Consider the following 47484-nt stretch of genomic DNA (forward strand, 5'->3'; position numbering starts at 1 on the left):
GCCGCGGGCTGTGCCGTCGCGCTGGCGGTGACCTGTGTCGCCGCCGCGCCGGCCAACGCACAGGCACCCAGCGCGGCATCGGGAGACGGAACGTTGCAGGGCGCGTTCGCGGCGGCCGCGCACGAATCCGGGGTGCCGCTGAACGTCCTTGAGGCGCTCGCATATCAGGAGTCTGCTTGGAACGACCACGGTGGTGCGCCGTCCACCTCCGGCGGTTACGGGATCATGCAGCTCACCGACGTCTCGGCCTCGACGCTGGACGGGCTCGACCCGGACAGCGCCAAGGCGGCGGCGATCGAGGCTGATCCGACGCTGGCCACCGCGCAGAGCGCGGCGAAGCTGATCGGGAAGGACAAGAGCGCCGTCGAGCGGGACGACGCGACGAACATCCGCGCCGGTGCCGCGCTGCTGGCGTCCGACGCGAAGAAGCTCGGCGGCGGGAAGCTCCCGGCCTCCGCCGGGGGCTGGTACGCGGCCGTCGCCAAGTACAGCGGTGCCGCCGACGCCGCGACGGCGAAGCAGTTCGCCGACCGGGTGTTCACCACCGTGCGGACCGGCATGGCCACCCCCGCCCTGACGCTCGCGGGCGACCCGTCCGTCGCGGCGGACGCCAGCTCTCTCAGCGCTCTGCATCTGAGCGCACAGGCGGTGACCAAGGCGGCGACGACCTCGCCGAACGGCACGCCGCTGCCGGAGTGCCCCGCCGACCTCAACTGCGACTACAACCCGGCGGCGCTGGCGCTGAACAACCCCGCGGACCTGTCGAGCTACGGCAACTACGACCCGGCGAACCGGCCGGCGCAGTCGGCGATCCGCTACATCACGATCCACGACACCGAGGACACCTACGCCGGGGCGATCTCGACGTTCCAGAACCCCGCGGTCTACGCCTCGGCGCACTACATCGTCCGTTCCTCGGACGGCCATGTGACGCAGGCCGTGCCGACCCAGGACATCGCCTGGGACTCCGGCAACTGGTCGATCTACCAGCACGCGGTCTCGATCGAGCACGAGGGCTGGGCGATCCACGGCGCCTCCTGGTACACCGAGGCGCAGTACGAGACCACCGCGGAACTGGTGCGCTATCTGGCTGCCCGGTTCAACATCCCGCTGGACCGGCAGCACATCTTCGGCCACGACGAGGTGCCCGGCTCCAAGGACGCGAACCAGACCAGCCAGCACTGGGACCCGGGTCCGTACTGGGACTGGTCGCACTTCATGGACCTGGTCGGGGCGCCGATCGTGCCCTCCTTCAGCCCCTCGAAGCTGGCGGACCCCAGCTTCGACCCGCTGGGCTCCGTGGTGGTCGTGAAGCCCGACTTCCAGGGCAACCTGCAGGTGGTCTCCGGCTGCACCACGGCCAACGACCCGACGCCGGGCGCGGTCCCGGGCCAGTGCGGCGAGCAGCCGTCGCAGCCCACGAACTTCGTCTGGCTGCGCACCGCCGCGGACCCGAACGCGCCGCTGCTGTCCGAGCCGTACCTGCACGCCGACGGCTCTGCGGGCACCGACGCCGCCGACGACTGGGGCGACAAGGCGGTGACCGGTGAGAAGTTCGTGGTCGCGGACCGCAAGATCACCTCGGACGGTCTGTGGACGGCGATCTGGTACGGCGGCCGCGAGGCCTGGTTCGAGAGCCCGTGGTCGAACTTCTCGGCCCTGCCCTCCTCCGCGACGGTCGTCACCCCCAAGCCCGGTGTGACCTCCATCCCGGTCTACGCGACGGCGGCCCCGGAGGCGTCGGCCTACCCGGCGCCGATCGCGGCGGTCGACCTGCGCACACCGAAGCTGCTGACCCTGTACTCGATCCCGGCCGGCCAGTCGTACGTGGCCGCCGGACCCGCCGTGAACGGCGAGTACTGGTACGCGCGCAACATCGACGGCTCCGCGCCGGACGACCGCACGGACGTGGTCGGGACCACGATGTTCTACCTGATCCAGTACAACCACCGGATGGCGTGGGTCAACGCGGCCGACGTGACCGTATCGCAGTCCTGATTCAATATCGCGGTCCTGATTCGCTGAACCGCAGGTGGCGGCCGTCGTATCGCTCGTGACACGGGCGATGCGACGGCCTTGGTGCCACAATGGTCTGTCATGGACTCGATAGACGCGGCCGAGTTGGCCCTGAGCCTGCCCGAGGTCGACCCCGACCGTCCGAGCCCGGCGCGCATCTACGACTTCTGGCTCGGCGGCTCGCAGAACTTCGAAGCGGACCGCGAGGCCGGCCGCCGGGCCGCCGCGGCGATGCCCTCGCTGCCGGCCTCCGCCCAGGCCAACCGGCTGTTCCTGCGGCACCTGGTCGAGAACCTGGCCGCCGAGCGCGGGATCACGCAGTTCCTGGACCTCGGCTCCGGCGTCCCCACGGTCGGCAACGTGCACGAGGTCGCGCAGGCGGCCGACCCGGACGCGACGGTCGTCTACATCGACCTGGACCCGGTGGCCATCGCGCACGCGCGGGCTTTACTGGCCGACAACGCGACCGCCCACGCGGCGCTGGCCGATCTGCGCGAGCCGGCGGCCGTCCTGGAGCACCCGCTGGTCCGCGACGCCATCGACTGGAGCGAGCCGGTCGCCGTGCTGCTGTTCTCGGTGCTGCACTTCATCCCGGACTCCGGCCGTCCCGGGGACCTCATCCGCGCCTTTCTGGGCCCGTGTGTCCCGGGCAGCTACCTGGCGCTCTCGCACGGCGCACCCGACGTCGACGCGCCCGAGGCGCAGAAGGCCGCGGTCCGCGAGTACGCCTCGCGCACCGGTGTGCCGGTCACGCCGCGCACCGCCGGGCAGATCACGCCGTGGCTCGCGGACTTGGAGATCCAGCCGCCGGGCGTGGAGGACATCCGGGTGTGGGTGCCCGCGCTGAACGAGAGCCACCAGATGATCGCACCGTTCGTCGGGGCACTGGCCCGCAAGCCCGCCTGACCACAGCGGGCCCGCCCGAGATGTGTATCAGCACCTAGAGTGGCGTCGTGAATCAGGGAATGCCGACCATCGCGCTCAGCTACACCACCCCCTTCTTCGGGGCCGACCCGGACCGCCTGGTCACCGTGGCCCGCCAAGCCGAGGAGTCCGGCTTCGAGGCCATGTACGTGCCCGAACACGTGGCCGTCTACCCGGGAGCCGCGATCGGCGGCTGGCAGATTCCGACGGACATCCCGTTTCCGGACCCGCTGGACATCCTGACCTTCGTCGCCGCGAACACCGAGCGGCTGCTGCTGGGCACCGGGGTCCTGCTGCTGCCGTACCACCATCCCGTCACCCTGGCGAAGCGCCTGGCCACCATCGACGTCCTGTCGCGCGGCCGCATGCGTCTGCTCGGCATCGGCGTCGGCGCCCTGCCCGGCGAGGCGGCGGCGGTCGGCGTCGACTACACGACCCGCGGCCGGCGCACCGACGAGGCGATCGACGTGATGCGCGCGCTGTGGGCGCCGGACCCGGACGGCGCGACCTTCCACGGCGAGTTCTTCACCCTGGACAACATCCACAGCTACCCGAAGCCGCTGGCGGAATCCAGCCTGCCGATCCACATCGGCGGATCGAGCGAGGCCGCGGCCCGGCGCGCGGGACGGCGCGGCGACGGCTGGCTGCCTGGCGGCTCGCTCACCGCCGAGGGGCGCAAGGCGCTGTGGGAACTGGTGAAGTCGACGGCGGAGCAGGCGGGGCGCGACCCGGGCGCGATCGACTACACGCGGATGGGATCGCTGGAGATGACGCCGGAGGAGGCCGAACAGCTCGGGACGCAGGGAGTCACGCGCATTGTGGTCGGTGCGCCGGCCGGGGAGCCGGACGAGCAGTGTGCCCAGTTGGTGGAGTTCGCTGAGCGGTTCGGCCTGGGGAAGGGCTGAGGCGCGGCGGATTCACCAACCCGCCGCAGCCTGCGCTCGCTGCACTACCCCGCGCAGATCCGCTCGACGAACTCACCCAACTGCCGCTCGCTCAGGTGCGCCGCCAGGTCCGCCTCGCTGATCATGCCGACCAGACGCTTGTTCTCCACGACCGGCATGCGCCGGATGCGGCGGCTCTCCATCTCGTGCAGCACCTCTCCCACGTCGGCCCCGGCGTCGACCCAGCGGGGCGTGCCCTCGCAGAGGTCGGCGCAGCGGACGTGCGAGGGGTCGTGGCCGAGGGCTACGCACTTCACCACGATGTCGCGGTCGGTGATGATCCCGCACAGGCGCTCGTTCTGATCGCTGACCGGCAGGGCGCCGACATCGAGCTCGCGCATCAGCTCGGCGGCGCGGTCCAGGGTCTCCTCGCGGTAGATCCACTGGGCGCCGGGATGCATGATGTCCTTGGCAGTGGCCATGATCGCCTCCGTGGGCTCGGCCCCGTTGTGACTGCCCCTTCTATCGTGGTCACCAGATGCAGGGATGCGCCACCGGAGCCGCGATCACGCGGCCGCGAGCAACCGCCGCACGAAGTCGTTGCGGAACTTCCCTTCGGGGTCATAGCGGTCCACCAGCTCCCGGAAGTCGCCGGCCCGCTCGTACCCGGCCATCGCAGCCGCCGGGCCGCCCGAGAACACCTTCCCCCAATGCGGACGCGCCCCCAGCGGCATCAAGGCCCGCTCGACCGCCGCCAGCGCCGGTTGCACGGCGGCCCGGTCGGCGATCCACGTGAAGTGGACCGCCACGCTGTCCCGCCGGTAGGCCGGGCTGAGCCACAGCTCGTCGGCGGCGACGGTCCGGATCTCGGAGATCTGCACCACCGGGGCGACGAGCGGCCCGAGTTCGCGCACCGCGTCGAGCGCCTCGGCGGCCCGCGACCGGGGGACGAAGAACTCTGATTGGAGCTCTGCGCCGCTGCTCGGTGTGAACTCGGGACGGAAATGCGGCAGCCGCTCATGCCAGGGTCCCGGGACGCCCAGCTGCTCGGTGCAGTTCTCGGCGGACATGCCGGGGATCGGGTGCGCGGCACGCGTCGCGAGACGGCCGCCCAGCCAGCCGTCCTCGGGCCGGGGAGTCTCCAACGCCTCCCCGACCACCTTCGTCTTCACCCAGACCGACGCCTCGCCCCGCCACTCCGTGAAGGCGCTGACGCTGTATCCGGCGGAGAAGACCTCCTCGAACCGGGCGATGAGCTCGGGTACCGCAATGCCCTCATACACAGACTGTGCGACGTCGAACGTGGGCACCACGTCCACCGTCATCCGCGTGACCACTCCCAGTGCTCCGAGCCCGACCACGGCACCGTCGAAGTCCGCCGAATCCCCCCGACTCAGCTCGACGACATCGCCATCCGGCCCCACCAGCTGCATGCCGCTCACGAGAGACGCAAGCCCCTGATTCCCGTCCCCGGAGCCGTGCGTGCCGGTGGCGCACGCCCCGGCCAGCGAGATGTGCGGGAGCGAGGGCAGCGCCGCCAGGGCGAACCCCGCGGCGTGCAGTCGCGCCGCGAGATCCGCCAGCCGCAGGCCGGCCGAGACGGTCGCCGTGCCCGCGTCCGGGTCCACCCGCGCCTCGGCCGGCAGCGCGTCGAGCACGACGAGGTCGCCATCAGTGTCGGTGTCGGCGAGCCGGTTGAACGAGTGCCCGGTCCCGAGCACCCGCACCGACCGCGCCCCGGCCACGATCCGCCGCACCTCGTCGAGCGAGGCCGGATAGTGGCTCCGGGCGGGGCTGAAGACGACGTTCCCAGCCCAGTTGCGGATCTGTGTGCTCATCGGTCGGGATCTCCCAGTGTTCTCGGTAACATCGCCGACCATCGAGTCACGCCGCGGACCCGGATGTCAACGCCAGGACAGGTCCGGTGCTCCGGCCGGCTGACGCCCGGCGGCGGGAGCGGATCCGTCGGTGCCGGCGAGGCCGCCGGTGCCTCCGAGGCCGCCAAGCCCGCCAAGGCCGTCGGCCAAGCGCTCCAGCGTGACGTTCGCCGCCGCGAGGTCCTGCACGCCCAACCCGATCAGCTTGCAGACGGTGATCTGCTCATCGGCGGAACGGCCGGACGTCAGTCCGGCGACGAGCTCGCCGAGTTCGATCGGCTCGGCCTTCGGTCGCACCCCTGCGCGGTGCGCATAGGCGAGATCGCCATACAGAGCGGTCAGTTCACGGCTGTCCACGACCACCAGATCGGCCCGGGCCACAACCGCCGGAGCGAGCTCCACCTTGCCCGCGTCGTCCGCGCCCATGGAGGTCACATGCGTTCCCGGCGCCAGCCAGTCGGCCTCGACCAACGGCTGGGTGGCAGCTGTCGCCGTGATCAGGACGTCAACGCCGACAACGGCATCGCGCGCCGTTGGTACGACCAGGACGTCGACTCCGTCCAACCGCCGCCGAAGTGCCGCAGCCACGCGTCGGGCCGCCTCGGCGTTTCGCCCCCAGATCCGCACGGAGGCCACAGGACGCTCGGCAGCCGCGGCGAGAACCTGGAGGTACGCCTGCACCCCGGTACCCAGTACTCCCACGGTACTGCTGTCCTCCCGGGCCAACAGCCGCGTGGCCAACGCGCCGGCCGCCGCGGTCCGTACGTCGGAGAGGTGGTGACCGTCGCGGAGCAACGCCACCGGCTCGCCGGTCCGCGCGTCGAAGGCCATGATCACCCCGCTCGCGCCGTGGCCGGCGAACCAGCTGCCGACCTTGACGACGAACACCGGCGAGCCGGGCAGCCATGCGGACTTGACGTGCACGTCGCCCTCGGGGCCGGCGGGGGCGAACACCGAAACTGGGGACTCCCCCAGTTTCCGGCTGTAGTCGGCGAACGCGCGCGCGACCGGTTCGATCAGGTCCTCGAAGCCGATCGCGGCGCGGATCGCGTCGGGCTCGAACGAGACCATTCCGGCCACCGACGCGGCGCTCATGCCGGGATCCGATCGAGCGTGCCCCGGCCGACGAACGCGACGTCGGCGCCCACCTCGACCGAGGAGACATCGGTGCCGCCGCCATGGGCCCGGATGGTGATGGTGCTCGGACGGCCCAGGAAGCGTCCCTGGTGGAGGGTCGCGGTCTCGCCGTCGCCGAGCCGGTCATGGCGGCGCAGGTATGCGGCCACGCAGCCGGCCGCGCTTCCGGTGGCGACGTCTTCGACGAGGCCGTCGTTGTTCCAGTGCCGGCCTTCCATGGCCGCCGTGTCCAGCAGGTACGCGAACTGCGCTCCGAGGGCTTCGAGGCGCTTTTCCAGGTCTGGCACGACGATCCGGGCCCGGTCGAGCGCACCGGTGCGGACGGGCAGGATCAGGTAGCGCAGGCCGGTGGACACCACCTGCGGCGGGAGTCCGGGTTCGAGATCGTCCGCGTCGAGGCCGAACCATGCAGCCGCGTCGTCGGGAACTGCGGCCCGCGCGTCGAACTCCGCAGGGCCCTGATCCAGGACGGCCGCGAAGTGGCCAGGGCCGCGACGCCGCGTGGTGAGCTGCACGGTGCGCGCCGGGAGGGTGATGGTCCAGGTCTCGGGGGATTCGCCGCCGTGCAGCTCGTGCAGGACGCAGGCCGCGCCGAGCACCGGATGCCCGGCGAAGTCCAGTTCCTCGAAGAGATCGAAGACCCGGGCGTCCCGACGGCGGGCATCGTCCCCGGCCGGCGCCAGGAAGATCGATTCGAAGTGCCGCAGCTCGCGGGTGATCCGGGCCATCTGGTCCCCGGTGAGCCCGGACGCGTCCGCGAACACGGCGAGGCTGTTGCCCGAGTAGGGCTGCGACGTGAAGACATCGACGTGGAAGTACTGCATGATCGCGACGCTACGCGGCTGTCGGACTCAAAGGAACTGGCAAATTTCGACCCCCTCATATAAGAATCGCTTATGGTTCAGGACTTGGAGACCGGCCGCGCGGTGGACGACGCGGCGCTGCTTCCAGTCCTGCCGGATGTCGTGCTCGGGCTGGTCCGGCACTCGCGGACGGCCGGCGATCCCTTGATCGACGCGGTGGAAGCGGTGCTTCGGGGCGTCGTGTGACCTCGGGACGCCGAAGAGCTCTGTCACCGAAGTGAAATCAGAGCCCTGTGGCAACTCTTCCACGGCGTTACGCGGCCGTCCCCAAGTGCGTCCCGTAGAACTCGGCGAGCTTGGCGACCGCCGGCGTGACGTACTCGTCCTTGTCGTACAGGTCGACGTGTGAGGCGCCATCGATCCAGTGCAGTTCCTTCGGGCCGCCGGCGCTCTGGAAGGCCTGGACGCTCATCCAGGACGTCACCGCCTGGCGGCCGGCGATCAGCAGCAGCGGGCGCGGGGCGATCAGGGCGACCGTGGCCAGGCCGTCGAAGGTCGCGATGCGGTCGACGCTGGACCAGGTCAGGGCCTTGGCGGAGCGGTCGTGGGCGCCGCGCGGGGTGCAGTAGTACTCCCAGCCCTCGAAGGAGTGCGGGCCTCCGAGGTTCGCTTCCTCGGCCGTGTTCGGGAACAGGGTGAAGGTCTGGTCGCCGGCGCCGCTCGCCTCGGCGGTGCGGGCCGCCGCGGCGGCGTCGAGCATGCCCTGGAACACCGCCGGGTCCTGGGTGCCGTCGGGGCCGACCTTGAACTGCCGGGCGATGTCGACCGCACTGACCGTGGCGACCGCGCGGATGCGGTGGTCGCTGGCGGCGGCGACCAGGCTGTAGCCGCCGGAGGCGCAGATGCCCAGGGCGCCGATCCGGCCGGGGTCCACCGCCGCGTGCGTGCTCAGGAACGACACGGCGGACTTCAGGTCCTCGACGCGCTGGCCCGGGTCCTCCAGGCCGCGCGGTTCGCCCTGGCTCTCGCCCTGGTAGGCGGCGTCGAAGGCGAGGGCGACGAAGCCGGCCTCGGCCAGGCGGCGGGCGTATAGACCGGCGGCCTGCTCCTTCACCCCGGTGCCGGGGTGGCCGACGACCACGGCGGGCGCCGGGGCCGCGCCGGCACCGTCGGCGCCGAGGCCTTCCGGCAGGTACAGGTGGCCGGCGATCTTCAGGCCGTTGCTGGTGAACGTGACATCGGTCCTCATGGGTACCGAACTCCCATCGTGGGTGCGGACGGGGCGCCCATCGGTGCCCCGGCGGCTTCGGTGTCCGTCGGCCGCAGGAACAACTCTGGCCGGGCGCAATGCCCGCAACCAGGGACGGTCTCGCCTATGCAAACCAGTACCAGGCACGGTACCCGGAAGCCATGGAGACTGGGGACATGGCCTCCTCCGCGCACCACGCCCACGGCGACACCGGACTCGGCGAACTCGGCGACTTCCTGCGCTCCCGCCGCGCCGCCGTGGACCCGGTCGCCGCCGGGATGCCCGACGACGGGCGCCTGCGCCGCGTGCCGGGGCTGCGCCGTGAGGAGCTGGCGATGCTGGCGCACGTCAGCGTGGACTACATCGTGCGGCTGGAGCAGGGCCGCACGAACCGTGTCTCGCGCACGGTGCTCGACGCCCTCGCCGACGCCCTCCAACTGAAGCCCGACGAGCGCGCGTACCTGTTCACGGTCGCCGACGTCACTCAGAGCGCGCCGACGCGCCGTCCGAGCCAGTCCGCGGCGGCCCCGCGGTTGCAACGGCTGCTGGACCTCATGACCGACGTCCCGGCGATCGTGGTCAACCACCGCATGGACGTGCTGGCCTGGAACCGCGGCGGCGCCGGGCTGCTGGCCGACTTCGGCGCGCTGCCGCCGGCGCGCCGGAACATGATCTGGCTGACCTTCCTCGACGAGTCTTTCCGCACGCTCTACGCCGACTGGCCGCGCGCCGGCAAGAACTGCGTGGCGACGCTGCGTATGGAGGCCGGCAGCCGCCCCGACGATCGCGCGCTGAACGCGCTGGTCGGGGAGTTGAGCGTGCGGGACCACGATTTCCGCACGTGGTGGGCCACGCATCAGGTGCGCGGGCCGGGCCAGCTGGTCAAGACCTACAACCACCCGATCGCCGGGGCCATGGACCTGGATGTGCAGCAGTTCTCCGTGGACACGAACCCCGATCAGAAGCTGATCGTGTTCACCGCGGAGCCGGACACCGAGTCGGAGAAGGCGCTGCAGTTCCTCTTGCAGTGGTCTGATACGCACGTAAGCGCGGGGCGTGAGCACGGGGGCGTGAGCACGGGGGCCTGACCGCGCAGCGGTGTCAGTGCTCTTGCACTGTCCCGCTGGACGCCCGGACCACCAGCTCCGGGGCGAAGCGCTCGACGCGCTCCTCGCGCTCGGCCTGATCCGCGTGCAGCAGCGCGATGGCACGGTCGGCCATCTCGTCGAGCGGGTGCCGGATCGAGGTGAGCGGCGGGTCGAGCACCTCCAAGATGGCGGTATCGTCGAACGCTGTCACGGCCACCTCCGCGGGCACCGCGACGCCGGCCCGGTTCAACGTCGTCACCAGGCCGATCGCCAGCACGTCGGCGGCGCAGACCACGGCGTCCACATCGCCGCGCATCTTCAGCACGCGGCGTCCGGCCTTGCGGCCGGCGTCGGTGGTGATCGAGGGCAGCACGATGGTGCGGCCGGACGCGCCGAGCCGGTCGGCGAACGCGGCCGAGCGCTCGGCGCCCGATGACGAGCTCTGCTCGGCGGCGACCAGCGCGATCTTCTCCCGGCCCAGGCCCCGCAGGTGGTCGATCAGCATGCTGATGGCCGCGTGGTTGTCCATGGCGACCGCGACCGTCCCGGCACCCTCGGCCCAGCGGTCGAACTGCACGATCGGCCGCACCGGCGCCGCGGCCCGGATGGCGGCGCCGGAGGCCGCGGTGGTCACCGGCACCACGATCAGTCCGTCGACCTTGCCGTTGACCAGGGTGTCGATCTCGCGGGCCTCGATGTCCGGGGAGTTGGCGGCGTCGGAGACCACCAGCACGCCGCCGTCGGCCCGCACCCGGCGCGACAGCGCCTCGATGAGCTGCACGAAGTAGGGGTTCGCCAGCGAGGGCACGACCACGCCGAGGGTCCCGGTGGTCCCGGTGCGCAGCGCCCGCGCCGACTGGTTGGTGCGGTATCCCAGCTCCCGGGCCGCGCGCTCGACGCGCTCGACGAGGTCGGGGGCCACGTTGCGCGGCGTCCCGGCGATGACCCGGGAGGCGGTCGCGCGGGAGACGCCCGCGCGTTGGGCGACGTCGACCAGACGAGCCGTCACCGGGACGTCCTTTCCCTCACCGAAGTTCCGCGTCGATGGTACTTGACGGTGTGGTGAACATCATGCAGGGTATGGGAAATCGATCTCCCGGGAGGTGAAGATGGCGTCGATCACAGTGGTCGGCTCCGTGAACCGCGATGTGGTCCTGCAGGTGCGGGGCCTGCCGCGGCCCGGGGAGACCGTGCACGCGGTCGGTTCGCGTGAGGGCCTGGGCGGCAAGGGCGCGAACCAAGCGGTGGCCGCGGCGCGGCTCGGCGGCGGGACGCACGCGGTCCGGCTGGTGGCCAAGGTCGGCGGCGACGCGCAGGACATCCTGGCCTCGCTCGAGAAGGACGGCGTCGACACCGGCTGGGTCGCCACCGCCGACCGGACCCGCACCGGCATGGCGCTGATCACCGTGGACGAGCCCGGCGAGAACACGATCGTGCTGGACGGCGGCGCCAACCAGGAGCTGACCGTCGCCGACCTCCCGCTGGAGCTCGGAACGAGCGGCGATGTGCTGATGGCGCAAGGGGAGATCCCGCCGGAGGTGACCGGCGCGGCCGTCGCGCGGGCCGCGGCGCGCGGCGCGACCGTGATCCTCAACCCGGCGCCGGCGTACGCGTTCGGCGACGACGTCCTCAAGCGCGTGGACGTGCTCGTCCCGAACCTCGGCGAGCTGTGCGCGCTGCTCGGCGTGCCGGTCCCGGCCACGCGCGGCGGGGTCGAGGAACTGCTGGCGGCCCGCACGCTGCCGGTCGGCGCCCTCGTCGTGACGCTGGGCGCGGACGGCGCGATCGTGCTGGACTCGGAGGGGATGCTCCACGTCCCGGCTCCGCGCGTCACCGCCGTCGACACCGTCGGCGCCGGGGACACGTTCTGCGGCGCCCTGGCCGACTCGCTGGCGCGGGGACGGCCCCTGCGCATCGCCGCCGAACGCGCCGTCCTGGCCGCGGCCCTGTCCGTCACCGGCGTGGGAGCGCAGAGCGCGATGCCCACCGCCGAAGAGGTTGACCAATTCGCACAGCAGCAGGAGAACACCCGATGAAGACCCTCAAGCTCGGACTTTTCGAGAACGCCCAGACCAACTCCGGCGGCACGGCCACCTGGCGGCACGAGGACAGCGAGCGGCACCTGTTCGACACGCTCGACTACTGGAAGCGCGTCGCGGCGCTGTGCGAGGACGCGAAGTTCGACTTCCTGTTCCTGGCCGACGCCTGGGGCTGGTCGGAGGTGCGCGGCAGCCGGCCGGCGATCGCCACCGAGGAGAGCCTGGACCTGCCGCGCCTGGACCCGGCGATCGTCGCGGCGGCACTGCTGTCCGCCACCTCCGAGCTCGGGCTGGTCATCACCGGGTCGGTGCTGGTGGAGCCGCCGTATTCGTTCGCGCGCCGGATGGCCACCCTGGACCAGCTCTCGCAGGGACGGCTGGGCTGGAACATCGTGACCACCGGAACCGCTGACACCGCTGTGAAGGCGTTCGGTATGGACATGGTCGCGCACGACGAGCGCTATGCGATGGCCGAGGAGTTTCTGGAGGTCGTCTACAAGTACTGGGAAGGAGCGTGGGAGCCGGACGCCCTGGAGAAGGACAAGCACGGCCGGTTCGCCGACCCCGAGCGCGTCCACCTGATCAAGCACGCCGGCAAGTACTTCCGCTCCGAGGGCTACGGCAACACCGCCTACTCCCCGCAGGGCACGCCGGTTCTGTTCCAGGCCGGCGCCTCACCGGCGGGCCGCCGCGTGGCCGGCCGGCACGGCGAGTGCGTCTTCATCGGGAGCGGCTCGGCCGAGCAGCTGGGCAAGCACACCTCGGCCATCCGGGCCGAGGCGGTGAACGCCGGCCGGAAGGCCGACGACGTGAAGATCATGTCGGCGCTGGCGTGCGTGGTCGGGGCCACCACCTCCGACGCCGAGCGGCGCTACCAGCGCATCCTGGACGCGCAGCGGCCGGAGGTCACCGTCGCGAGCTACGCGATGTTCACCGGGATCGACCTGTCCTCCTACTCGCACGACACCCCGATGGCGGAGCTGAGCACCGAGATCTCCCAGACCCAGCTCGCCCGCTTCGCCGACAAGACGGTCGGCGACGTCCTGCGGGACTGGCACAAGCACGGCGTCGGCGCCAAGCCGATCGTCGGCAGCGCCGAGGAGATCGCCGACCAGATCTGCGCGCTGGCCGACGGCGCGGACCTGGACGGGTTCCTGCTGTCGCCGGCGGTGCAGCTGGCCTCGACCACCGACTTCATCGAGTCGGTGCTGCCGATCCTGCGGCAGCGCGGAGTCGTCGCCACGGAGTACCGCGACGGGGAGTCGCTACGGGAGCGGCTCACCGGGTCGTCTCAGGCGACGCTGCCGGGGAACCACCCCGCCGCCTCGCACCGGCACCACCGGCACGCGGATCAGTGAGCTGACATGAGGGAGCGCGACGCCGCGGCGGGATGGCTGGGCACAGTGGTCGGCACCGTGGTGCACGGGGCCGGGCGTGGACGACAGCTGGGATTCCCGACCGCGAACGTCGCCCCCGACCCCCTGGAATCCATGCCGGAGGCGGCGATCTACGCGGGCCTGATGGCGCGGTTGAGCACCGGCTCACTGCATCCCGTGACGGTGAGCGTCGGGACCAATCCGACGTTCTGCGACGGGACGGAAGTCCACATCGAGGTCTATTGCCACGACCTCCGCACACACCTGTATGGCGAACGCGTGGTGGTCTGGCTCGCCGCCCGCATCCGCGACACGGTCCGCTTTCCGACGGCCGAGGCCCTGGTGGCCGCTGCCGCCGAGGACGTCGAACGGACCGTGGCCACGCTTACCGAGGAACACCGGGCACGCGCAGCAAAGGAAATCAGCGCGTGGTCGTAGCAAGGAACGCAATGGCCGAGTCTTCAGCCACAAGCCGGCCGCACATCGAACGGGGACCTTTCCTACCCACGGAACACTGGAGATTCGTATGCACGCGTTCGATTGGCTCAACCACCAATTCAGCTTCTTCGGGCTCCCCGTCTACTGGTCGGACTTCATCGGCAACATCTTCGCCCTGCTCACGGTGGTCCTGGCGCTGAAGCGGCTGGTCATCTCCTGGCCGGTGCAGATCCTCGGCTCGATCTGCCTGCTGGTGGCGAGCCTGAACGTGCACCTCACCGGGAACGCCGGACGGCAGATCATCATCATCGTCGCGGCGACGTGGGGCTGGGCCACCTGGCGGCGGAACAAGGCGAACGAGGGCACGGTCGTGGTGAGCTGGGCCTCCTGGCCGGCCCGGCTGGCGCTGGGCGCGGCGATGGTGGTCGGGACCGGCGTGCTGGGCGCGTTCCTGAAGGCGATGAACTGGTCGTTCTACCCCGGCGCCCCGTGGTGGATGGTGCTGTGCGACGCGTGGATCTTCACCGGGACCGTCATCGCGATGTACTCGCAGGCCCGGCGCTACGTCGAGTTCTGGTTCGCGTGGCTGGCCGTCGACCTGGTCGGCGTGCCCCTGGCGGTGCACTCGCACCTGTACTTCTCCGGGATCGTCTACGGCATCTTCTTCTTCATGGTGCTGGCCGGGATCCGGGACTGGGCCGCGCGCAGCCAGAACGAGGCGACCCCGCCCACAAGCCCGCGGCCCGAGCCCGAGCCCGAAGGAGCCCTCCATGCCTGAGGAGCACATCGGCTTCATCGACGACGCCGACGACATCCGGCAGGTCTTCGGGGACATCCCGTCGACGGTGGCGGCGATCGGAGCGGTGGTCGACGGACGCCCGGTCACCATGGTCGTGTCCTCCTTCACGGTCGGCGTCTCGCACGAACCGCCGCTGGTGTCCGTCGCCATCCAGCGCACCTCCTCGACCTGGCCGGTCCTGGCCCGCGCGGCGCACCTGGGGGTGTCGGTCCTCGGCGAGAGCCACGCGTCCAAGACCCGGCAGCTCGCCTCGCGCAACAGCGCGGGGCGCCTGGCGGACATCGCCTGGCACCACAACGAGAACGGCGCGATCTTCCTGGAGGGCTCGCCGATCTGGCTGGAGTGCTTCGCGGTGCACGACTACCCGGCCGGCGACCACTCGATCATCGTGCTGCGCGTGGAGCGGGTCCACCAGGAGGCCCGCAACCGGGCCCTGGTCTGGACCCGCGATCGCGCGACCTGCTGAGCCGGGCGGATCTGGCGAAGGACAGTTCACGCCCACAGATCTGTTCGCTACTCTCCACCGAAGAGGGCGCCACGACTAGTCTCGCCATCGACGGTCGTGCACACCGGTGAACCGGGGAGAGGAACGCGCTCGGGGATGACAGGGCTCGGGGGGCTGCCAGCAGGGCGGGACGCACAGGCGGGGGATGTCGCTCCGTGATCGCCGCACTCATCCTGGGTTCCTACGCACTCCTGCTGGCCCTGCTCGGCCCCCGGCTGCTGACCCGGGCCTGGCCGACCGAGCGCCTGCCGCGCCTGACCGTGGTGATGCTCCAGGTGGTCAGCTGCTCGTTCCTGACCGCGGCCGCCACCGCGGGGCTGGCGCTGGGCCTGACCCTGATCGACACGCTGTCCCGGGTGGACCCGCAGATCGACCGGTGCGCCGACCAGCTGCCGATCAACGACGACTCGCCGGTGGGCCCCTTCCTGGGGTGGTTCGGGCTGATCGCGGCGACCGCGCTGCTGCTGCGGATCGGGTTCTGCATGGCGGCCACGTTCCTGTCCGCGTGGCGGACCCGGCGCAAGCACATCGAGGTCCTGCGGATCCTGGCCCGCCGCGACGAGGAACTCGGCGTGCTGGTCCTGGACCACGACGAGCCCGGCTGCTACTGCCTGCCCGGCCGGCCCGGCACGATCGTGATCACCAGCAGCGCCCTGAGCCGCCTGTCGCCGTCCCAGCTCGGCGCGGTGCTGGCGCACGAACGCGCGCACCTGACCGGCCGGCACCACTTCGCCGTCGCCTTCGCCCACGCGATCCACCGCACCGCGCCCCGGATCCGGCTGCTGGCGCTGGTCGAGCAGGAGACCCGGCACCTGGTGGAGTTCATCGCCGACGACGCCGCCGTCCGGCGCAGCGGGACCGCGGCCCTGGTCTCGGCGCTGGCCGTACTCGGCGCCGGAGGCGGCCCGGGCTCCGCGCCCGGGTTCGCGCTCGGTATCGGGATCGACCGGCGCCCGGCGGCGTCCTCGCGCGTAACGCGCCTGGTGCACCGCAAAGTCGGACGGCGCGGACTGGCTCTGGGCGCGATCGGCTCGGCACTGCTGATCATCGTGCCGCTACTGCTCGCCGCGCTGTCGGTGGCGACCGTGATCCACGGATGCCCGCCGGACAAGGACGGCGACGCGAGGGCCCTGCCGCTGTCGATCACCGCGCCCTCCTGGGCCGAATCCCCTACATTCGCGCCATTTCCGACACGGGCGTTTGTCGATTCTTCAGCCGGGTAATCGGTCGCGTTCGATATAAGCCAAATGCACCGCTACTAACTCTGATAGGGCAAGACAGAGGGCTTATTCACCTCACCGGATCCTTGCCCTGACGTGCAAAGATGCCACCCCACCACGGCTTTTCCAGGGTTCTGCAAGGGTTTTCCCCATACAGGCTTTACAGAAACTTTGCCGCTGTCGCCCTTTATCGCCCCCGCTACTGTCCGCGATAGTACTAACACTGATCAAGGTATTGCGAGCCGTGATCCGGCTCAGCGCCGTCCTTGATCCGTACCGCCACCTCTCGTCCCACGACAAGGAGCAAGAGTGTTCCAGCTCACACGGAAGAAGCGGGGGCGCGCGACGCCGCGTGCCGCCGCCGCCCTCCTGGGCGTCGCCGGTCTGATAACCATGGGCGCCGCGGTCGCCCAGGCGGCTCCGTCGTCCTCGTCCGCAGCCGCCGGCCCGACCTCGGTCCACAGCTGCAGCCAGGCCGTGAAGCCCGGTTACGCCACGTGTTTCGCATTGAAGCGCACTGACAAGAAGGCCCACGCGATGGCGGCCAACGGCCTGCCCTCCGGCTTCGGCCCCGCCGACCTGGACAGCGCCTACTCGCTGCCGGCCAACGGCGGCTCGGGCCAGACGGTCGCGATCGTGGACGCCCAGGACGACCCGAACGCCGAGTCGGACCTGGCGACCTACCGCTCCACCTACGGCCTGCCGGAGTGCAGCACCGCCAACGGCTGCTTCTCCAAGATCGCCCAGGACGGCAGCACCAACTACCCGAGCGCCGACAGCGGCTGGGCCGGCGAGATCTCGCTGGACCTGGACATGGTCTCGGCGACCTGCCCGGGCTGCCACATCCTGCTGGTCGAGGCCAACTCGGCGAGCATGTCCGACCTGGGCACCGCGGTGAACGAGGCCGTGAGCCAGGGCGCGCTGTACGTCTCCAACAGCTACGGCGGCAACGAGGACGGCACCGAGGCCCAGTCGGACTCGAGCTACTTCAACCACCCGGGCGTGGCCATCACGGCGTCCTCCGGCGACGGCGCCTACTCCGCCGGCACCGAGTACCCGGCCTCCTCCCCGTACGTCACCGCGGTCGGCGGCACCTCGCTGACCAAGGACTCCAGCAGCCGCGGCTGGAGCGAATCGGTGTGGGAGACCAGCAGCAGCGAGGGCACCGGCTCGGGCTGCTCCCAGGACGAGACCAAGCCCACCTGGCAGACCGACACCGGCTGCACCAACCGCATGGTCGCGGACGTCGCCGCGGTCGCCGACCCGGCCACCGGCGTCGCGGTCTACCAGACCTACGGCGGCAACGGCTGGGCCGTCTACGGCGGCACCTCGGCGGCCTCGCCGATCATCGCCTCGGTCTACGCCCTGGCCGGCACCCCCGGCAGCAACGACGTCCCGGCGTCGTACCCCTACGCCCACACCTCGAACCTGAACGACGTGACCAGCGGCAGCAACGGGACCTGCTCCCCGAGCTACTTCTGCACCGCCGGCCAGGGCTACGACGGCCCGACGGGCCTGGGCACCCCCAACGGTCTCGCCGCTTTCACCGCGGGCGGCTGAGGGCGTGCCGGTCGACAGCCGGCACAGCCCAGCCACCGCGTGAGATGGTGAGGCACTGAACAGGCGGCCCCGCTGAACGGCGGGGCCGCTTCGCGTTCGCGGCAGTGGTCGGCGGCGGCGTCTCTTGGGCGTTTTAGGGGTCCTGAGAAAGCATAAGTTCGAGCAAATCGGGTATCGCCCCGGATTCGGTAGAAAGGAGCCTGATCCGATGCCCACCGACGACCAGCTCGACACCCGACCATCCGACGAGGAACTCCAACGGTTCCGCGAATCGCCCCCCAAGGCGATACCGGAACCATCGTTCGCCCACCTCCTGCGCATGAGCGACGACACAGGCCTGTTCGAGCACGCCCGAGGCCCGATCCCGAAGCGCTGGCACGGCTACTGCGTGGACGACGTGACACGCGGCCTGATCGTCGTGTGCCGCGAACCGCAACCGTCAGAACACCTAATCCGACTCGCAGAGATCTACTTGGCGTTCCTGCTCCACGCCCAGGACCGCGAACGCGGCTTCCACAACCGCATGGGCCTGGACCGGGTCTGGCACGACGAGCCGGAGACCGGCGAATGGTGGGGACGCGGCGTATGGGCCCTGGGCACGGCCGCGCGCCTGGGCCCGACCCCGTGGATCCGGGCCGTCGCCCTGGAGCGGTTCGCCGACGGCGCCAAGCTCCGCGCAGGCCTGGGTCCGCAGAGCCGCCTGAACCATGCCATGGCTTATGCCGCCCTCGGCGCCGCCGACGTCGCCGAAGCCCACCCCGGCCACCCGGCGGCGCTGAGCCTGCTCGCCGACGCCGCCGACACCATCGGACGGCCGAAGCCGGACCCGTCCTGGCCCTGGCCCGAACCCCGCCTGGAGTACGGGGACCCCGCCCTGCCCGAAGCCCTCATCGCCGCCGGCCAGCACCTCGGCGACGAATCCTTGCTGCGCGACGGGCTGGGACTGCTGGAGTGGCTCCTCACCCTGTCGACCCACGAGGGACACCTGTCACCGACCCCGGCCGGCGGCTGGTCCCTCGGCGATCCCCGCCCGGCGTTCCACCAGCAGCCGATCGAGGCCGCCGCCTACGCCGACGCGTGCGCCCGCGCCTACCGGGCGACCGGCGACCGCACATGGCTGGCCGGCGTGCGGATGTCGATCGAGTGGTTCCTGGGGGTGAACGACAGCGGGATCCCGATGATCGACGAGGGCACCGGCGGCGGTTTCGACGGCCTCGCCGAGGATTCGCGGAACCCGAACCAGGGTGCGGAGTCGACGATCGCGCTGATCTCGACGCTGCAGCACGCACGCTGGCTGGACCAGATCTCGACCGAAGTCTCCACCGAACTCTGATGACCTCTTTGTTGCTATACTGAAGATCAGTGCTTTGCGATGCATCGGCGAGATCTCATCGCCGGAGGTCGGGTCGCCGACCGGCAAAGGCGCCGGGCGACCCGATCGTTGTTTCTTATGCGACCATCGCCCCGACGCCCTCACTCCCCCCGCAGCTCGCCCACAGCCGCTTCGTACGCCAGAAGCGTCTCCACGACCGTCCGACGCTGCGCAGGCGTCAGCGGCCCCAGAGCGCGCCGCCAGGCCTCGGCGCCCGGGGCGAGCCACGCCTCGATCGCGGGCCGCGCGGCGGGGGCGATGCTGATGATGCGGCGGCGGCGGTCGGCGTCGTCCTCCGCGCGTTCCAGGACGCCTTTGCGGCTCAGCTCGGCGATCACCAGGCTCGCGGTCGTCGGGGCGACCTGTAGGCGGGCGGCGAGGTCGTTGACCGTCATCGGGCCGTCCAGCAGCAGGAAGACCAGCAGTGAAAGGTGCCGCGGGCCGAGGGTGAGGTCGCGGAGTTCCTGAGGCGGCGGAATGCGTTTCGCGCGGGCGACCAGACGCGGCATCAGCAGCAACAGGTCGCGGACCGCGTCTTCAAGGCCTGATTCGGTGGACACGCCGGCCGTCCTCCCTTTACCTTTGAAACCAAAGATGTTTTGCCTTGCAGGACATCCTTCGCATGCTAACTACCCAGGGGGACGCAGCCATGACCGTGCTCGTGACCGGTGCTCGCGGAAACATCGGAAGCCGCGTCGTCTCCCGGCTGCAGGCCGCGGGGCAGCGGGTCCGCGCCTCAGCCCGGGACACCCTCGACCTGACCGCCGCCGACGGTTTCGATGACGCCCTGAAAGGTGTCGACTCCGTCTTCCTCTACACGACCCGAGGTAGCGCGGCGCCTTTCCTGAACGCCGCCCGCGAGGCCGGAGTACGCCACGTGGTCCTCCTGTCCTCGCCCGCGTCCTACGAGGCGGCCGAATTCCGCGGACCCATCGGCCGAATCCATCGCGCGGCCGAGCAGGCGGTCGCCGAATCAGGCCTCGATCACACGATCCTCTATCCCAGCTGGCTGGCCACCAACGCGCGCCGGGACTGGGGCGCGGCGATCCGGGCCGGAGGACCGGTGGAGCTCCCGTATCCGGCGGCCCAGTGCGTCCCGATCCATCCCGACGACGTCGCGGAGACCGCCGTCGAGCTGCTCCTGCACGACACCCACCGCAGCCGTCTGCAGATCCTCACCGGACCGGAATCGGTGCGGCTGGACGAGGCGGTCGCGACGATCGGCGCGACCCTCGGCCGCTCCATCCCCGTCCGAGAGATCAGCCGCGAGGACGCGCTCGTACGCCGCGAGGCGTGGATGCCGGCGGAGATCCTGGAGTCGCTGCTGGAAAGCGCGGCCGCCGCCGTGGGCCGGCCCGCGTCGCTGACGAACACTGTGGAGCGGATCACCGGGCGACCGGCACGGTCGCTCCAGGAATGGGTTGTGGAGAACCGAGCGGACTTCGACCGATAGATCACAACCACGACCACGCTGCCGCGCTGGACCGCGCACCCGCTACGAATCGAACGAGTAATACAACGTGTCGTTGTAAAACGAGTAGAAGTTCTCGCGCCACCGCCCCCGCGCGACCGCGAGCCAGTCGGCGTTCTCCCCGGCGATGGCGGCCTCGGCGTGCGCGGCCAGGTCGGGGATGTGCTGGCCGACGAGCCGGTCCATGGCGGCCTCGACGGGCTCGTCCTCCAGGCCGAGGATCTCGCCGGCCTCCAGCAGGAAGTACTTGGCCCGCTGCTTGTCCAGCTGGGCCTTCGTGGTCGCGACCACCGACTCGAAGTCCTGGGCCTCCTGGACCTCCTCCCCCACCACCCGCAGCAGGTCCATCAGCAGCGCCGCCCCGCGCTCGTAGTCCCCGGCCACCCCGGTGCGCCGCTCCCAGATCATCGAGGGGACGACGCGGGTGTCGAAGCTGACGAGGAGCAGGTGGGCCAGTGGAATGCTCCAGTTGTGCTCGGAGATGCCCACGACCGCGTCCGGACGGCCCTCGTCGGTGGGCAGCGTGTTCACTGCGTACAGGTGGGAACGGTTTGCCATGGGAGGGGACCGTAACAGCGGTCAACGCCCCCGGAAAGGGTGACTGGGCCGTCATTCAGAGGCCGGCCACGGTTGGCCGGGACGTCACATCCCGGCCGCACGGTACCCTCGGCACTCCGGTAGGTTTGGTCTATACCAATGCTCTAGACCATCACGCGAGATCCAGGGGTCGCCATGGAAGTCGTCATCGTCGCGGACGCCGCAGCTCAGGGCGAACTCGTCGCCTCGGCCGTCGCCGACCTGATCGCCCGCAAGCCCGACGCGCTGTTCGGCGTCGCCACCGGCTCCACGCCGCTGCCGGTCTACCAGGCGCTGGCCGCGAAGGCCGCCGCCGGCCAGGTCGACGTGGGCCGGCTGAAGGTGTGCCAGCTCGACGAGTACGTGGGGCTGCCGGCCGGACACCCGGAGTCCTACCGCGAGGTGCTCAAGCGCGAGGTGCTGGCCCCGCTGGGGATCAGCGACACGGCGTTCCTGGGCCCCGACGGCGGCGCCGAGGACCTGCCGGGCGCGTGCGCCGCGTACGAGCAGCAGCTCGCCGACGCCGGCGGCGTGGACCTGCAGCTGCTGGGCATAGGCACCGACGGCCACATCGGCTTCAACGAGCCGGTCTCCTCGCTGGCCTCCCGCACCCGCATCAAGACCCTGACCGAGCGCACCCGGGTGGACAACGCCCGGTTCTTCAACGGCCTGGACGAGGTGCCCCGGCACGTCATCACCCAGGGCATCGGCACCATCCTGCAGGCCCGCCACCTGGTGCTGCTGGCCACCGGCGCGGGCAAGGCCGAGGCGGTCGCGGCGACGGTGGAGGGACCGGTGTCGAGCATGGTGCCGGCCTCGGCGCTCCAGCTGCACCCGCACGCTACGGTGGTCGTGGACGAGGCTGCCGCGCAGCAGCTGAAGCTGACGGACTACTACAAGGCGACCTTCGCCTCGAAGCCGGCGTGGCAGGGGATCTGATTCCTCAAGCCTGAACCGACTCCGTGTCGGGAAAGGGGCGGTGATGCGACGACTCCCCGAGGCGGCGCACACCGCCCAGCCGTGGCTGATCCACGAGATCGCCGGCGACTTCGCGCTGGAGGACGTCTGGGAGATGCCGGCCCCGGGCGGCGGCCCGGACGACTTCCCGGTGCTGCTCGCGGTCTTCGACGGCGGACTCCGGGAGCAGGCGTCGCTGCCGACGAAGACCCTGTTCTGGCTGCGTTTCAAGCTGGGCGCGCTCCTGCGCCTGGACCGCCGATCGAGCGGGCTCGGTACGCGAGTGCCCTCGCTGCGCGAGCGGCTGACGCCAGAGCTGCGGGACGTGGCAGCGAACCGACCGCCGAATCAGGGCTCTGAATTCACCTTCCTCTACGAGCGCGAGAACGAGCGCGCCATGGAGATCGCCAACAAGACGGTGCACGCGATCCTGCACCTGAGCTGGGTGCCCGACGGCCGGGGCGGCCGGCGCGGGCAGTTGGCGGTGCTGGTGAAGCCGAACGGGCGGGCCGGCTCGGCGTACATGGCGTTCATCAAGCCGTTCCGGCACCTGATCGTCTATCCGGCACTGGGCCGTGCCTGGGAGCGGCGCTGGCGGCAATTAACCGAGACGGAACGTCTCGACAAGGGGTAGGCTGAGTCCCGCACGCTTTCAGGGCAGTCTGTTTAGGAGTCCGTGCCATGACTCGTTCCCGCATAGTCCTCATCACCGGCGCGACCGACGGCCTCGGCCGCGCCCTGGCCCACCGGCTCGCCGCCGGCGGTGACACCGTTCTGCTGCACGGCCGCGACCAAACGCGCCTCGACGCCGTCGCCGACGCCATCCGCGACGAGCACGGAGTGGCGCGGCCTGAGACCTTCCGCGCCGATCTGGCGGAGTTGGCGCAGGTCCGAGACCTCGCGGCGGCGGTGCGCGGGGCCACCGAGCGGCTGGACGTGCTCGTCAGCAACGCCGGCATCGGCGGCGGGGAGCCCGACGGCCGCGACCGGCGGGAGAGCAAGGACGGGTACGAACTGCGCTTCGCCGTGAACTACCTGGCCGGCTTCCTGTTGACGCAGGAGTTGCTGCCCCTGCTGCGCGCCTCGGCACCGGCGCGGGTGGTGAACGTGGCCTCGCTCGGCCAGCAGGAGATCGAGTTCGACGACGTGATGCTGGAGCACGGCTACAGCGGCATGCGAGCGTACTGCCAGAGCAAGCTGGCGCAGATCGCCTCGGCGGTGGAGCTGTCCGAGCGGGTACCCGCGGCGGAGGTCACCTTCAACAGCCTGCACCCGGCGACGTACATGCCGACGAAGATGGTGCTCCAGGAAGTCGGGCACAGCATCGACACCCTGGAGACCGGGGTCGAGGCGACGTGGCGGCTGGTGACGGACCCGAAGCTGGCGGGGGCCAGCGGGCGCTTCTACGACCGGCAGCGGGAGTCGCAGGCTTTGAAGCAGGCTTATGACGAGCAGGCGCGGGGCGAGTTGTACCGGCTCAGCCTGAAGCTGGTGGGGCTGCCGGAGGAGTAAGGCGGCATATACCCCTATTCGGCGCAAGATCGGGTATACCTGGCCGAATTTGTCGCATGACATCTCCGGCGGCACCCATCGCGGGTGCCCGGAGAGGAGATTGCGATATTCATGGGTATCAGCGGTAGGGCCAAGGGAGCCGCGGTTCTGGGCGTGGCGCTGTCGGCGCTGGCGATGGCGCCGGCCCACGCGGACAGCGGGGCCACGGTCACGGTGTCCCCGACGGTGGCGGCGCCGGGCGCCACGGTCACTGTCACCTTGACATGCCCCAGCATCGCCGGCGCGGCATCGTGGAGCACGGCCATGGGGTCGTTCAGCCCCATCCCGAACCCGGGCGCCCAGGCCGGGTTCGTCATCGATTTCGGCTCCCCGTCCCGCCCCTCGCGGCCCGGCGCGCCGACCACGTTCGTCGGCACCGCGGCGGCCCCGTCCCGGCCCAGCCTGTACTCCGTCAACGCGACCTGCTCGAACGGGCCCAGCGGGCCGATGCTCAGCGGCAGCACCTTCCTGCGCGTCGGGACCGGCGGCGGCGCGGCCGGCGACGGCGCGACGCAGCAGGCCGGAATGGCTCCGGGCGAGATGGCGCTGAGCGGCGTCCTGGCCGCGGCCGCGCTGACGCTCGGCGGGGTCGCCGTGCGCCGCCGGCGGGCGGGATCGAACTCCTGACGTGGCCTCTTCGAGGACTTCGGACGGCGGCCGCCTGCACATGGCGGCGGCCGCCGTTTGCGCGCTCGCGGCGATCCTGCTGTTCCACGGCGCCAAGTCGGCGCCGCAGCCTCCGCCGCAACCGCCGGCCTCGGCCGACCAGCCGCTGCCCGGGACCGTCCCCGGCGACCCGCTGATCGCCATGCCCGCCTCGAACCCGGTCCGGGTCGAAATCCCCGACGTCGGCATCGACGCCCCCGTCGTCGGAGTCGGCCAGACCCGCGACGGCGAGCTCGCGGTCCCCTCCCCGGCCAGGGCCAGATCCGCGGGATGGTTCACGCAGAGCGCGGCCCCCGGATCATTCGGCGACTCCGTGATCATCGCCCACGTCGATTCGCGTCTGGTGCCGACCGGCAAAGCCGCGTTCTACCACCTGGGCTCGGTCCGTCCCCACGACACCGTCTATGTCGACCGGGCCGACCACACCACCGCGGTCTTCACCGTCGACTCCGTCGAGGTCGCCAGAAAATCGCAGTTCCCGGCGGCCAAGGTCTACGGCCCGGTGGGCTATGCCGCGCTCCGCCTGATCACGTGCGGAGGCGGCTGGTCCAAGGAGACCAGCTACGACAGCAACGTCATCGTCTACGCCCACCTCATCCGGACCGGGACCAGCGCCCTGGCTGCCGACGGCTAGCGCGCCCCCTCACGGAACGCGGCGATCGCACCCCTCATCGCGTCCAGATCAGCGTTCGAAGCAAGTCCCGCGTGATACAGCCGGATCCCGCTCGCGCCGGCGTCGCGCATCGCGATCGCCTGCGCGGCGAGGGCGTCGGTGTCGGCTCCCATGCCGCGCACGCCGAGCAGGCCGGCGTTCACCGGGGCGTCGTGGCCGAGGGCGTCGGCGACCTTGTCCGTCGAGCCGTTCCAGCAGTTCACCACGATGCCGGTGTCCTTCGGCAGGGTCGCCACGTCCAGGCCGGTGAACGCGGTCGAGCGGCGCGGGTCGGGGTTGGCGTGGAACAGGATCGGGAAGTCGGGGTCGCGCTGGGTGCGCACTTCGCGCACCATCGCGCCGCGCAGCCGGTTCGCCACGCGGGTGCGGGTCGCCAGGACCGCGGTGGCCAGGTCGGGGTCGGGCAGGCCGCCGGGGAGCGGCGCGGACGCGGCGAAGCGGGCGTCCAGGCGGGTGCAGACCGCTTCGCGCAGGCCCCCCACGTCGATGCCAGAAGCCTGATACTCCTCGCGGCAGGCGTCGCAGAAGCACAGCGACATCAGGTACAGCTCGTCCTCGGACAGCGGGACGCCGGCGACCTTGTCGTGCTCGTGCAGGTGGTCGAAGCCGTACCAGCCCGCGGCCTCGAACTCGACGCCGGCGATGTCGGGGCGGGCCGCGATGACCGCCGCCAGACCGACCGCGTATTCGAGCGCTGATTCGTGCGACGGGCACAGCGCCCACGGATAGACGTCGCCGTAGGCGTTCACCACGTGCGGCGCGTCGAAGCCGTCGACATGGTCCACCACGACCCACGCGTGCGTCGGCACCCCGGCGCCGGCCAGCGCCGCGGCCGTGGCCCCGAACGCGTCCTCGGCGTCGACCCAGCCCTGCGCCGGGGGCAGCACCTGCTCCCAGGCGTCGCCGACCGGCAGGTAGGAGGCGCTGTGCTCGGCCACGACCACGCGCCGCATCGGATGGCGGGGCGTCAGAGCCCGGGTGCCATGGTAGAAGGCTGCGACGACCGCGTGGTCGACACCCAGACCGGCGATCGAATCGGCCGCCGAGGCGTCGCCGACCACGTCCCACGGATACACATACGCCGCCGCGCTCATTCGCCGCCTCCGACCGTCGTCGTCCCAGCCCGTCAGACCATCAGAACCGCGGCCGCTCGCCCGTCCACTCCGGCCGCACCCGCCGCATCCATCCCACATCATCGCGCCGCCGGATCCCGCACGTCAGGTACTGCTCGTGCAGCGCGGCGACCGCGTCCCGGTCCAGCTCGACGCCGAGTCCCGGGCCGGCCGGCAGCGTCACCGCGCCGTCGGTGAAGGTCAGGCCGCCGCCGGCCACCACGTCCTCGGTCTCGGACTTCCACGGCGTGTGGGTGTCGAGCGCGTACGTCAGGTTCGGTGTCGCGGCGGCGATGTGCGCCATCGCGGCGAGGCTGACGCCGAGGTGCGTGTTCGAGTGCATCGACAGTCCCAGACCGAAGGTCTGGCAGAGCCCCGCCAAGTTCTGCGTGGCCCGGAAGCCGCCCCAGAAATGGTGATCCGACAGGATCACCTGGACCGCGCCGAGGCGCACGGATTCGGGGATCTCGGCGAAGCTGGTGACGCACATGTTGGTCGCCAACGGCAGCGAAGTCTTGGCCGCTACCTCGGCCATACCGGGGATGCCCGGCGTGGGGTCCTCCAGGTACTCCAGCTCGCCTTCAAGCGCTGCCGCCACCTTGTGGCTGGTCTCCACCGACCAGTTGGCGTTCGGATCCAGGCGCACCGGACGGTCCGGGAACTCCCGTCGCAGAGCCTTGACGGCCTCGATCTCCTCCTCGGGCGCAAAGACACCGCCCTTGAGCTTCAGCGACTTGAAGCCATAGCGATCCACCATCCGGCGCGCCTGCGCCACGATCCCATCCGGATCCAGCGCCGCTCCCCAGTCGTCAGCCGGGAAGTCCCCAGGATGCTCGACCCACTTGTAGAAGAGGTACGCGCTGAAGTCGACGCGTTCGCGCACGGCGCCGCCGAGCAGGTCCACGACGCGGCGGCCGGTCGCCTTGCCCTGGGCGTCATAGGCCGCCACCTCGAAGGCCGCGAAAGCCTGGGCGACGGTCTTGTCGTGGCTGGCCGCGCCGATCAGCTCGGTCGGGGAGGACGCGGCCGAGCCGCCGACCGCGCTCGCGACCCGGCGGCTCAGCTCGTTGAGGTCGAAAACGTCGGTGCCGATCACCGCCGTGGCAGCCTTGTGGAGCAGTGCCAGGGTCGCGTCGTCGCCGTAGGCCTCGGAGATGCCGACGATGCCGGCGTCGGTCTTCACCTCGACGATCGAGCGCAGGGCGTACGGCTCGTGCACGCCGGAGGAGTTGAGCAGTGGCGGGTCCTTCAACGCGATCGGCGTGATCACGACGTCCACGATCCTCAAGTCGGTCACTACCGGCCCTCCACCCCTTGCGTTCATATCCATGAACAAAGCCCACGAATATGAATCTACTCGACGCCGTGAAAGGTAGTAGCGCGCACCGGACCACGTCAAGACAGGTCTCAAACGCGTCTCGAGCACAATGGAGACCATGACCACCGCGATCCGCCCCGACCTCATAGCCTGCGATCTGGACGGCACCCTGGTCCGGCACGACGGCACCGTCTCCGCCCGGACCGTCGCGGCCTTCGCGGCGCTCGAACAGGCCGGCATCCCGTTCGTCTTCATCACCGGACGGCCGCCGCGGCTGATGGGCCAGATCGCCGACGCCTTCACGGTCAACGGCCTCGCCGTCTGCTCCAACGGCGCCTACGACTACGATCTGCGCGCCCGCGCGGTCGTCGCCGAGTACGCGATCGACCCCGCGACCCTGGAGAAGGTGGCACGCGCGATCCGCGAGACCATCCCGGGGATCGGCCTGGCCGTGGAGTACGCCGACTCGCTCGCGGCCGATGCCGTGTACGAGCCCTGGGATTGGGATCGCGACGTCACCGTCCAGCGCCTCGACGAAGCCGCTTTGTGGGGACGGCCCGCGCCGAAGCTGGTCGGCCGCCATCCCCGCCTGTCGGCGGACGAACTGGTCGCCCTGGCCCGGCCGGCCGTCGGGGATCTGGTCACCGTCTACCACTCCAACGGCCTGCGCCTGGTCGAAGCCGTGGCGCCGGGGGTGAGCAAGGCCGAGGGGCTGGCCCGGCACGCCGCGCGGCTGGGCGTCGGCGCCGACCGGGTCATCGCTTTCGGGGACATGCCCAACGACCTGTCGATGTTCGGCTGGGCCGGCCGCTCCTACGCGGTGGGCAACGCGCACCCCAGCCTGATCGCCGCCGCCGACGGCGTGATCGGATCCGTCGGGGACGACGGGGTCGCCGAGTTCCTGGAGACGCTGCTCGGTGCGTGATCGCCACAGCGAACCGTGACCGTCTGACTACGGCCCTGCTCCCCGGGCAGTAGCAGCCCCTCCTGCGTACTACGACCGCAGCAGCGCAAGTGTCTGCGGCTGCCAGACGCCCCGGACCCCCGCCTTCCGGCACCGTGTAAACGCACGCGTTCCATGCTCGTAGAAGTCCGGGGAGCCCTGATGTCCGTCATTGCCCGCTGGTGCCACAAGCGCCGCCTCGTCACCGTCCTCGTATGGCTGGCGCTGATCATCGGCCTCGGGGCCCTCACCGGTTCGGCCGGCACCAAGTACAACGACACGATGTCGATCCCGGCCTCGGAGTCCAGCCAGGCCATGGACCTGCTGAAGCAGGCGATGCCGGCCTCGGCCGGGGACACCGACCAGGTGGTCTGGCACACCAGCGGCGGCGCCAAGGTCACCGACGCCGACATCCAGAAGCGCATGACCGACGCGCTGAACCAGATCGCGACCTCGCCCGGCGTGGCCGGGGTCACCAGCCCCTACAGCGGGCCGCGCGGCGCGACGCAGATCAGCAAGGACCAGACCACCGCCTACGCGACGGTCAACTTCGCGCAAGAGGCGCACGACATCCCGAACGCGCAGATCACGCACGTCATCGACGTCGCGCAGGGCGCGCGGGCCGGCAACCTGCAGGTGGAGCTCGGCGGGCAGGCGATCAGCCAGGCCGACCGCAAGGTCGGCGGCGCCGCGGACCTGATCGGCGTGGTCGCCGCGCTGATCGTGCTGGGCCTGGTGTTCCGGGCCTTCGGCGCGGCCGTGATGCCGATCCTCACCGGCGTGGCCGGCGTCATCACCGGGATCATGGGCACCGGCCAGCTCTCGCACCTGTTCTCCATCAGCTCCACCGCCCCGACCCTGGCCACGCTGGTGGGTCTGGGCGTCGGCATCGACTACGCGCTGTTCATCGTCAACCGGCATCGCAAGGGCCTGATGTCCGGGCTGTCGGTCGAGGACTCGGTGGCCAAGGCGCTGAACACCTCCGGACGCGCGGTGATCTTCGCCGGCGGGACCGTGGTCATCGCACTGCTGGGCATGTTCGCGCTGGGCTTGAGCTTCCTGAACGGCATGGCGATCGGCGCGGCGGTGACCGTCTCGATGACGGTGCTGGCGGCGATCACCCTGCTGCCGGCGATGCTCGGGTTCCTGAAGCTGCGCGTGCTGAGCAAGAAGCAGCGCCGGGAGCTGGCCGCGCGGCAGGCCGGCGTCGGCGTGCTGGTCCCCTACCAGCACTCCTCGCGCCGCCGCGCCTCCGGCGTCCCCGGGCAGCCCGAGACCGTGTTCACCCGCTGGGCGGCCAAGGTCCAGGCCCGGCCGCTGGGCAAGGCCGTGCTGGCGATCGCCGTCATGGCGGTGGTCGCGGTGCCGTTCTTCTCCATCCGGCTGGGCAACTCCGACGCCGGCAACGACCCCAAGTCCACGACCACGCGCCAGGCCTACGACCTGCTGGCCGACGGCTTCGGCAAGGGCTTCAACGGCCCGCTGACGCTGGTCGCGCAGACGCCCGGGGCCGGGGACCAGCAGGCGCTGAGCAAGCTGGTGGACCGGATCAAGACCGTGCCGGACGTCGCCGCCGTCGCGGCCCGGCCCACGCAGCCCGGGCAGACGCTCGCCGTGGTGCAGGTGGTGCCGGTCAGCTCGCCGCAGGACAAGGCCACCACAGACCTGATCGACACCCTGCGGCACGACGTGATCCCGCCGGCCGAGGCCGGAACCACGCTGCACGTCATGGTCTCCGGGCCGACCGCGATCAGCAACGACTTCAGCCACACCCTGACCAGCAAGCTGCCGCTGTTCGTGGCGATCATCGTCGGGCTGGGCTGCGTGCTGATGATGCTGGCCTTCCGCAGCCTGCTCGTGCCGCTGATCGGCGTGGCGATGAACCTGCTGACCATGGGTGTGGCGTTCGGCTCACTGGTCGCGGTGTTCCAGTGGGGCTGGGGCTCGGAGGCGCTGGGCGCCGGCGGCGCGGGGCCGGTGGAGGCGTTCGTCCCGGTGATCGTGATCAGCATCTTGTTCGGGCTGTCGATGGACTACCAGGTGTTCCTGATCAGCCGGATGCACGAGGAGTGGTCGCACAGCAAAGACAACAGCAGGTCGGTCCGGGTCGGACACGGCGAGACCGGCCAGGTGATCGTGGCCGCGGGCATCATCATGACCTGCGTCTTCGGCGCCTTCCTGTTCAACGGCCAGCGGGTCATCGCGGAGTTCGGCATGGCACTGGCGGTGGCGATCCTGCTGGACGTGCTCATGCTGCGCCTGGTGCTGGTCCCGGCGCTGATGCACCGCTTCGGACGGGCCAACTGGTGGCTGCCGAAGTGGCTGGACAAGGTGCTGCCGCACATGTCGGTGGAGGGCGAGCCGGACCCGGTCGCGGGCAGCGGCCCGGCCGCGGACGGACCGCACGACGAGCCCGAGCTGGCTTACGCGAATCAGCGCATACAGTGAAACGGTGACTCTTGTGGACCGGATCAAGCAGTGGCTGCGTCCCGGCACGACCAGCCGGGACGTCGTGACCACCGTGCTGTACCTGGTCCTGCTGTCCCCGGCCATGTTCGTCTCGGCGCTGCACAAGCACGTCAGCGCCGAGGTGGCGGCCGCACTGCTGATCACAGTGGCCGTCCCGCTGCTGTTCCGCAGCCGGTGGCCGCTGGGCGCCGTGATCGGCACCTCCGCGGTGACGGTCGCGGCGATGCCGTTCGTGGGCGTGCCGAGCATCCCGCCGATCGCCTGCGCCATCGCGCTGTTCTCCTTCGCCAAGCGCTCCGACCGGCCCACCACGGTGAAGGTCGGGGCCGTGACGGCGGTCACGATCACCCTGCTGGCGCTGTTCCTGCGGCCCGGCATGGACGCGCTCGCTGAGAACCTCGGCTTCATCGCCTGGGTCGGGCTCGCGGTGGCGGTCGGCGACGCCGCGCGCAGCCGCCGGGAGCTGCTCGCCTCGGCGATGGAGCGGGCCGAGCACGCCGAGCGGACCAAGGAGGACGAGGCCCTGCGCCGCGTCACCGAGGAGCGGATGCGGATCGCCCGGGAGCTGCACGACGTGGTCGCGCACCACATCACGCTGGTCAACGCCCAGGCCGGGGTGGCGCACCACCTGATGAAGACCGATCCCTCGCACGCGTACGAGGCGCTGGAGCGGATCCGGGACACGTCGCGCTCGGCCCTGGACGAGCTGCGCGCGACGGTCGGCCTGCTGCGCGCCGGCGACGAGTCCGCGGCCCCGCGCGAACCCGCGCCGGGCCTGGGGGATCTGGACGCGCTGGTCGAGTCGTTCCACCACGCCGGGCTGAACGTGGTGATGGCCGGTCCGGGCGCGGACGCCGGCCGGCCGCTGCCGGCGCTGACCGGGCTGACGGCGTACCGGATCGTGCAGGAGGCGTTGACGAACACGCACAAGCACGCCGGGAGGTCGGCGCTGGCGCGGGTGCGGATCGAGGTCGCCGCGGACGCGGTACGGATCCGCGTGGACGACGACGGCGGCCGGGGCCCGGCGCGGTCGGGGATGGGAACCGGGCACGGGATGATCGGGATGCAGGAGCGGGTGAAGGCGGCGGGCGGCACGTTCGCGGCGGGGCCGCGGTCCGGCGGCGGGTTCCGGGTCGAGGCGGAGCTGCCGCTGGCGGTTCGGGTCGGTGCCGGTGCTGGCACCGGCGTGAGCGCCCGAGCTGACACCGGAGCTCCCACCGGAGTTAAACACGGGGCCGAAAACCCTTCCGCGGCCTACGAAAAGGCTGCGGAGGCCCTCGCGTGAGCACCCCGATCCGGATCCTGCTGGCCGACGACCAGGCACTGCTGCGCGGCACCTTCCGCCTGCTGCTGGACTCCACTCCGGACTTCGAGGTGGTGGCCGAGGCCGGGGACGGCGCGGCGGCCGCGAAACTGGCCCGCGAACTGCGCCCGGACCTGGTGCTGATGGACATCCGGATGCCGGTCCTGGACGGACTGGAGGCCACCCGCCTGATCGCGGCCGACCCGGACCTGGCCGGCGTCAAGGTACTGATTCTCACCACGTTCGAGCAGGACGAGTACGTCGCCGAGGCACTGCGTGCCGGAGCCGGGGGATTCCTGGGCAAGGGCGTGGACCCCGAGGAGCTGCTCCGGGCGATCCGGATCGTCGCCGGCGGGGAGTCGCTGCTCTCCCCCGCCGCCACCCGCACGCTGATCGCCCGCTTCCTGGCTCAGCCCTCTGCTTCCGACGTGCCGACCATCACCGCTCCCCTGGACGCGCTCACCGCGCGCGAGCTGGAGGTGGTCACGCTGGTCGCCGCCGGGTTGTCGAACGAGGAGATCGCCTCGCAGTTGTTCGTCACGCCGCTGACGGCCAAGACCCATGTCAACCGGGCGATGACGAAGCTCGGGGCGCGGGATCGGGCGCAGGTTGTGGTGATCGCTTACGAGTCGGGGCTGGTGCGGCCCGGCGCCGGTTCCTCATAGCGCCCCGCGCCGCTGCATAGCAGTGAACGCGAACCACCCCGGGATCACCGGCAGCCACCACGTCAGCAGCCGGAACACGATCACCGAGGTGGCGGCCACGGCCGACGGCACCCCGGCCGCGGTCAGGCCGGCGGTGAGCACCGCCTCGACGCCGCCGACGCCGCCGGGCGTCGGCACCAGCGAGCCCACCGCCTTGGCCAGCAGGTAGGCCACTCCCATCGCGGCCAGGTTCACGTCGCTGCCGCTCACCGCGTTCACCGACGCCCACAGGCACACGCTGGCCGCCATCGGCAGCCCGAGCGCGCCGCCGAAGGCCTGGGCCAGCTTGCGGGGCGTGCGCGCGACCTGCAGGAACTCCGGGCCGATGTCCGTGACCAGCGGCTTGACCCGGCTCACCACCAGGGTGCGCAGTCTCGGGATCGCCGCGATCAGCAGGGCGATCACCGCCAGCGCGATGATCACGCCGGTCACCGTCGCCGACGGCGTGATCGCCGACAGGCCGCCGGACTGCTTGCGGTGGTTCCCGGCGAAGGCGCTGAACACCAGCAACAGCAGCAGGTAGCAGGCGAAGCCGATGACCTGCGAGACGCCCACGGCCGTCACCGCGCGCGCCACCGGGATGCCGGTGCGCTGCAGGAAGCGGGTGTTGACGGCCAGGCCGCCGACGGACGCCGGGGCGACCAGGCCGGCGAAGGCGGCGGCGACCTGGGCCAGGACGGTCGTGCCGACCGGGACGCGTTCCTTGACGCAGCCCAGGAGGTTGAACGCGGCGGCGACGTAGGTGGCCGCCGAGGCCACGGCCGCGCCGACGACCCAGCCCCAGGCCTGCCAGGTGTTCAGCTCCGGCACCTGGAAGCCGGTGAGCTGGGTGGCCAGCAGGTAGAAGGCGATGGTGCCGCCGACGATGCTCAGGACGGTGCGGGGCCGGACCCGCTCCAGGCTGACCGGCTGGACGTCGGCCTCGGGATGCAGGGCGATGATGCGGTCGCGGATGGAGCCGACGATGTCCGCGCGGTCGCCGGCGGCGCGGTGGCGGCGCAGGGCCTTGGCGGTGCCCTCCGAGAACAGGATCGGCTGCATCAGCGGGAGCAGGGAGGCGACGGTGGCGGCGCCGAGGGCGTCGACGGCCTCCTCGGTGGCGCGGGCGGGACCGACGCGCAGGGCGAGGGAGACGAGGAGTTCGGCGCCGTCCAGCCGGCACAGGAGGTCTTCGGCGGTGATCTCGCCGTAGCCGACGTCGGTGAGCCACAGCCGGCCGGAGGGGTCCAGGCGGAGGTGGTCGGTGGTGAGCTCGCGGTGCGCGAGCTGGCGGCAGCGCAGGTGCTGCCACAGGGCCCAGATACCGCTGTGCAGGCCGGGGGTCCAGGCGCGGTCGGGGAGGTCGGCGACGCGCGGGGCGTCGAGGTGGTCGTAGGCGAGCAGGGCGGTGTCCTGGTCGACCTGGCGCGCGGTGCGCAGGCGCGGGGTGCGGATGCCGGCGGCCTCGACCGCCATGGACATCAGGACCTCGCTTTCGACGGTGCGGCGCAGGGAGAAGAAGCTGCGGCGGCGGACCGGGCCGCGCAGGCGGATCCACTGCCAGAGGCGGGAGGTGAGGTAGGCGGCGCGCTGGCTCTGGTCGAGGACGGCGAGGTCGAGGGCTTGGCGACGGCCGTCACCCGCGACGGTGACGAGGAAGCGGCGCGCGCCGTCGACACCGGGTTCCAGGACGCGGACCGAGCCGGGATGTGCGCGGAACCCGACGTGGTCGAGCTCGGCGAGGATGCGGCCGATGCCGGGGCGGGTGTCGAGGACGCCGCGTACCGAGAGCCAGGCCCGCCCGACGATCCGGCCGAGCAGCGCCGAGAGCAGCACGCCGGTGACGGAGTCCTGGCCGAGCAGCACCACCGCCAACCCGCTGAGCGCGGCGGCGCTGAGGAACAGGCTGCGGTACTGACTGCGGCTGAACCCGAGGATGGTGACCGCGGCGACCCCGACCGCGAGCTGGACCTGCATCGGCGTCGTGCCGCCGATGGCCTGCGCGACGTCGGAGTCCTGGTAGTGCGAGGTGGCGATGTTGACGCCGAACGCGGCGAGGTAGGCGAGCGTCGAGGCGCCGACGGCATCGACGACCTGCACGGTCTCCCGCTTGACCAGCCGCTCGACGGCGACGGCGACCGGTACGGCGATCACGGAGAGGAAGGACAGGACCTGCACGACGTAGAGCAGGAAGCGGGGGAAGGCGGCCGCCCGGTGGATGATCTCCTGCCGCAGGTCACACCCGGCACGGTGGCTGACGATCCCGGCCGCGGCCAGGAGCACGGCCAGGGCGACCGCGCCGACGAGACGGAGGCGGTCGGCCGGGAGACGGACTCGGCGGTGGGGGTCGGGGGGACGGTCGGCGGGGTGGGGTGGGTCGGCGGGCGGCGGGGGTGGGGGCGGAGGTGGAGGAGTGGTGTCGGCGGGGGTGGGCGTGGAGGCGGAGGCGGGGGCGGTCGGCAGATGCGCGCCGGAGCAGCGGGGCGGGATGGGGATTTTGTGCTCGGCTGACCCGCGGGTCCTTGCATCAGCACCGGCGAAATCGCCGCGGTGGTCGATTGAGGCGCGGGCGCCGGCCAACTCGCTCCGGCAATCAGCCTCGGCGCCGGCGCCAGCCGAATCGCTCCGGTGGTCGGCCGGCGCGCTCGCACCCGCCCTCGTACCCGCGCTCGTAGTCGCACTCGTAGTTGCACTCGCACCCGCCCTCGTAGTCGCCCTCGCACTCGTGCTCGCAGTCGCGCTCGTGCTCGCACCCGAACCCGCCCCCTCCGATTCGGCCGCACCGGCCCGCGAATCAGCCTTCAACGCCGGCTCGCTCCAGCGCGCCCGCCGTGCGCCGGCGTCGGCGTCGGCGTCGCCGGAGGCGCGTACCGGCGAGCAGGGCCGCGATCGTTGCGGTGGCGGCTCCGGCGGTCACGAGGGTGCCGCGTTCCCTGTCGGACACGGTTTGCGGTCGGAGGGCGCCGCGGCCGGTCGCGCAGGACTGGGGGCCGGTGTCTTCGCGGGCGCAGACCGTTGTCAGCGGCTGGCGGTGGCCGTGGTGCTCGGGGCCGGCCTGGGTCACGTGGTCCAGGGGGCGGGCGGCGAGGTGGTGGCCCGCGGCGCCGGTGGTGGCGATGCGGGCGGTGCCGTGGGCGGGGATGGTGAGGGTCCGGCTCAGGTGGCGGCCGGTGCGGTGCGGGGCCGGGGTGGCGGCGACGTAGTCCAGGCCCGGGGGGAGTTGCTGGGTGATCACCGCGTCGGTGACCGTCTGGTCGGTGGTGTTGCGCACCTCGATGGCGTAGGACACGTCCTGGGCGCCGCTGGCCTGGACGGCCACCGACAGCGGGGCGGGGTGGCCGCCGGCGGGCGCGGACAGCGGCGCGAGCAGGATGGCTGCCGCCGCCAGCCCGATCATCAGGCCTCCGAGGTGTCTGTCCGTACCCGCTTGCCGAACCCTCAGCAGTCGAACACCGCGCGTGGCGTGCCGCACCCGGGGCTACGCCGCCGGGGAGCGCCGCCACCCGTTCGGCCCAGCGCCGCCTCCCCGCCGCGTGAGCTGGCTCTGCGGACAATGGGCTCATGTGGCACGACTTGTTCGACACCGGCATCTCCTACGGCGACAAGACCCTGCGCACGATCATCGTCTACGCCACGATCGTGATCCTGCTGCGGCTGGCCGGGAAGCGGGAGCTGGCGCAGCTCAACACGCTGGACCTGTCGGTGGTGCTGCTGCTGTCGAACGTGGTGCAGAACGCGGTGATCGGGCCCGACAACTCGCTGATCGGCGGGATCTACGGCGCGACGGTGCTGATCACGGTGAACGCGCTGTTCGTGCGGCTTCAGGCGTACCTGAGCGACCGCACGCCGCGGCTGGAACGGGTGTTGGAAGGGACGCCCAGCGTGCTGATCCGGGACGGCAAGCTGCAGATCAGGACGCTGCGGCGGCTGGCGCTGCGGCCGGCGGACGTGATCGCGTCGTCGCGGAAGCAGGGTGCCGAGCACGTGAGCGATGTGCGGGAGATGGTGATCGCGCCGGGCGGGGGGATGCTGATCGAGCTCAAGGAGAGCGAGGAGGGGGCGGACCGGGGCGACGTGGAGAACATCAGAGCGGATCTGGCCAGGATCCAGGAGCGGCTGGACATGTTGCTGCTGCGGAATGGATAGGCGGAGCAGCCAATAGATGTGGCAGGCGGCCCCACCGACCATCGGCTGAATCATCCGATCGGGGCACCGTGCCCCCGGTGCGGGCGTGTCACGGCGTCCGGGCCGCGCGCGTCCGGAAATCATGGTGCCCACTTCGGGCGCGACGGCGCGCCCCGGTCGGCGACGGGAGTTCCTGATGCATGCCGTGCTCGCCTCGGTGGTGGCCCTGCACGGCGGCGGGTCGTGGTGGAACCGGCCCATGGTGTGGGCCTCGTTGGCGGCCATCGCCGCCGGGGGGTTGCTGGCCTTCCGGCGTTCGCAGAAGCGCGCGGAGCGGGAGGCCGCCGCCGACGGGGAGGAGGCCGCCGCCGTGCTGCGCGCCGAGGAGCGGGACCGGATCGACGAGGCCATGAACCGGCTCGGGCGGGACTGGCAGCCGGGGAACCCGGCCGATCCCGGGACGTATCCGGAGCCTTAGGCGGGCGGCGGGTTTCATCACACCTACGGCGCAGCCCGGCGCGCTCGGCGCGGTGCCGCGTGATCACCTCGCAGCATGACCGCCACCACCTCGGAGAAGAAGAGCTCGGCGCGTGCCAAGAACGGCCGCGCTAAGAACAACGTCGCCAAGAACGGTATGGCCAAGAACGGCAGCCCGAAGAACGGCGCTCCGCGCAAGCGCGTGCCCTCCACCATCACGTCGGCCGGCGTCTCCCTCTCCAAGATCAAGGAGTGGTCGGCGCTGAGCCCCTTCGAGCTCAAGGGCGAGCTGATCGCCCTGGCCGCCGACACCCACAAGAAGTCCGCGGCGCAGCTGCTCAACACCGGGCGGGGCAACCCCAACTGGATCGCCACCGGTCCGCGCGAGGCCTACCTGGCGCTGGGTGCCTTCGCGCTGCAGGAGTCCCGGCGGGTGTGGACCATGGACAACCTCGGGGGGATGCCGGAGGCGGCCGGCAGCGCCGTGCGCTTCGACCGCTTCTGCCTGGCCAATCCGGGGATGGCCGGCGTCCGGCTGCTGCGGGACATGGTCGACTACGGCGTCACCAGGCTGAAGTTCGACGCCGACGCGTGGATCGGCGAGCTCACCGACGCCTGGATCGGCGACCACTACCCCGATCCGCCGCGCGTCCTGGGCCACTGCCAGGAAGTGGTGCGCGCCTACCTGGCCAAGGAGATGTACGGCGGCAAGACGCCGGGCCGGGTCGACGTCTTCCCGACCGAGGGCGGCACGGCGGCCATGTGCTACCTGTTCGACACGCTGGTCACCAACGGCATCCTGCACAAGGGCGACACCATCGCCCTGATGACGCCGATCTTCACCCCGTACATCGAGATCCCGGAGCTGGAGCGCTACTCCTTCGACGTGGTCCAGGTGAAGGCGGACATGATGACCGAGGAGGGCGTCCACATGTGGCGCTATCCCGACTCCGAGATCGACCGGCTGGCCGACCCGAAGGTCAAGGCCCTGATGCTGGTGAACCCCTCGAACCCGCCGTCGATGGCGTTGTCCGACCGGGTGCGCGACCGCATCGCGGACATCGTGCGGACCAGGAACCCGAACCTGGCGATCATCACCGACGACGTCTACGGCACCTTCGTCCCCGGCTTCCGCTCGCTGGCCGCCACCTGCCCGCGCAACACGGCGCTGGTCTACTCGTGGTCCAAGCACTACGGCGCGACCGCCCACCGGCTCGGGGTGATCGCGCTGGCCGAGGACAACGTCTTCGACAAGATGCTCGCCAAGCTGCCGAAGGCGAAGAAGGAGGAGCTGGCCGAGCGCTACCGCACGCTGGCGCCGCGGCCGGGCAAGATCAAGTTCATCGACCGGCTGGTCGCCGACAGCCGCTCGGTCGCGCTGAACCACACCGCCGGCCTGTCCACCGGGCAGCAGACGATGATGATGCTGTTCTCCCTGTTCGACCTGCTGCCCGAGGGCCAGGAGTACAAGGAGCTGCTGCGCACGATCGTGCACCGCCGCCTGGACCTGCTGATGGAGGGCATCGGCGTCCACCACATCAGCGACGACCCGAGGCGCGCCTGCTACTACGTCGAGCTCGACATCCTCGCCGAGGCCGAGGCCTTCGAGAGCAAGGAGTTCGCCGAGTACCTGGAGCAGAACTACGAGCCCACCGATGTGGAGTTCCGGCTGGCGCACCAGTCCTCGGTGGTGTTGCTGAACGGCGGCGGGTTCGACGGGCCCGGGTGGTCGGTGCGGGTGTCGCTGGCGAACCTGGACGACCTGGACTACCTGAAGATCGGGCATCATCTGCACTCGATCATGGGCGAGTACAAGGACGAGTGGCTGAAGACGAAGAAGTGAGCTGAGAGAGTACGCGGCGGCGGACATCGGCACGTCACACCCGGCCGGCGGCGAAGGCGAAGATCCTTTGCCGCCGGCCGGTGGCTATCCTGCTGAACCATGACGACCGAACCCAGCGAATACGTCAAGCACCTCCCCATCGGCGAGGACATCCCCTTCGACGCCGACGGCATCCCGGGCTGGGAGATCTTCCCCTTCGAGGGCGACCTGCGGGTGAAGAAGCTCCAGCCGCCGGTGCTGCCCGAGCCCCCGCGCAACGGCGCGCCGGGCGGCACTCCGTGCAAGCCGTGTGCCGCGCCGGACTCCGACTACATCTGGACCGACGAGCACTGGCGGCTGCGGACGTTCCCCGAGGCGTCGATCCCGGCGCTGCTGATGCTGGAGCCGCGGGTGCACTGCGATCTGGCGGACCTGCCCGCCGAGCGCGCCGCCGAGTTGGGGGCGCTGTTCCAGCGTGTCGAGCGGGTGATCGTGGGTCTGGGCGGGATAGCGCGGGTGCACGTGGCGCGCTTCGGCGACGGCGGGGACCATCTGCACTGGTGGTTCTCGGCACGGCCGGAGGGCATGCTGCAGATGCGCGGCTCGTGTCTGCTGATCTGGGAGGACGTGCTGCCGAAGGTCGAGGCCGAGCGGTGGGCCGAGACGAACCGGAAGATCGCCGCGGCGATGGCGGCCGACGGCGGAACGGCGCATGTCTGAGCACGCCGGGCCGAAACCCGATGGGCCCGATCCCGGCTTGTGCGCGGTGTGCATCCACGTTCACCGGAACGAGACCCGCAAGGGCACCGTCTACTGGCGCTGCACCCGCGCCGCCGACGACCCGCGTTTCCCGAGGTATCCGCGGCTGCCGGTGCTCAGCTGTCCGGGTTTCGAGCCGAAGGCACCGGAGGCGTCGGCACAGCCGGAGCAGCAGTAGCCGGAGCAGTATTGGTCGGAGCAGCATTGGTCGGAACAGCATTGGTCGGAACAGCAGCGGCCGAAACGGAACCCAAGCTGGAAGCGCGCACCACCAGCTCCGGCTGGAACACCAGCTCCCGGTGCACATGCTCCCCCGCCGCCGCCCCGCTCTCCTCCACCAAGAGCTCGGCGGCGGCCTGCCCGACCCGCGTCGCGGGCCGCCGGATCGACGACAGCGGCACGACCGCCGCCGCCGCGACCTCCGCGTCGTCGTACCCGACGATGGCCACGTCCCCCGGCACCGTCACCCCGGCGGCGAACAGCCCCTGCAGCACCCCCAAGGCGATCAGGTCGTTGCCGCAGAACACCCCCGTCGGCCGCTCCCCCAGCCCGAGCATCCGTGCCGCGGCGTCGCGGCCCGCGGCCACGTCGGCCCGCGCGCCCGGCAGCAGCACCAGCTCCACGCCGCGGTCTGCGGCCCCGGCGGCTTCAGCGGCTTCAGCGGCCTCGGCCACCGCCAGTCGCGCGCCTTCCAGCCGGTCACGGTACTGCGGCAGCTCCAGGGGCCCCGGGACGTAGGCGATCCGCCGGTGTCCGGCCGCGATCAGGTGCGCCACCGCCATCGCGCCGCCGGCGACGTCGTCCACCAGCACCCGGCATCCGGTTCCGCCCGGTATGTCGCGATCCACCAGCACGTACGGGATCCGCGCGCGGCCGAACTCCGCCAGCGTCGCGCCGCTGACGTCCGCCGGGGTCACGAGCACGCCGCGGACGCGCTGCTGTGCGAGCATCACCAGGTGCGTGGCCTCGGTGGCGGCGCTGGAGGCACTGTCCATCACCAGGACGCCGAGGTCCGCGGCGCGGGCGGCCTGTTCGGCGCCGCGCAGCACGCCGACGAAGAACGGGTCGGCCAGGTCCAGCGCGAGCAGCGCGAGCACCTGGCTGCTGCCGGCGCGCAGCAGGCGCGCGCTCTCGCTGCGCACGAATCCCAGCTCGGCGATCGCCGCCTGCACCCGCGCCCGGGTGCCCGGGGACACCGCGTCGGGACGGTTCAGCACGTTCGACACCGTGCCGACCGACACCCCGGCCAGTTGGGCCACATCTCGCATGCCCGCGCTCTTCGTCACGCACGCCCCTTGTATCCCGATCCGCCCGGTGCCGTGCCGAGGAGGCTAAACGGCTGCGCTCACCGCAGTCAACATCCTGTTTCGGGCACGGCCCGGGGCGGTCTAGACCGCCTGCGGTTTGTGTGGCACAGTCGGAACCGGGGCGGCCACAGGTCTAGACAGGCCGCCAGGGGACGCCAGCCCCTTTGGAACGTTTCAAGGACCGGCGGCGGTATCCGCTGCGCCGTACCGTATACCTTCCGCATCTTTACCGTTGCACTTCAAGGTCAACCCTTGACGTCGCATTATCCGGGTTCTAAGTTCCACGCAACGCGGAATTGAAACGTTCCACCCGGATGCGGAGAGGCGACACCCACCATGACCGACGAGGCGCTGGTCCTCGGACTCGACGTCGGCGGTACGTCGACGCGGGTTCTGGCGGTCACGCCGCAGGGCGTCAGGCGGGGCGCCGGACGCGCTTCCGGGGGCAACCCGACGGGCCTGGGCCCGGAGCGGGCCGCGGCCGCCCTGGCCGAGGCGGTGCGGCAGGCGCTGACCGGCCTGGACCCGGCCGCGGTGCGGCACGTCGTGCTCGGCCTGGCCGGCGGCGGGGCCCTGCCCTCCGGCGAGGACCTGCCCGGGGGTCAGGCGTTCACACAGGTCTGGGCCCGCATGGGGATCGACTGCCCGGTCGAGTACGAGCCGGACGCGCTGATCGCGTTCGCGGCCGGCACCGCCGCGGCGGAGGGCTCGCTGCTGCTGTCCGGCACCGGCGCGGTCGCGATCGCCGTGAAGGACCGGGCGATGGCGGCGCGGGCCGACGGCCACGGCTGGCTGCTGGGCGACCGCGGCTCCGGTTTCTGGCTGGGGCGGCAGGCGGTGCTCGCGGCGATGGCCGAGTTGGACGGCGAGGGCCCGGCGACCGTGCTCACCGGTCTCGTGATCGAATCGTTGCGGTTGCGCGCGACGGCGCCGGGTACCGATTCAGCGTCCGGCGCGGACGAGCCGCGCCTGACCGCCCGCGACCTGGTGGCCGCGGTGATGTCCGAACCCCCGACCGCGCTGGCCCGCCTGGCTCCGCTGCTGTCCACCGCATGCCAGGCCGCGGACCCGGTCGCCGAAGCGATCGCCGACCGCGCCGTCGAGCACCTGGCGCAGACCCTGTCCACCGTCCGCAGTTCCGGCGCGGCCAGCCCGATCGTGCTGGCCGGAAGCATCCTGACCAATCCGACACCGGTTGCCGAGCGCGTGCGGCGGATGCTGCGCGAGCGCTGGCCGGACGCCCCGGTGAGCGAGGCGCTGGACGGCGCGGCGGCCGCCGCCTGGCTCGCTCTGGCCCGCGTCGGACCGGTGCCGCCACCGGAGGTCCGTGAGCGATTGTTTTCGATACCTACCGCCAGCTGACAAAATCTCATACCCTACCGAGCAACTCGAGCAAAGAAGTCCCACCAGACAGCACAGCGCACCCCCGTACGGCCGAGCACTCGCATCACCTGAGCACACCGCACGAGCGCACCTCCCTCACCAGCCGGAACCCCCCGGCGCACCGCTTCTCGTCGATCAGGAGAACCACAGTGTCAGAACACGGTCTGCCCGCCGACGTCTCCCGCCGGCAGATGTTGGTCCGCTCGGCCGCGATCGCGGCCATGGTCGGCCCCGGCTCGGCCCTGGCGGCCGGGTGCGCGGCCGGCAGCGGCAGCAGCAAGAGCAGCAGCAACTCCTCGACCGCCGCGAACTCCTCGGACCCGAAGAACCCGTTCGGCGTGAAGGCCTCGAGCCCGCTGGACGTCTACATCTTCAAGGGCGGCTACGGCGACGACTACGCCAAGGCCTTCGAGTCGCTGTACACCAAGAGCTTCCCCGGCGCCGCGGTCTCGCACCACAGCGGCCAGAACCTCACCGGCGACCTGCAGCCGCGCTTCAACGCCGGCAGCCCGCCGGACGTCATCGACGACTCCGGCGCCCAGCAGCTGAAGCTGGACGTGCTGAACTCCAGCGGCCAGCTGACCAACCTGGACCAGCTGCTGAACGCGCCCTCGATCGACGACCCGAGCAAGAAGGTCCGCGACACCCTGCTGGCCGGCACCATCGAGACCGGCCAGCTCGGCCAGAGCATGTTCTCGCTGAACTACGCGTTCACCGTGTTCGGCCTGTGGTACTCCGCCTCGACGTTCAAGAAGAACAACTGGCAGATCCCCACCACGTGGGCCGACTTCATGACGCTGTGCGCGACCATAAAGGCCAGCGGCATGGCCCCGTTCGCGCACCAGGGCAAGTACCCGTACTACATGATGGTTCCGCTGATGGACCTGGTCGCCAAGAACGGCGGCCCGGACGTGCAGACGGCCATCGACAACCTGGAGCCCAACGCCTGGAAGGCCGACGCGGTCGTGAACAGCGTCAACGCCATCTACGAGCTGGTGGACAAGGGCTACATGCTCCCGGGCACCGAGGGCCTGACCCACATCCAGTCCCAGACGCTGTGGAACCAGGGCAAGGCCGCGGTCATCCCCTGCGGCTCGTGGCTGGAGAACGAGCAGATGGCCGCCACCCCGGCCGGCTTCGACATGGCCGTGTTCGCCATGCCCTCGCTGGACGGCGACAAGATGGCGCAGACCGCGATCCGGGCCGGCGCCGGCGAGCCGTTCATCGTGCCGAGCAAGGCCAAGAACCAGGCCGGCGGCCTGGAGTTCCTGCGCATCATGTGCTCCAAGGCCGGCGGCGCCTCGTTCGCCCAGAACGCGAACTCGCTGTCGGTGGTGAAGGACTCCATCACCCCGGACATCGAGGCCAAGCTCAAGCCGGGCACCAAGTCCAGCAACGACCTGTACCAGGCGGCCAACGGCCAGATCATCTCGTGGTACTACCTCAACTGGTACTCCCAGATGGAGAAGGACCTCGAGGACGCGATGGGCCAGCTGATGGCCAACAAGATCAAGCCGGCCGACTTCATCAGCCGCGCGCAGACCGCGGCCGACAAGTGCGCCGCCGACTCCTCGGTGCAGAAGTTCAAGCGGCCCACCAGCACCAGCTGAGGCGTCCCGCTTCCCCACCGTGGACGCCGCGCCGGCACCGGCCCGGCGTCCGCGGCCCCACCCGTCCCACCCCTCCCCGACCCTCCCGGGAGCTCGCGCCATGCGGCTGCGCAAGAAGACCAGAGAGCGGCTGTTCATCGCCTCGTTCCTCGCGGGGCCGCTCGCGGTCTATTTGATCTTCGTCATCTGGCCCTACGTGGAGACCTTCGGCTACTCCCTCACCGAGTGGAGCGGCGTCGCGCCGCCTAGCAAGGTGGTGGGGCTGAAGAACTACGTGGACCTGTTCCACGACTCGATCTTCCTCAAGGCCCTCACCCACAACATGATCATCCTGATCGTGTTCCCCACCGTCACCATCATCCTGGCGATGTTCTTCGCCTTCATGCTGAACGTGGGCGGACGCAAGGGCGGGATCGGCGGCGTGCGGGGGATCCGGGGCTCGGCCTTCTTCCGGATCGTCTTCTTCTTCCCGCAGGTCCTCTCGGTCGCGATCATCGTGATCCTGTTCCAGGCCGCCTACGAGTCCAACAGCGTCGGCCTGTTCAACGCCGTGGTCATCAAGCTCGGGCTGACCGACGCGAACCACCCCTGGGAGTTCCTGAACTCCCCCACGTTCGTGCTCTGGTGCATCATGTTCATCCTGGTGTGGCAGTGGGTCGGCTTCTACCTGGTGCTGTTCTCCGCGGCCATGCAGCAGATCCCGCGCGACTACTACGAGGCGGCCCTGCTCGACGGCGCCGGCCGGACCCAGACCTACTTCAAGGTCACGATGCCGCTGCTGTGGGACTCGGTCCAGACCGCCTGGGTGTACCTGGCGGTGGCCGCGATGGACGCCTTCGCCCTGGTCGCCACCCTGACCCCGGGCTCCAGCTTCGGCGGCGGCCCCGACGAGCACGGCGAGGTCCTGGCGACCTACCTGATGCGCAACTTCCAGGTGCTGGGCAAGGCCGGCTACGCGTGCGCGATGGGCGTCGTCATCTTCTTCATCACCCTGATCCTTTCGCTCGTCGTCATGCGCGCCACGCGCCGCGAGCGCCTCGAGTACTGAGCGCGGAGGACAAGACGACATGGCAGCCGATATGACGCAGACCCCTCCCGCGGCGCCCCCCGCAACGGCGGGCAAAGCAGGAGGCAAACCCGGCGGCGGCGAACGCTCCCGCCGCTTCGGCGAATCCGGCGCGACCCTGAACGTGTTCGGCACCGGCTTCATGGGAGTCTGGGCGATCATGGTCCTGGGCCCGGTCCTGTGGGTGGTCCTCGGCGCGTTCAAGAACAGCAGCGAGCTCAACGGCAGCGCCTGGTCCTGGCCGCACCACTGGTCCTTCGACGCCTTCTCCCGCGCCTGGCACACCGGCATCAGCACGTACCTGAAGGACACGGTCATCGTCCTGGTGTTCTCGGTGTCCCTGACGATGCTGTTCGGGGCGATGGCGGCCTACGTCCTGGCCCGCTTCGAGTTCCGGGGCAACAGGTTCATCTACTACCTGTTCGTCAGCGGCGTGATGCTGCCGGTGTACCTGGCCCTGGTTCCGTTGTTCTTCCAGGTGAGCAAGCTGCACATGCTGAACACGTACCAGGGCCTGATCCTGGTGTACGTCGCGTTCTCGATGCCGTTCACCGTGTTCTTCCTGCACTCGTTCTTCCGGACACTCCCGTCGGCGGTGTACGAGGCGGCCCTGATCGACGGCGCCTCCCACACCCGGGCCTTCTTCCAGGTGATGCTGCCCATGGCCAAGCCCGGCCTGATCAGCGTGGGCATCTTCAACATCCTGGGCCAGTGGAACCAGTACCTGCTGCCGGTGGTGCTGATGCAGTCCCAGCACGGCGAGGCGCCGCACTACATGCTGTCGCAGGGCCTGGTGTCACTGATGGTGGCGCAGGGGTACAGCGGCGACTTCCCGGCGCTGTTCGCCGGGATGACGATCGCGATGCTGCCGGTGATGGCGGTGTACCTGTCGTTCCAGCGGCAGGTGCAGGCGGGCCTGACGGCGGGCACGCTGAAGTAGGCATGGCGGGTGCCGGTGCCGGTGCCGGGTGCCGGTGCCGGTGCCGGGGGGCGGTGCCGGTGCCGGGGGGCGGTGCCGGTGCCGGGGGGCGGTGCCGGTGCCGGGGGGCGGTGCCGGTGCCGGGGGGCGGTGCCGGTGCCGGTGCGGCTGGATGGTGGGTTTAGAAGCTTTTTACGGCTTCGCGCATGGTTTACGGGATTCGTTGGTGGCGCAGTTCGGTGGTGTGCCAGGCGACGCACTGGCGGCCGGCGGTCGTGGCTGAACACGACCGCGCACCGGTCCGAGTCACTGCGCACGCGTTGGGTTGGCGGCTGGCGGCCGCGTTTGGTGGGCACCTGAAGTCAAAGGCAGGGGCCTCCGGCCGGGGCCTCTGCTCGGAGGGATCACAAGACCCCGCGTGGGTGGCGGTCCGAATGTTGGTCGCCACTGTCTCGGTTCCCTCGTCGCTGTCGTCGCCGTAAACGGAACCATCCCGGCCTGGCGGTATCAAGTCGGATCGCTGTTGCTGTGGCCGGTTTTCGTCCGACTTGACACCGCCAGTCCGGAATGGTTGGCAGAGCCCGCCGACAGCGACGAGGGAACCGAAACAACCCCGCCTGTTGGTGGAAGACGGATCCATGTGTCACACGCGAGTCGGCTATCGAGGGCCGACCTGCGTGTGACACATGGATCCGTATCCCATGCAGGGGGTTGTCCCGGATTCCCCGTCGCGTCGGCGGGCGTAGCCAAGCTGACCGGGCCGGTGGTGTCAAGCCGCTGATACCAGACCACAGCAGCAGCGATCCGGCTTTACACCACCGGACCGGTCTGCTTCCGTCAGGCGCCGATGCGACGGGGAATCCGGGACAGAGGCGACCACAAGCAGCGACCGCCGCTCGACAGCGCAACCCTCCATCCCCGGAGCGAGTAGGGATGGCGCGTTGCCGCGCCGTTGGGTCGGCGCGAAAATGTGCCTGCACGGTGCTGCCCGCATCGAGCACGTGTGG

At 70.9% G+C, this 47484-nt stretch carries 44 protein-coding genes (1 of these 44 cut by a window edge); 31 read left to right on the forward strand and 13 right to left on the reverse strand.

Annotated features, from left to right (window positions below):
* From ABH926_RS28855 to ABH926_RS28865, 3 genes are all read left to right on the forward strand, one after another.
* On the forward strand, positions 1 to 1998 hold the 3' portion of the coding sequence (locus ABH926_RS28855) for an N-acetylmuramoyl-L-alanine amidase (protein ID WP_370368968.1). Its footprint begins 30 nt before the window's first position; 1998 of the gene's 2028 nt are visible here — the last part of the coding sequence; its start codon lies off the left edge, out of view; its stop codon occupies positions 1996 to 1998.
* Positions 1999 to 2097: 99 nt separating this feature from the next.
* The gene (locus ABH926_RS28860; RefSeq protein WP_370368969.1) at positions 2098 to 2922 is read left to right on the forward strand and encodes an SAM-dependent methyltransferase; all 825 of its coding nucleotides are present in this window, start codon (positions 2098 to 2100) and stop codon (positions 2920 to 2922) included.
* A gap of 59 nt (positions 2923 to 2981) precedes the next feature.
* Positions 2982 to 3845: a TIGR03619 family F420-dependent LLM class oxidoreductase gene (locus tag ABH926_RS28865; protein ID WP_370369019.1), complete on the forward strand. Its 864-nt coding sequence runs from the start codon at positions 2982 to 2984 to the stop codon at positions 3843 to 3845.
* Between the two features lie 44 nt (positions 3846 to 3889).
* Here the strand turns inward: ABH926_RS28865 and ABH926_RS28870 are convergent, their stop codons facing one another.
* The 4 genes from ABH926_RS28870 to ABH926_RS28885 form a co-directional block, all read right to left on the reverse strand.
* Positions 3890 to 4306 carry a CBS domain-containing protein gene (locus tag ABH926_RS28870; protein ID WP_370368970.1) on the reverse strand — a complete coding sequence of 139 codons (417 nt, stop codon included), beginning with the start codon at positions 4304 to 4306 and terminating at the stop codon, positions 3890 to 3892.
* An 84-nt stretch (positions 4307 to 4390) separates the two neighbouring features.
* Complete coding sequence (locus ABH926_RS28875; protein ID WP_370368971.1) at positions 4391 to 5662, reverse strand: FAD-binding protein; 1272 nt, start codon at positions 5660 to 5662, stop codon at positions 4391 to 4393.
* Positions 5663 to 5728: 66 nt separating this feature from the next.
* The gene (locus ABH926_RS28880) at positions 5729 to 6796 is read right to left on the reverse strand and encodes an ornithine cyclodeaminase family protein (RefSeq protein WP_370368973.1); all 1068 of its coding nucleotides are present in this window, start codon (positions 6794 to 6796) and stop codon (positions 5729 to 5731) included.
* Positions 6793 to 7662, reverse strand: coding sequence for a PhzF family phenazine biosynthesis protein (locus ABH926_RS28885; RefSeq protein ID WP_370368974.1), 870 nt, complete (start codon positions 7660 to 7662; stop codon positions 6793 to 6795). Before ABH926_RS28885 ends, ABH926_RS28880 begins: the two co-directional genes overlap by 4 nt.
* 72 nt (positions 7663 to 7734) lie before the next feature.
* Between ABH926_RS28885 and ABH926_RS28890 the strand changes: the two genes are divergently transcribed.
* Positions 7735 to 7887 carry a hypothetical protein gene (locus tag ABH926_RS28890; protein ID WP_370368975.1) on the forward strand — a complete coding sequence of 51 codons (153 nt, stop codon included), beginning with the start codon at positions 7735 to 7737 and terminating at the stop codon, positions 7885 to 7887.
* Positions 7888 to 7954: 67 nt separating this feature from the next.
* Here the strand turns inward: ABH926_RS28890 and ABH926_RS28895 are convergent, their stop codons facing one another.
* Complete coding sequence (locus ABH926_RS28895) at positions 7955 to 8890, reverse strand: alpha/beta hydrolase (protein ID WP_370368976.1); 936 nt, start codon at positions 8888 to 8890, stop codon at positions 7955 to 7957.
* A gap of 161 nt (positions 8891 to 9051) precedes the next feature.
* On the opposite strand from ABH926_RS28895, the gene ABH926_RS28900 reads away from it, so the two are divergent.
* On the forward strand, positions 9052 to 9978 hold the full coding sequence (locus ABH926_RS28900; RefSeq protein WP_370368977.1) for a helix-turn-helix transcriptional regulator: 927 nt from the start codon (positions 9052 to 9054) through the stop codon (positions 9976 to 9978).
* Between the two features lie 13 nt (positions 9979 to 9991).
* Here ABH926_RS28900 and ABH926_RS28905 read toward each other — a convergent pair whose 3' ends face one another.
* Complete coding sequence (locus tag ABH926_RS28905; RefSeq protein WP_370368978.1) at positions 9992 to 10987, reverse strand: LacI family DNA-binding transcriptional regulator; 996 nt, start codon at positions 10985 to 10987, stop codon at positions 9992 to 9994.
* 100 nt (positions 10988 to 11087) lie between these two features.
* Between ABH926_RS28905 and ABH926_RS28910 the strand changes: the two genes are divergently transcribed.
* The 8 genes from ABH926_RS28910 (at position 11088) to ABH926_RS28945 (ending at position 19248) form a co-directional block, all read left to right on the forward strand.
* Positions 11088 to 12014 (forward strand): ribokinase, encoded by a 927-nt coding sequence (locus ABH926_RS28910; protein ID WP_370368979.1) that lies wholly within the window; start codon positions 11088 to 11090, stop codon positions 12012 to 12014.
* Positions 12011 to 13375, forward strand: coding sequence for an NtaA/DmoA family FMN-dependent monooxygenase (locus tag ABH926_RS28915; protein ID WP_370368980.1), 1365 nt, complete (start codon positions 12011 to 12013; stop codon positions 13373 to 13375). The genes ABH926_RS28910 and ABH926_RS28915 overlap by 4 nt, the downstream gene beginning before the upstream one ends.
* 6 nt (positions 13376 to 13381) lie before the next feature.
* On the forward strand, positions 13382 to 13831 hold the full coding sequence (locus ABH926_RS28920) for a riboflavin kinase (RefSeq protein ID WP_370368981.1): 450 nt from the start codon (positions 13382 to 13384) through the stop codon (positions 13829 to 13831).
* Positions 13832 to 13919: 88 nt separating this feature from the next.
* On the forward strand, positions 13920 to 14609 hold the full coding sequence (locus ABH926_RS28925) for a nicotinamide riboside transporter PnuC (RefSeq protein ID WP_370368983.1): 690 nt from the start codon (positions 13920 to 13922) through the stop codon (positions 14607 to 14609).
* Entirely contained in the window at positions 14602 to 15096 is a 495-nt protein-coding gene (locus tag ABH926_RS28930) for a flavin reductase family protein (RefSeq protein ID WP_370368984.1), read from the forward strand. Before ABH926_RS28925 ends, ABH926_RS28930 begins: the two co-directional genes overlap by 8 nt.
* 194 nt (positions 15097 to 15290) lie before the next feature.
* Positions 15291 to 16358, forward strand: coding sequence for a M56 family metallopeptidase (locus ABH926_RS28935; protein WP_370368985.1), 1068 nt, complete (start codon positions 15291 to 15293; stop codon positions 16356 to 16358).
* A gap of 306 nt (positions 16359 to 16664) precedes the next feature.
* On the forward strand, positions 16665 to 17915 hold the full coding sequence (locus tag ABH926_RS28940) for a peptidase S8 (RefSeq protein WP_370368986.1): 1251 nt from the start codon (positions 16665 to 16667) through the stop codon (positions 17913 to 17915).
* Between the two features lie 208 nt (positions 17916 to 18123).
* A complete protein-coding gene (locus ABH926_RS28945; RefSeq protein ID WP_370368987.1) occupies positions 18124 to 19248 on the forward strand; it encodes a glycosyltransferase in 1125 nt (374 codons plus the stop codon).
* 140 nt (positions 19249 to 19388) lie between these two features.
* Here ABH926_RS28945 and ABH926_RS28950 read toward each other — a convergent pair whose 3' ends face one another.
* Positions 19389 to 19847 (reverse strand): MarR family winged helix-turn-helix transcriptional regulator, encoded by a 459-nt coding sequence (locus ABH926_RS28950; RefSeq protein ID WP_370368988.1) that lies wholly within the window; start codon positions 19845 to 19847, stop codon positions 19389 to 19391.
* 89 nt (positions 19848 to 19936) lie between these two features.
* Here ABH926_RS28950 and ABH926_RS28955 point away from each other — a divergent pair, with 89 nt between their 5' ends.
* Positions 19937 to 20740, forward strand: a complete 804-nt coding sequence (locus tag ABH926_RS28955) for an NAD(P)H-binding protein (protein WP_370368989.1) — start codon at positions 19937 to 19939, stop codon at positions 20738 to 20740.
* Between the two features lie 42 nt (positions 20741 to 20782).
* On the opposite strand, the gene ABH926_RS28960 is transcribed toward ABH926_RS28955, so the two are convergent.
* On the reverse strand, positions 20783 to 21316 hold the full coding sequence (locus ABH926_RS28960) for a hypothetical protein (protein WP_370368990.1): 534 nt from the start codon (positions 21314 to 21316) through the stop codon (positions 20783 to 20785).
* Positions 21317 to 21490: 174 nt separating this feature from the next.
* Between ABH926_RS28960 and nagB the strand changes: the two genes are divergently transcribed.
* The 5 genes from nagB to ABH926_RS28985 all read left to right on the forward strand — a co-directional run bounded on the left by nagB (position 21491) and on the right by ABH926_RS28985 (position 25142).
* On the forward strand, positions 21491 to 22273 hold the full coding sequence (nagB, locus tag ABH926_RS28965; protein ID WP_370368991.1) for a glucosamine-6-phosphate deaminase: 783 nt from the start codon (positions 21491 to 21493) through the stop codon (positions 22271 to 22273).
* 43 nt (positions 22274 to 22316) lie between these two features.
* Entirely contained in the window at positions 22317 to 22925 is a 609-nt protein-coding gene (locus ABH926_RS28970; RefSeq protein WP_370368992.1) for a DUF2867 domain-containing protein, read from the forward strand.
* A 47-nt stretch (positions 22926 to 22972) separates the two neighbouring features.
* On the forward strand, positions 22973 to 23803 hold the full coding sequence (locus tag ABH926_RS28975) for an SDR family NAD(P)-dependent oxidoreductase (protein WP_370368993.1): 831 nt from the start codon (positions 22973 to 22975) through the stop codon (positions 23801 to 23803).
* Between the two features lie 111 nt (positions 23804 to 23914).
* Positions 23915 to 24469 (forward strand): hypothetical protein, encoded by a 555-nt coding sequence (locus ABH926_RS28980; protein ID WP_370368994.1) that lies wholly within the window; start codon positions 23915 to 23917, stop codon positions 24467 to 24469.
* Between the two features lies 1 nt (position 24470).
* Positions 24471 to 25142 (forward strand): class F sortase, encoded by a 672-nt coding sequence (locus ABH926_RS28985; protein ID WP_370368995.1) that lies wholly within the window; start codon positions 24471 to 24473, stop codon positions 25140 to 25142.
* Here ABH926_RS28985 and ABH926_RS28990 read toward each other — a convergent pair.
* Complete coding sequence (locus tag ABH926_RS28990; protein ID WP_370368996.1) at positions 25139 to 26275, reverse strand: hypothetical protein; 1137 nt, start codon at positions 26273 to 26275, stop codon at positions 25139 to 25141. The two genes, ABH926_RS28985 and ABH926_RS28990, sit on opposite strands and share 4 nt — an antisense overlap.
* Before the next feature lie 40 nt (positions 26276 to 26315).
* Complete coding sequence (locus ABH926_RS28995; protein ID WP_370368997.1) at positions 26316 to 27617, reverse strand: glucarate dehydratase family protein; 1302 nt, start codon at positions 27615 to 27617, stop codon at positions 26316 to 26318.
* A gap of 112 nt (positions 27618 to 27729) precedes the next feature.
* On the opposite strand from ABH926_RS28995, the gene ABH926_RS29000 reads away from it, so the two are divergent.
* The 4 genes from ABH926_RS29000 to ABH926_RS29015 all read left to right on the forward strand — a co-directional run bounded on the left by ABH926_RS29000 (position 27730) and on the right by ABH926_RS29015 (position 32991).
* Positions 27730 to 28536, forward strand: a complete 807-nt coding sequence (locus ABH926_RS29000) for a Cof-type HAD-IIB family hydrolase (protein ID WP_370368998.1) — start codon at positions 27730 to 27732, stop codon at positions 28534 to 28536.
* Positions 28537 to 28716: 180 nt separating this feature from the next.
* Entirely contained in the window at positions 28717 to 31002 is a 2286-nt protein-coding gene (locus tag ABH926_RS29005; RefSeq protein WP_370368999.1) for an MMPL family transporter, read from the forward strand.
* Between the two features lie 4 nt (positions 31003 to 31006).
* Positions 31007 to 32308: a sensor histidine kinase gene (locus tag ABH926_RS29010; RefSeq protein ID WP_370369000.1), complete on the forward strand. Its 1302-nt coding sequence runs from the start codon at positions 31007 to 31009 to the stop codon at positions 32306 to 32308.
* Positions 32305 to 32991 carry a response regulator gene (locus ABH926_RS29015; RefSeq protein ID WP_370369001.1) on the forward strand — a complete coding sequence of 229 codons (687 nt, stop codon included), beginning with the start codon at positions 32305 to 32307 and terminating at the stop codon, positions 32989 to 32991. Before ABH926_RS29010 ends, ABH926_RS29015 begins: the two co-directional genes overlap by 4 nt.
* Here the strand turns inward: ABH926_RS29015 and ABH926_RS29020 are convergent.
* Both ABH926_RS29020 and ABH926_RS29025 read right to left on the reverse strand, forming a co-directional pair.
* Complete coding sequence (locus ABH926_RS29020; RefSeq protein WP_370369002.1) at positions 32986 to 35292, reverse strand: YbhN family protein; 2307 nt, start codon at positions 35290 to 35292, stop codon at positions 32986 to 32988. The genes ABH926_RS29015 and ABH926_RS29020 overlap by 6 nt on opposite strands.
* A gap of 511 nt (positions 35293 to 35803) precedes the next feature.
* Positions 35804 to 36406: a hypothetical protein gene (locus ABH926_RS29025; protein WP_370369003.1), complete on the reverse strand. Its 603-nt coding sequence runs from the start codon at positions 36404 to 36406 to the stop codon at positions 35804 to 35806.
* A 164-nt stretch (positions 36407 to 36570) separates the two neighbouring features.
* Here ABH926_RS29025 and ABH926_RS29030 point away from each other — a divergent pair, with 164 nt between their 5' ends.
* The 4 genes from ABH926_RS29030 to ABH926_RS29045 all read left to right on the forward strand — a co-directional run bounded on the left by ABH926_RS29030 (position 36571) and on the right by ABH926_RS29045 (position 40153).
* Positions 36571 to 37155: a DUF421 domain-containing protein gene (locus tag ABH926_RS29030; protein ID WP_370369004.1), complete on the forward strand. Its 585-nt coding sequence runs from the start codon at positions 36571 to 36573 to the stop codon at positions 37153 to 37155.
* A 175-nt stretch (positions 37156 to 37330) separates the two neighbouring features.
* The gene (locus ABH926_RS29035) at positions 37331 to 37612 is read left to right on the forward strand and encodes a hypothetical protein (protein ID WP_370369005.1); all 282 of its coding nucleotides are present in this window, start codon (positions 37331 to 37333) and stop codon (positions 37610 to 37612) included.
* 213 nt (positions 37613 to 37825) lie between these two features.
* On the forward strand, positions 37826 to 39454 hold the full coding sequence (locus ABH926_RS29040) for a bifunctional aspartate transaminase/aspartate 4-decarboxylase (RefSeq protein ID WP_370369020.1): 1629 nt from the start codon (positions 37826 to 37828) through the stop codon (positions 39452 to 39454).
* 99 nt (positions 39455 to 39553) lie between these two features.
* Positions 39554 to 40153 carry a hypothetical protein gene (locus tag ABH926_RS29045; protein WP_370369006.1) on the forward strand — a complete coding sequence of 200 codons (600 nt, stop codon included), beginning with the start codon at positions 39554 to 39556 and terminating at the stop codon, positions 40151 to 40153.
* A 155-nt stretch (positions 40154 to 40308) separates the two neighbouring features.
* On the opposite strand, the gene ABH926_RS29050 is transcribed toward ABH926_RS29045, so the two are convergent.
* Positions 40309 to 41478: a LacI family DNA-binding transcriptional regulator gene (locus ABH926_RS29050; protein ID WP_370369007.1), complete on the reverse strand. Its 1170-nt coding sequence runs from the start codon at positions 41476 to 41478 to the stop codon at positions 40309 to 40311.
* 357 nt (positions 41479 to 41835) lie between these two features.
* Here ABH926_RS29050 and ABH926_RS29055 point away from each other — a divergent pair, with 357 nt between their 5' ends.
* The 4 genes from ABH926_RS29055 to ABH926_RS29070 all read left to right on the forward strand — a co-directional run bounded on the left by ABH926_RS29055 (position 41836) and on the right by ABH926_RS29070 (position 46498).
* On the forward strand, positions 41836 to 42861 hold the full coding sequence (locus ABH926_RS29055; RefSeq protein WP_370369008.1) for an N-acetylglucosamine kinase: 1026 nt from the start codon (positions 41836 to 41838) through the stop codon (positions 42859 to 42861).
* 170 nt (positions 42862 to 43031) lie between these two features.
* The gene (gene ngcE, locus ABH926_RS29060; protein ID WP_370369009.1) at positions 43032 to 44492 is read left to right on the forward strand and encodes an N-acetylglucosamine/diacetylchitobiose ABC transporter substrate-binding protein; all 1461 of its coding nucleotides are present in this window, start codon (positions 43032 to 43034) and stop codon (positions 44490 to 44492) included.
* Positions 44493 to 44592: 100 nt separating this feature from the next.
* Positions 44593 to 45540: a carbohydrate ABC transporter permease gene (locus ABH926_RS29065; protein WP_370369010.1), complete on the forward strand. Its 948-nt coding sequence runs from the start codon at positions 44593 to 44595 to the stop codon at positions 45538 to 45540.
* 19 nt (positions 45541 to 45559) lie between these two features.
* Positions 45560 to 46498: a carbohydrate ABC transporter permease gene (locus ABH926_RS29070; protein WP_370369011.1), complete on the forward strand. Its 939-nt coding sequence runs from the start codon at positions 45560 to 45562 to the stop codon at positions 46496 to 46498.
* Positions 46499 to 47484: the final 986 nt, after the last annotated feature.

Source organism: Catenulispora sp. GP43 (genome assembly GCF_041260665.1).
Taxonomy (GTDB): Bacteria; Actinomycetota; Actinomycetes; order Streptomycetales; family Catenulisporaceae; genus Catenulispora.

What these genes read in the sequence shown, in the direction of transcription:
- ABH926_RS28860 (WP_370368969.1), top strand. Translation starts at nt 2,098, where the DNA reads ATGGACTCGATAGACGCGGCCGAGTTGGCCCTGAGCCTGCCCGAGGTC.
- ABH926_RS28865 (WP_370369019.1), top strand. Translation starts at nt 2,982, where the DNA reads ATGCCGACCATCGCGCTCAGCTACACCACCCCCTTCTTCGGGGCCGAC.
- ABH926_RS28870 (WP_370368970.1), bottom strand. Translation starts at nt 4,306, where the DNA reads ATGGCCACTGCCAAGGACATCATGCATCCCGGCGCCCAGTGGATCTAC.
- ABH926_RS28875 (WP_370368971.1), bottom strand. Translation starts at nt 5,662, where the DNA reads ATGAGCACACAGATCCGCAACTGGGCTGGGAACGTCGTCTTCAGCCCC.
- ABH926_RS28880 (WP_370368973.1), bottom strand. Translation starts at nt 6,796, where the DNA reads ATGAGCGCCGCGTCGGTGGCCGGAATGGTCTCGTTCGAGCCCGACGCG.
- ABH926_RS28885 (WP_370368974.1), bottom strand. Translation starts at nt 7,662, where the DNA reads ATGCAGTACTTCCACGTCGATGTCTTCACGTCGCAGCCCTACTCGGGC.
- ABH926_RS28890 (WP_370368975.1), top strand. Translation starts at nt 7,735, where the DNA reads ATGGTTCAGGACTTGGAGACCGGCCGCGCGGTGGACGACGCGGCGCTG.
- ABH926_RS28895 (WP_370368976.1), bottom strand. Translation starts at nt 8,890, where the DNA reads ATGAGGACCGATGTCACGTTCACCAGCAACGGCCTGAAGATCGCCGGC.
- ABH926_RS28900 (WP_370368977.1), top strand. Translation starts at nt 9,052, where the DNA reads ATGGAGACTGGGGACATGGCCTCCTCCGCGCACCACGCCCACGGCGAC.
- ABH926_RS28910 (WP_370368979.1), top strand. Translation starts at nt 11,088, where the DNA reads ATGGCGTCGATCACAGTGGTCGGCTCCGTGAACCGCGATGTGGTCCTG.
- ABH926_RS28915 (WP_370368980.1), top strand. Translation starts at nt 12,011, where the DNA reads ATGAAGACCCTCAAGCTCGGACTTTTCGAGAACGCCCAGACCAACTCC.
- ABH926_RS28920 (WP_370368981.1), top strand. Translation starts at nt 13,382, where the DNA reads ATGAGGGAGCGCGACGCCGCGGCGGGATGGCTGGGCACAGTGGTCGGC.
- ABH926_RS28925 (WP_370368983.1), top strand. Translation starts at nt 13,920, where the DNA reads ATGCACGCGTTCGATTGGCTCAACCACCAATTCAGCTTCTTCGGGCTC.
- ABH926_RS28930 (WP_370368984.1), top strand. Translation starts at nt 14,602, where the DNA reads ATGCCTGAGGAGCACATCGGCTTCATCGACGACGCCGACGACATCCGG.
- ABH926_RS28945 (WP_370368987.1), top strand. Translation starts at nt 18,124, where the DNA reads ATGCCCACCGACGACCAGCTCGACACCCGACCATCCGACGAGGAACTC.
- ABH926_RS28955 (WP_370368989.1), top strand. Translation starts at nt 19,937, where the DNA reads ATGACCGTGCTCGTGACCGGTGCTCGCGGAAACATCGGAAGCCGCGTC.
- ABH926_RS28960 (WP_370368990.1), bottom strand. Translation starts at nt 21,316, where the DNA reads ATGGCAAACCGTTCCCACCTGTACGCAGTGAACACGCTGCCCACCGAC.
- nagB (WP_370368991.1), top strand. Translation starts at nt 21,491, where the DNA reads ATGGAAGTCGTCATCGTCGCGGACGCCGCAGCTCAGGGCGAACTCGTC.
- ABH926_RS28970 (WP_370368992.1), top strand. Translation starts at nt 22,317, where the DNA reads ATGCGACGACTCCCCGAGGCGGCGCACACCGCCCAGCCGTGGCTGATC.
- ABH926_RS28975 (WP_370368993.1), top strand. Translation starts at nt 22,973, where the DNA reads ATGACTCGTTCCCGCATAGTCCTCATCACCGGCGCGACCGACGGCCTC.
- ABH926_RS28980 (WP_370368994.1), top strand. Translation starts at nt 23,915, where the DNA reads ATGGGTATCAGCGGTAGGGCCAAGGGAGCCGCGGTTCTGGGCGTGGCG.
- ABH926_RS28990 (WP_370368996.1), bottom strand. Translation starts at nt 26,275, where the DNA reads ATGAGCGCGGCGGCGTATGTGTATCCGTGGGACGTGGTCGGCGACGCC.
- ABH926_RS28995 (WP_370368997.1), bottom strand. Translation starts at nt 27,617, where the DNA reads ATGAACGCAAGGGGTGGAGGGCCGGTAGTGACCGACTTGAGGATCGTG.
- ABH926_RS29000 (WP_370368998.1), top strand. Translation starts at nt 27,730, where the DNA reads ATGACCACCGCGATCCGCCCCGACCTCATAGCCTGCGATCTGGACGGC.
- ABH926_RS29005 (WP_370368999.1), top strand. Translation starts at nt 28,717, where the DNA reads ATGTCCGTCATTGCCCGCTGGTGCCACAAGCGCCGCCTCGTCACCGTC.
- ABH926_RS29025 (WP_370369003.1), bottom strand. Translation starts at nt 36,406, where the DNA reads ATGATCGGGCTGGCGGCGGCAGCCATCCTGCTCGCGCCGCTGTCCGCG.
- ABH926_RS29030 (WP_370369004.1), top strand. Translation starts at nt 36,571, where the DNA reads ATGTGGCACGACTTGTTCGACACCGGCATCTCCTACGGCGACAAGACC.
- ABH926_RS29035 (WP_370369005.1), top strand. Translation starts at nt 37,331, where the DNA reads ATGCATGCCGTGCTCGCCTCGGTGGTGGCCCTGCACGGCGGCGGGTCG.
- ABH926_RS29045 (WP_370369006.1), top strand. Translation starts at nt 39,554, where the DNA reads ATGACGACCGAACCCAGCGAATACGTCAAGCACCTCCCCATCGGCGAG.
- ABH926_RS29055 (WP_370369008.1), top strand. Translation starts at nt 41,836, where the DNA reads ATGACCGACGAGGCGCTGGTCCTCGGACTCGACGTCGGCGGTACGTCG.
- ABH926_RS29065 (WP_370369010.1), top strand. Translation starts at nt 44,593, where the DNA reads ATGCGGCTGCGCAAGAAGACCAGAGAGCGGCTGTTCATCGCCTCGTTC.
- ABH926_RS29070 (WP_370369011.1), top strand. Translation starts at nt 45,560, where the DNA reads ATGGCAGCCGATATGACGCAGACCCCTCCCGCGGCGCCCCCCGCAACG.